The 57,671-nt window shown below is 51.3% G+C and carries 53 protein-coding genes and 4 pseudogenes (1 of these 57 running past the window's edge); 45 read left to right on the forward strand and 12 right to left on the reverse strand.

Features of this window, described 5'->3' with window-relative positions:
* The first annotated feature begins 308 nt into the window (after nt 1-308).
* The 17 genes from CBW46_RS08475 (at nt 309) to CBW46_RS08555 (ending at nt 16,298) form a co-directional block, all read left to right on the forward strand.
* Nucleotides 309-1,697 (forward strand): phenylacetate--CoA ligase family protein, encoded by a 1,389-nt coding sequence (locus CBW46_RS08475; RefSeq protein WP_089199579.1) that lies wholly within the window; start codon nt 309-311, stop codon nt 1,695-1,697.
* A gap of 39 nt (nt 1,698-1,736) precedes the next feature.
* Nucleotides 1,737-2,915: an ABC transporter substrate-binding protein gene (locus CBW46_RS08480; protein WP_089199580.1), complete on the forward strand. Its 1,179-nt coding sequence runs from the start codon at nt 1,737-1,739 to the stop codon at nt 2,913-2,915.
* 10 nt (nt 2,916-2,925) lie between these two features.
* Nucleotides 2,926-3,801, forward strand: coding sequence for a branched-chain amino acid ABC transporter permease (locus CBW46_RS08485; RefSeq protein WP_089199581.1), 876 nt, complete (start codon nt 2,926-2,928; stop codon nt 3,799-3,801).
* A complete protein-coding gene (locus tag CBW46_RS08490; protein ID WP_089199582.1) occupies nt 3,798-5,624 on the forward strand; it encodes a branched-chain amino acid ABC transporter ATP-binding protein/permease in 1,827 nt (608 codons plus the stop codon). The genes CBW46_RS08485 and CBW46_RS08490 overlap by 4 nt, the downstream gene beginning before the upstream one ends.
* A complete protein-coding gene (locus tag CBW46_RS08495) occupies nt 5,617-6,354 on the forward strand; it encodes an ABC transporter ATP-binding protein (RefSeq protein ID WP_089199725.1) in 738 nt (245 codons plus the stop codon). Before CBW46_RS08490 ends, CBW46_RS08495 begins: the two co-directional genes overlap by 8 nt.
* Before the next feature lie 124 nt (nt 6,355-6,478).
* Nucleotides 6,479-7,333 (forward strand): alpha/beta fold hydrolase, encoded by an 855-nt coding sequence (locus CBW46_RS08500; RefSeq protein ID WP_089199583.1) that lies wholly within the window; start codon nt 6,479-6,481, stop codon nt 7,331-7,333.
* Nucleotides 7,333-7,743 carry a RidA family protein gene (locus tag CBW46_RS08505; protein ID WP_089199584.1) on the forward strand — a complete coding sequence of 137 codons (411 nt, stop codon included), beginning with the start codon at nt 7,333-7,335 and terminating at the stop codon, nt 7,741-7,743. The genes CBW46_RS08500 and CBW46_RS08505 overlap by 1 nt, the downstream gene beginning before the upstream one ends.
* Nucleotides 7,744-7,766: 23 nt before the next feature.
* On the forward strand, nt 7,767-9,206 hold the full coding sequence (locus tag CBW46_RS08510) for an NAD-dependent succinate-semialdehyde dehydrogenase (RefSeq protein ID WP_133253947.1): 1,440 nt from the start codon (nt 7,767-7,769) through the stop codon (nt 9,204-9,206).
* Nucleotides 9,207-9,240: 34 nt separating this feature from the next.
* Complete coding sequence (locus CBW46_RS08515) at nt 9,241-10,314, forward strand: LLM class flavin-dependent oxidoreductase (protein ID WP_089199585.1); 1,074 nt, start codon at nt 9,241-9,243, stop codon at nt 10,312-10,314.
* Nucleotides 10,315-10,384: 70 nt separating this feature from the next.
* The gene (locus tag CBW46_RS08520) at nt 10,385-11,188 is read left to right on the forward strand and encodes an enoyl-CoA hydratase/isomerase family protein (RefSeq protein WP_089199586.1); all 804 of its coding nucleotides are present in this window, start codon (nt 10,385-10,387) and stop codon (nt 11,186-11,188) included.
* A gap of 79 nt (nt 11,189-11,267) precedes the next feature.
* Nucleotides 11,268-11,825 (forward strand): NADPH-dependent FMN reductase, encoded by a 558-nt coding sequence (locus CBW46_RS08525; RefSeq protein WP_089199587.1) that lies wholly within the window; start codon nt 11,268-11,270, stop codon nt 11,823-11,825.
* A 5-nt stretch (nt 11,826-11,830) separates the two neighbouring features.
* Nucleotides 11,831-12,616: an enoyl-CoA hydratase/isomerase family protein gene (locus CBW46_RS08530; RefSeq protein WP_089199588.1), complete on the forward strand. Its 786-nt coding sequence runs from the start codon at nt 11,831-11,833 to the stop codon at nt 12,614-12,616.
* A 140-nt stretch (nt 12,617-12,756) separates the two neighbouring features.
* Entirely contained in the window at nt 12,757-13,341 is a 585-nt protein-coding gene (locus tag CBW46_RS08535) for a TetR/AcrR family transcriptional regulator (RefSeq protein WP_133253948.1), read from the forward strand.
* A 21-nt stretch (nt 13,342-13,362) separates the two neighbouring features.
* Nucleotides 13,363-14,358: an MBL fold metallo-hydrolase gene (locus CBW46_RS08540; protein WP_089199590.1), complete on the forward strand. Its 996-nt coding sequence runs from the start codon at nt 13,363-13,365 to the stop codon at nt 14,356-14,358.
* Nucleotides 14,359-14,386: 28 nt separating this feature from the next.
* Complete coding sequence (locus CBW46_RS08545) at nt 14,387-14,788, forward strand: acyl-CoA thioesterase (RefSeq protein WP_165842237.1); 402 nt, start codon at nt 14,387-14,389, stop codon at nt 14,786-14,788.
* 225 nt (nt 14,789-15,013) lie between these two features.
* Nucleotides 15,014-16,000, forward strand: a complete 987-nt coding sequence (locus tag CBW46_RS08550; protein WP_089199592.1) for a 3,4-dihydroxy-2-butanone-4-phosphate synthase — start codon at nt 15,014-15,016, stop codon at nt 15,998-16,000.
* A 19-nt stretch (nt 16,001-16,019) separates the two neighbouring features.
* Nucleotides 16,020-16,298, forward strand: coding sequence for a hypothetical protein (locus tag CBW46_RS08555; protein ID WP_243633225.1), 279 nt, complete (start codon nt 16,020-16,022; stop codon nt 16,296-16,298).
* A 235-nt stretch (nt 16,299-16,533) separates the two neighbouring features.
* On the opposite strand, the gene CBW46_RS08560 is transcribed toward CBW46_RS08555, so the two are convergent.
* Entirely contained in the window at nt 16,534-18,222 is a 1,689-nt protein-coding gene (locus CBW46_RS08560; protein ID WP_089199593.1) for a thiamine pyrophosphate-binding protein, read from the reverse strand.
* 678 nt (nt 18,223-18,900) lie between these two features.
* Here CBW46_RS08560 and CBW46_RS08565 point away from each other — a divergent pair.
* The gene (locus CBW46_RS08565; protein WP_089199594.1) at nt 18,901-19,593 is read left to right on the forward strand and encodes a response regulator transcription factor; all 693 of its coding nucleotides are present in this window, start codon (nt 18,901-18,903) and stop codon (nt 19,591-19,593) included.
* 132 nt (nt 19,594-19,725) lie between these two features.
* Here CBW46_RS08565 and CBW46_RS08570 read toward each other — a convergent pair whose 3' ends face one another.
* Nucleotides 19,726-21,516 carry a 5'-nucleotidase C-terminal domain-containing protein gene (locus CBW46_RS08570; RefSeq protein WP_089199595.1) on the reverse strand — a complete coding sequence of 597 codons (1,791 nt, stop codon included), beginning with the start codon at nt 21,514-21,516 and terminating at the stop codon, nt 19,726-19,728.
* Between the two features lie 546 nt (nt 21,517-22,062).
* Between CBW46_RS08570 and CBW46_RS08575 the strand changes: the two genes are divergently transcribed.
* On the forward strand, nt 22,063-22,950 hold the full coding sequence (locus CBW46_RS08575) for a hypothetical protein (RefSeq protein ID WP_089199596.1): 888 nt from the start codon (nt 22,063-22,065) through the stop codon (nt 22,948-22,950).
* Nucleotides 22,951-23,078: 128 nt separating this feature from the next.
* On the opposite strand, the pseudogene CBW46_RS08580 reads toward CBW46_RS08575, so the two are convergent.
* A pseudogene (locus CBW46_RS08580) lies at nt 23,079-23,714 on the reverse strand (SpoVR family protein); the annotation flags it as partial.
* A 32-nt stretch (nt 23,715-23,746) separates the two neighbouring features.
* Nucleotides 23,747-25,240 (reverse strand): recombinase family protein, encoded by a 1,494-nt coding sequence (locus CBW46_RS08585; protein WP_243633226.1) that lies wholly within the window; start codon nt 25,238-25,240, stop codon nt 23,747-23,749.
* 108 nt (nt 25,241-25,348) lie between these two features.
* Between CBW46_RS08585 and CBW46_RS21245 the strand changes: the two genes are divergently transcribed.
* The 6 genes from CBW46_RS21245 (at nt 25,349) to CBW46_RS08610 (ending at nt 31,493) form a co-directional block, all read left to right on the forward strand.
* A complete protein-coding gene (locus tag CBW46_RS21245) occupies nt 25,349-25,606 on the forward strand; it encodes a hypothetical protein (protein ID WP_165842222.1) in 258 nt (85 codons plus the stop codon).
* A gap of 311 nt (nt 25,607-25,917) precedes the next feature.
* A complete protein-coding gene (locus CBW46_RS08590; protein WP_165842238.1) occupies nt 25,918-26,691 on the forward strand; it encodes an HpcH/HpaI aldolase family protein in 774 nt (257 codons plus the stop codon).
* 25 nt (nt 26,692-26,716) lie between these two features.
* Entirely contained in the window at nt 26,717-26,995 is a 279-nt protein-coding gene (locus CBW46_RS08595; RefSeq protein ID WP_089199598.1) for a YciI family protein, read from the forward strand.
* A 228-nt stretch (nt 26,996-27,223) separates the two neighbouring features.
* Nucleotides 27,224-28,627: an FAD-binding oxidoreductase gene (locus CBW46_RS08600; protein ID WP_089199599.1), complete on the forward strand. Its 1,404-nt coding sequence runs from the start codon at nt 27,224-27,226 to the stop codon at nt 28,625-28,627.
* A complete protein-coding gene (locus tag CBW46_RS08605) occupies nt 28,624-29,922 on the forward strand; it encodes a (Fe-S)-binding protein (protein WP_089199600.1) in 1,299 nt (432 codons plus the stop codon). The genes CBW46_RS08600 and CBW46_RS08605 overlap by 4 nt, the downstream gene beginning before the upstream one ends.
* A 146-nt stretch (nt 29,923-30,068) precedes the next feature.
* Nucleotides 30,069-31,493: an NAD-dependent succinate-semialdehyde dehydrogenase gene (locus CBW46_RS08610; protein ID WP_089199601.1), complete on the forward strand. Its 1,425-nt coding sequence runs from the start codon at nt 30,069-30,071 to the stop codon at nt 31,491-31,493.
* Nucleotides 31,494-31,789: 296 nt separating this feature from the next.
* Here the strand turns inward: CBW46_RS08610 and CBW46_RS21250 are convergent, their stop codons facing one another.
* Nucleotides 31,790-31,930 carry a hypothetical protein gene (locus CBW46_RS21250; protein WP_165842239.1) on the reverse strand — a complete coding sequence of 47 codons (141 nt, stop codon included), beginning with the start codon at nt 31,928-31,930 and terminating at the stop codon, nt 31,790-31,792.
* Between the two features lie 79 nt (nt 31,931-32,009).
* On the opposite strand from CBW46_RS21250, the gene CBW46_RS08615 reads away from it, so the two are divergent.
* The 3 genes from CBW46_RS08615 to CBW46_RS08625 are packed head-to-tail and all read left to right on the forward strand — an operon-like array spanning nt 32,010 to nt 35,585.
* Nucleotides 32,010-33,806, forward strand: coding sequence for a LytS/YhcK type 5TM receptor domain-containing protein (locus CBW46_RS08615; protein WP_089199602.1), 1,797 nt, complete (start codon nt 32,010-32,012; stop codon nt 33,804-33,806).
* The gene (locus CBW46_RS08620; protein WP_165842240.1) at nt 33,766-34,503 is read left to right on the forward strand and encodes a LytR/AlgR family response regulator transcription factor; all 738 of its coding nucleotides are present in this window, start codon (nt 33,766-33,768) and stop codon (nt 34,501-34,503) included. The genes CBW46_RS08615 and CBW46_RS08620 overlap by 41 nt, the downstream gene beginning before the upstream one ends.
* Nucleotides 34,504-34,562: 59 nt before the next feature.
* Complete coding sequence (locus CBW46_RS08625) at nt 34,563-35,585, forward strand: tripartite tricarboxylate transporter substrate binding protein (protein WP_089199604.1); 1,023 nt, start codon at nt 34,563-34,565, stop codon at nt 35,583-35,585.
* A 116-nt stretch (nt 35,586-35,701) separates the two neighbouring features.
* Here CBW46_RS08625 and CBW46_RS08630 read toward each other — a convergent pair whose 3' ends face one another.
* Nucleotides 35,702-37,096: an MFS transporter gene (locus CBW46_RS08630; RefSeq protein WP_089199605.1), complete on the reverse strand. Its 1,395-nt coding sequence runs from the start codon at nt 37,094-37,096 to the stop codon at nt 35,702-35,704.
* A gap of 287 nt (nt 37,097-37,383) precedes the next feature.
* Here CBW46_RS08630 and CBW46_RS08635 point away from each other — a divergent pair, with 287 nt between their 5' ends.
* The 6 genes from CBW46_RS08635 (at nt 37,384) to CBW46_RS21715 (ending at nt 44,437) form a co-directional block, all read left to right on the forward strand.
* Nucleotides 37,384-38,424, forward strand: a complete 1,041-nt coding sequence (locus CBW46_RS08635) for a Bug family tripartite tricarboxylate transporter substrate binding protein (protein WP_089199606.1) — start codon at nt 37,384-37,386, stop codon at nt 38,422-38,424.
* A 132-nt stretch (nt 38,425-38,556) separates the two neighbouring features.
* Nucleotides 38,557-39,009, forward strand: a complete 453-nt coding sequence (locus CBW46_RS08640) for a tripartite tricarboxylate transporter TctB family protein (protein WP_165842241.1) — start codon at nt 38,557-38,559, stop codon at nt 39,007-39,009.
* A gap of 30 nt (nt 39,010-39,039) precedes the next feature.
* Nucleotides 39,040-40,545: a tripartite tricarboxylate transporter permease gene (locus CBW46_RS08645; protein WP_089199608.1), complete on the forward strand. Its 1,506-nt coding sequence runs from the start codon at nt 39,040-39,042 to the stop codon at nt 40,543-40,545.
* Nucleotides 40,546-40,661: 116 nt separating this feature from the next.
* Complete coding sequence (locus tag CBW46_RS08650; RefSeq protein ID WP_089199609.1) at nt 40,662-41,630, forward strand: hydroxyacid dehydrogenase; 969 nt, start codon at nt 40,662-40,664, stop codon at nt 41,628-41,630.
* Between the two features lie 19 nt (nt 41,631-41,649).
* Nucleotides 41,650-42,570 carry a dihydrodipicolinate synthase family protein gene (locus CBW46_RS08655; protein WP_089199610.1) on the forward strand — a complete coding sequence of 307 codons (921 nt, stop codon included), beginning with the start codon at nt 41,650-41,652 and terminating at the stop codon, nt 42,568-42,570.
* A 16-nt stretch (nt 42,571-42,586) separates the two neighbouring features.
* Nucleotides 42,587-44,437 carry a thiamine pyrophosphate-dependent enzyme gene (locus CBW46_RS21715; RefSeq protein WP_243633227.1) on the forward strand — a complete coding sequence of 617 codons (1,851 nt, stop codon included), beginning with the start codon at nt 42,587-42,589 and terminating at the stop codon, nt 44,435-44,437.
* Nucleotides 44,438-44,599: 162 nt separating this feature from the next.
* On the opposite strand, the pseudogene CBW46_RS08670 reads toward CBW46_RS21715, so the two are convergent.
* Nucleotides 44,600-45,409 (reverse strand): annotated as a pseudogene (locus CBW46_RS08670) (SpoVR family protein); the annotation flags it as partial.
* Nucleotides 45,406-45,915: pseudogene (locus CBW46_RS08675) on the reverse strand (DUF444 family protein); the annotation flags it as partial. The pseudogenes CBW46_RS08670 and CBW46_RS08675, both read right to left, overlap by 4 nt.
* 332 nt (nt 45,916-46,247) lie before the next feature.
* Between CBW46_RS08675 and CBW46_RS08680 the strand changes: the two are divergent.
* The 3 genes from CBW46_RS08680 (at nt 46,248) to CBW46_RS08685 (ending at nt 49,073) form a co-directional block, all read left to right on the forward strand.
* Complete coding sequence (locus tag CBW46_RS08680) at nt 46,248-47,213, forward strand: sugar phosphate nucleotidyltransferase (protein ID WP_089199611.1); 966 nt, start codon at nt 46,248-46,250, stop codon at nt 47,211-47,213.
* A gap of 161 nt (nt 47,214-47,374) precedes the next feature.
* Complete coding sequence (locus CBW46_RS21255) at nt 47,375-47,551, forward strand: hypothetical protein (protein WP_165842242.1); 177 nt, start codon at nt 47,375-47,377, stop codon at nt 47,549-47,551.
* On the forward strand, nt 47,538-49,073 hold the full coding sequence (locus CBW46_RS08685; RefSeq protein ID WP_089199612.1) for a recombinase family protein: 1,536 nt from the start codon (nt 47,538-47,540) through the stop codon (nt 49,071-49,073). Before CBW46_RS21255 ends, CBW46_RS08685 begins: the two co-directional genes overlap by 14 nt.
* Nucleotides 49,074-49,510: 437 nt before the next feature.
* Here the strand turns inward: CBW46_RS08685 and CBW46_RS08690 are convergent.
* Nucleotides 49,511-50,176: pseudogene (locus CBW46_RS08690) on the reverse strand (DUF444 family protein); the annotation flags it as partial.
* A 464-nt stretch (nt 50,177-50,640) separates the two neighbouring features.
* On the opposite strand from CBW46_RS08690, the gene CBW46_RS08695 reads away from it, so the two are divergent.
* Nucleotides 50,641-51,321, forward strand: coding sequence for an MgtC/SapB family protein (locus CBW46_RS08695; protein WP_089199613.1), 681 nt, complete (start codon nt 50,641-50,643; stop codon nt 51,319-51,321).
* Nucleotides 51,322-51,409: 88 nt separating this feature from the next.
* On the forward strand, nt 51,410-51,793 hold the full coding sequence (locus CBW46_RS08700) for a DUF423 domain-containing protein (RefSeq protein WP_089199614.1): 384 nt from the start codon (nt 51,410-51,412) through the stop codon (nt 51,791-51,793).
* 64 nt (nt 51,794-51,857) lie between these two features.
* Here CBW46_RS08700 and CBW46_RS08705 read toward each other — a convergent pair whose 3' ends face one another.
* Nucleotides 51,858-52,364, reverse strand: coding sequence for a hypothetical protein (locus tag CBW46_RS08705; protein WP_089199615.1), 507 nt, complete (start codon nt 52,362-52,364; stop codon nt 51,858-51,860).
* A 154-nt stretch (nt 52,365-52,518) separates the two neighbouring features.
* Here CBW46_RS08705 and CBW46_RS08710 point away from each other — a divergent pair, with 154 nt between their 5' ends.
* Both CBW46_RS08710 and CBW46_RS08715 read left to right on the forward strand, forming a co-directional pair.
* Nucleotides 52,519-52,821: a YunC family protein gene (locus CBW46_RS08710; RefSeq protein ID WP_089199616.1), complete on the forward strand. Its 303-nt coding sequence runs from the start codon at nt 52,519-52,521 to the stop codon at nt 52,819-52,821.
* A 161-nt stretch (nt 52,822-52,982) separates the two neighbouring features.
* Nucleotides 52,983-54,068 carry a permease gene (locus CBW46_RS08715; RefSeq protein ID WP_089199617.1) on the forward strand — a complete coding sequence of 362 codons (1,086 nt, stop codon included), beginning with the start codon at nt 52,983-52,985 and terminating at the stop codon, nt 54,066-54,068.
* Nucleotides 54,069-54,247: 179 nt separating this feature from the next.
* On the opposite strand, the gene CBW46_RS21260 is transcribed toward CBW46_RS08715, so the two are convergent.
* The gene (locus tag CBW46_RS21260; protein WP_165842243.1) at nt 54,248-54,418 is read right to left on the reverse strand and encodes a hypothetical protein; all 171 of its coding nucleotides are present in this window, start codon (nt 54,416-54,418) and stop codon (nt 54,248-54,250) included.
* 147 nt (nt 54,419-54,565) lie between these two features.
* A complete protein-coding gene (locus tag CBW46_RS08720) occupies nt 54,566-55,219 on the reverse strand; it encodes an HAD family hydrolase (protein WP_089199618.1) in 654 nt (217 codons plus the stop codon).
* A 148-nt stretch (nt 55,220-55,367) separates the two neighbouring features.
* On the opposite strand from CBW46_RS08720, the gene CBW46_RS08725 reads away from it, so the two are divergent.
* The 4 genes from CBW46_RS08725 to CBW46_RS08740 form a co-directional block, all read left to right on the forward strand.
* A complete protein-coding gene (locus tag CBW46_RS08725; RefSeq protein WP_089199619.1) occupies nt 55,368-55,793 on the forward strand; it encodes a hypothetical protein in 426 nt (141 codons plus the stop codon).
* 159 nt (nt 55,794-55,952) lie between these two features.
* Nucleotides 55,953-56,273 carry an FCD domain-containing protein gene (locus CBW46_RS21720; protein WP_089199620.1) on the forward strand — a complete coding sequence of 107 codons (321 nt, stop codon included), beginning with the start codon at nt 55,953-55,955 and terminating at the stop codon, nt 56,271-56,273.
* A gap of 514 nt (nt 56,274-56,787) precedes the next feature.
* Nucleotides 56,788-57,537 (forward strand): (Fe-S)-binding protein, encoded by a 750-nt coding sequence (locus CBW46_RS08735; protein WP_089199621.1) that lies wholly within the window; start codon nt 56,788-56,790, stop codon nt 57,535-57,537.
* On the forward strand, nt 57,515-57,671 hold the beginning of the coding sequence (locus CBW46_RS08740) for a LutB/LldF family L-lactate oxidation iron-sulfur protein (protein WP_089199622.1). It continues 1,427 nt past the right edge of the window; the window shows 157 of its 1,584 coding nt (coding positions 1-157); it begins with the start codon at nt 57,515-57,517; its stop codon lies off the right edge, out of view. Before CBW46_RS08735 ends, CBW46_RS08740 begins: the two co-directional genes overlap by 23 nt.

Below are 57,671 nucleotides of genomic sequence, written 5' to 3' on the forward strand. Positions count from 1 at the left end.
AGTGGATAAAACAGCATGTGTGTAACATAATATAACATAAAACATTGACACAACCACTATATTGATTATAATAATAGGTATTATCCTCCATAAGAATAAATATTACGTTAGAAAATATTACATAAGGGGGTGGGCGTTAAAGCGAATCCGCCGAATAACTTAGATAAGGGTACAGGTGTGACCTACATTTGCATAACTCCAAGCTAAAAAATCCTTTGCTGCAATGATCTGCTTCATGGTGCTAGAGTGTATGAATCGACTCATTTTTATTAGATTCAATATTTTGAAAATAATAAAGGAGGCCAACCATGTCATCACTTTACCAAGATCTCCCTTGGTACAGATCGCCCCGTTATTCTACCGACCTCGAAGAGCAGCTGTGCACACAGCCCAGGGATAAAATTAAGGAGATACAATCCTTAAGATTCAAAGAGGTAGTCAGTTACACATGGGAGAATATCCCTTTTTACCGTTGGCTATGGAGCGAGGCTGGCGTCTCGCCCGATCACATCCACACCATCGATGACATTCAGAAGCTTCCGACATGGAATAAAAACACCCAGCGCATGATGATAGAGCGGCATCCTCCATTTGGTAATTATTACACTTTTTCCAATTTATCCGACGCAAACTTTATTGTATCAACCAGCGGAACAACAGGATTGCCCGTTATGATGCCGATTAAGGAGGAAGATATACCTGGCCTGCAGGACACTTGGGCGCGAACGATGGGCTTTGTGGGCGTCAACTCGAGAGACATCGTGCAAAACGTATTTACATTTAACACGATGGGCGGCTCATGGTGCGGCGCGGGTGGCGCTTTAGGGGTTGGCGCTACGTTATTGCCTACCAGCAGCGGCAAAACGACGCCAAGCGTGAAGCAGGTGCAATGGATCAAGCAGGCGGGCGTGACCGTTATGTACGGCACGGCGAGTTATATGAATCACCTGGCGAAGATTGCCGAGGAAGAGGGGTTGGATCTGCCCGCTTCTACTGTGAGATTTCTCATTACAGCCGGGGAGATGGTCTCGGAAGGGATCAGAAAGGAGCTTGAACGGAAGTGGGGCGCGAAGCATTACGATCTCTACGGTACCGTGGATACAATGACGTGGAGCTCCGTCAATTGCGACCATAGCAGGGCAGAACATGGGCGCCCGGGGATGCATGTGTGGGAAGATTTCGGCATAATCGAGGTGCTGAACGAAAATGGCAAACGTACGGCAAACCGGGAATATGGGAATATGACAGTGACCAGCTGGGCGTGGAAGAATTCACCGCGAATCCGGTTTTCCACGGGTGACCGGGTGGCGGTAGACGATACTCCTTGCAAGTGCGGAAGAAACCTCACCCGAATGCTGCCTATTCAGGGCAGAGTGGACGACATGATCCGTATCAAAGGACAAAATATTTTTCCTATGGGCATAGAGGATTTGCTCAAGTCCATGGAATGCGACATTAGCGAGTATGTTGTGGAAATTGAGCGCTGCGACGGGATGGATCAGCTTACGCTTACCATCGAACATAATATCGGTAATGATGATTTTTCGGAAGACATTCGCAATCGTTTCAATTACAGGTTTAATGTTACCCCACAGGTCAAAATTGTGCCGCCGGGGAGTACCGCCGAAATTACCGGAGCTGGCAAAGAGACCAAGGTAAAACGGATATTTGATAAAAGGATCAAAGTAAACAGTTGACCGACAGCCATGATGCCAAGGTAAGGGGGATTCCGGTAAATGAAAAAACTATTAAGTCTGATAGCACTGACGGCGATGCTGGCTGTCTCAGGCTGCGGCGGAGAGACTGCGGCGGGCAGCGGATCGGCAGCGGGCGGTGGCAGCGGTTCCGATACGATAAAGATCGGATACACGGGAGGTTTCAGCGGCGCGACAGCATCATTCGGTACGCCTATATTCAACGCTGCGGTTTATGCGGTCGAGGAAATAAACAACAAAGGCGGAGTCATGGGCAAAAAAATCGAGCTGATAAAGGAAGACAATGAAGGCGACCCGTTCAAGGGACAGCAGATTATCGATAAATTCGCTGCAGACGACATCAATTTCGTGATATCCGGTTCAAGCAGCGCCGTGGCCCTCTCCGAGAAGCAAAAAGTCGAAATGAACAAAATGGTCGGCATCGCTGCTACTGCGGCCGATCCGAAAGTGACCAGTACCCAGAACCCTTACTACTTTGTAGCCATCCCTAACAGCGACTTCTTAGGAGGTTCGATCGCTTTACATGCCGCGAAAAATATGGGCGTGAAAGAGGCTATCGTTTTCATACGGGATGACGCGTACGGCAAGTCCATCTATGTCCCTTTCAAAAAGCGGGGCGAGGCATCGGGCCTGAAAGTGGTAAAAGAGTACACCTACCCGGTGAATGCCAAAGATTTTAACTCGTATCTCAGCCAAGGGCTGAAAGAGTTTCCCGACGCTCACATTATGATCACCGGCTATGCGCCGGATGGCGGGCTTATCGCGAAACAGGCGAGAGCACTAGGCTACGACAAGCCTATCTTTGGCAATGTGTCGTTGACGAACGCAGAATATGCGCAGATCGCGGGCGATGCAGCCAATAACACGATTGTGGCGGCAACGAACTATCATAAAGAGGATGACACGGGAACGGCAAAAACATTCTCTGATGCATGGAAGCAAAAGAGCGGTCACGTACCCGATGACTACGAAGTAAGAGGATATGACGTGGTGTATCTGATAAAGGCGGCCATTGAAAAAGCGGGCAGCCTTGAAACGGAGGCCGTTAGAAAAGCGTTGTTGGAAACGAAAGACTTCGACGGTGCATCAGGCAAACTGACATACAATCCGGACGGGTCGATCAAAAAAGAGCTGTACATTATGAAGATCATGAACGGCAAAAACGAGTTGGACAGGGAGATCAAACCGAGCGAATTATAAGGAGGATTTCATGCTATATGACATTTTGGTCAGTGGAGTTGCTGTCGGGAGCATATACAGTTTAATAGCAATGGCATTCAGTCTTATTTTCCGGTCCACCGGCTACCTGAATATCGCTCAAGGCGAAATGGTCATGTTGGGCAGCCTCGTTGGTTATACCATGTTGGTTTCGCTTGGCTTCAACTACTATGCTAGTTTAATGATCACTATGATGATTGCCGGAGTGCTTGGTTTGCTAACAAATCAACTCATCTTCATTCCGATCCAAAACCGGGGCGGCCATGACCTGCATATTTTGATCGCCAGCATTGGCCTGTTGATCATGCTCCCCCAGGTTGCCGGCTTGATTTGGGGAACAAAGACATTGAGTTACCCAAACAACATTTCTCAGAATCAGCTGGCATTAGGTGACATTCAAATTTCCGGATTAAATTTTTTGATTATTGTAATCGCCTTCATCATCATGATCGCATTACAATGCTTCTTCCGGTTTACCCGTGTCGGTCAGGCAATGCGGGCGATTGCGGATGACAAGGTGATGTCGCAGCTTGTGGGGGTGAACATCAAAAAATACATCACGTTGATCTTCATGGTGGCGGGCGGACTGGCGGGTGCTGCCGGCGCATTGTTCGGACCGGTCTACTTCGCTTCCTATGATATTGGCACGATAGGCATAAAAGGTTTCGCTGCAGCAGTGGTCGGCGGGTTCGGCAGCGTGTCCGGCGGCATGCTCGGCGGTATTATGATCGGTTTGATCGAAGGCTTCAGCGGCACGATGATCAGTTCGACTTACCGTGATATGATTTTGTACGGTATTTTGATACTGGTTTTGCTTATTCGACCTACGGGCATTTTTGGCATCAAGCAAAGGAGAGATGCAGCATGACAGTGGAAAGAAAAGGAAAAATCGTCATGTATGGTCTGGCCGCCGCAGCATTTCTTTCTGTCCTGCTGTTTGTGCAGTCGAATTATTGGCTATCCCTTTTTAACCAGGCGGTGATTTTCAGCATTCTGGCCCTCTCCCTGCAGTTGATATTCGGATATTCCGGGCAGATTAGTTTGGCTCATGCCGCGTTTTTTGGGATCGGAGCATATACTTCCGCAATTATGAGCATGCATACCGAGATGCCTTATCTCATTACTTTTCTCCTATCAGGTTTGACTGCAGGCATTATTTCATTGCTTTTGACACCGATGGCGAAATTGAGCGTCATTTACTTATCCATGGCGACGTTGGCGTTTAACCTGATGGTGATCATCATATTCGCCAACGGCGGCGACTTGACAGGAGGGTGGAACGGTTTAACGGCGGTGCCATGGCCGAATCTCTTTGGTTGGGTGATTGACTCTAAGAAAGAGTTTTTTATTCTCTCAAGCGCTGTTCTGCTGTTGATCTACATGTTCTTGGTGAGGCTGACCAGCGGAAAACTGGGAAGAAATTTCCGTGCCATACGGGATAACCAACTGGCCGCAGCATCGCTCGGCATCGATATCGCCAGAACCAAAACGAAAGGATTCACACTCGGGTGCTTTGGCGCGGGTTTGGCCGGTAGTCTGATCGCCCATATGAATGCGTTCGTCAGTCCGGAGCCCTTCAGCAGTACGCATTCGATTACGGTTTTTGTTATGGTGGTTGTCGGAGGACTCGGCAGTTTTCCAGGTGCACTTCTCGGTGGACTCGGGATCACATTTTTGGACGAATTTCTCAAATCGGCTCCCACAGTTCGGCCTATTCTGTACGGTCTTACGATAATACTCATCATGATTTTTTTGCCCAATGGAATCAGCAGTCTGCTGCATAAAGCTTATCAGTGGCTGATCTCCAAAAAAGGAACGAGCGCCGCTTGCGTGGAGCATGCGGAGAAGAAATCAAACGTTGTCTCCATGCTGCTAAAAGAAAAGCTGATGATCCCCAATCACACGAGTGAAGTGATATTGGAAGTGAAGAATGTGACCAAGAAGTTCGGCGGCGTCGTGGCTGTCAATGACGTCAGTCTTCAGGTCAGGCAGGGAGAAATATTTTCGTTGATCGGCCCCAACGGCGCAGGGAAAACATCATTGATAAACATTATTACCGGGTTGGAGACGCCGACCAGTGGAACGGTGCATTTTCGAGGGAAACAGATGAAGTCCGGTGTATGGAAAACGAGCGCCGAAGGCATGCTGCGGACATTTCAGACTAGTAAACTGTTTCATACCATGACCGTTATAGAGAATGTTGTTACCGGGATGGCTCTGTATCTCAAAAATGATATCAGCGCGGCCTTCTACAAAGGTGAGAGTTTTGAAAGGGAAGAGCGCGAAGCGTATCAATATGCGCTAGAACTGCTGCGGTTGGTCGGGCTCGAGCATTTGAAGGACGAGTACTGCGACCGTCTGTCATATGGGCATAGAAGAAGAGTCGAAATCGCCAGGGCCCTGGCGGCCAAACCGAAGTTTCTGCTGCTGGATGAGCCTGCGGCAGGACTCAATCTGACAGAACGCAATGAACTGAAGCATCTGATTCTTTCGTTGAGGGATCATTTCCACATCACCATTTTCATCGTAGAGCATGATTTAGAGCTGTTATCCCAAATTACAGATCATATCGCCGTGTTGAATTTCGGTAAAAAAATTGCCGACGGTACGCTGAGTCAGGTGTTGAACGCCCCTGAGGTGGTCAATGCGTATTTGGGAAAAAGGGAGAAGAAGATAAATGGTTATGCTTAACGTGAAAGATTTACGTGCCGGCTATGGTCAGGTTGAAGCGCTTCGATCGGTCGATATGGAAGTGAAAAAGGGTGAGATTGTGTGTCTGATTGGTAACAATGGAGCTGGAAAAACCACGACACTGATGTCCATCAGCGGTATTGTCAAGCAGCGAAGCGGCACGATTTTGTTTAACGGGGAAAATATTATCGGTCTTCCGCCCCACAAGATTGTGGCGAAAGGGATTTCCCAGGTGCCCGAGGGCAGGCGTATTTTTCCCACTTTGACTGTAGAAGAAAATTTGCGCACCGGCGCGTTTTTGAAACCCAAGCTGCCGAAGGAAAAGTATGAGGCTGTGTATGACTTGTTTCCCCGGTTAAAGGAGAGAAGGCGGCAGCTGGGCGGAAGCATGAGCGGTGGTGAGCAGCAGATGTTGGCCATCGGGAGAGCTATCATTAATGACCCGCTGCTGTTGATGCTCGATGAACCTTCTCTGGGATTGGCACCGCAAATTATTGATTCTATTTTTGATGCGATCGTAACTTTGCGCAACGGTGGACTGACGGTACTTCTGATTGAGCAAAACGCTAACCTGGCATTGGAAATTTCGGACCGGGCGTATGTGATGGAATTGGGCCGGGTTGCACTGTCCGGCCATAGCCAAGAGCTTACAAACAATAATAGCATCCAGGAGATTTATCTTGGACGCAAAGGTACTCCCCAGCCCGAGGACGATCGGGTAAACACTTGACACAAAGAGCCGGAAAAAACTAGAATGAAGACACGAAAAAAATAATATCCATTATTGTGAAGAAAAAAATAATATTCATTATTATCCACGCAACCTAACTCTTTGTAGAAGAAGGTGTGAATCAATGAAGATTCAGTTGTCGACTGGAATGGAAATGTTTTATGAAGAACGGGGGAACGGTGTTCCGCTCATCCTGATCCCGGGTACGGGTTGCGACCATCAAGTATGGGAACTGCAGGCCCAGGTCTGGTCAGAATATTTCCGGGTCATTGCAATCGATAACCGGGGCTCCGGACAGTCCACCATATTTGAAGATCCGAACGACTACAGTGTTGAAATCTTGGCCGACGATGTGGCTGCGCTTATCGATGCTTTGCAGCTAGGACCTTGCCACTTAAGCGGACATTCGGTAGGAGCGTCCATCGTGCAGCAGGTTGCGCTCCGTCATCCCGAGAAGGTAAAATCCCTTCAACTTCACGCGACTTGGGGTAAAACGGATGAATGGTTTAAACGGGCTTTCGTCGGGACGATGAAATACCCCACGATGCAAAAAGATCCTCATATGACATTCCGCACTAATATGATGTGGGCGGCAAGCCCCAAGTACCTGGAGACGAGAGAACCGGCAACGGCCCGCGATATGGTGACGAAATGTCTGATTAAAAATCCGCATTTGGATGCCTACCATGGACTATTAGGACATCTTGGCGCCGATGAAAAGTATGATGCGATCGATCAGTTAGCGCGAATTGAGGCTCCTACGCTCATCACTGCTGGAGAAATTGATATGTTAGTGCCGAAAAGGTACAGCGCGGAAGTACTGAAGACAATCAAAGGAGCACAGTACCATGAATTCAAAGGTGAGCACGCCAGCCACTTTGCTTTATGGGAAATGTGGGGGGAATTCACGGCCGTCGCGCTGGGATTCATGATGTTCGTGGAAACGACTACAAAAGTTAAACAAGGGGTTGAACAATAATGAAAGCATTTGAACCGATTAATCCTGAAGGTTGGTTGAGAGCGCCGGGATGGTCTCATGCTATCGCAGTGAAGACAGGCGAGGTCACTTTCGTGAAGATTGCCGGTCAAGTAGGTTGGGATATGACGACACAGCAGCTGGTCGCCGATGACTTGGCCGCACAATATGAGCAGGCCATCAAAAATATTTGCTCCATTGTAAGCGCAGCAGGCGGAGAGCCGCAGGACATTGTGGAGCTTCGAATTTATACAACGAATGTCAAAGAGTACAATGAGCGCATCAAAGAAATGGGGCAAGCTTACCAGAATCATATCGGGAAGCATTTTCCGACCATCACGCTGGTTGGAGTCACGGATCTCTTCAAGGAAGAAATAAAAGTCGAAATTGAAGCGACTGCGGTGATCTCATGACGATATTGAAGGGAGAATCTACTATGCTGGAGTCCAGATTGTATATCAGTGGCGAATGGCTTGCGACAGATGAAACAATTGATATCGTTGATCCTGCGACTCAAGATGTTGTGGCCCGAGCTTCGAAGGCAGATGCGAAGCTAGTGGCTCAAGCCGTCACGGCGGCCTACGAAGCATTGGGAGCCTGGTCGCAAACGCCGGCCAGGAAACGTGCGCAAGTGCTGAATCAAATCAACGAGCTGCTGTTGAAGAGGAAAAACGAAATCGCCGAGGTGTTGTCCAAAGAACAAGGAAAGCCTTTGGTTGAGGCGGTAGGCGAAGTGATCTATAGTGCGGATTTCTTTGCATGGTATGCCGAAGAAGGCAAAAGGATCTATGGAGAATTAATTCCCCCCTCGAGACCGGGCCATGAATTGAGAGTGGAGCATGTGCCGGTAGGTGTGGTGGCGGCGATCACGCCTTGGAATTTTCCCGCCGGGATGCTTGCGAGGAAACTCGCCCCTGCTCTGGCCGCGGGCTGCACGGTCGTCTTAAAGCCGGCGAGTCAGACGCCGCTCACAGCAATCAAATTTTTCGAAATTTTCAATGAAGCTGGACTGCCTGCGGGGGTGGCAAACCTGGTAATCGGCTCCGGTAGTGAGATCGGGGAACAGCTGTTGAAGGATAAGAGAGTGCGTAAGGTCACTTTCACCGGTTCCACGCCGGTAGGAGCCAGTATTATGCGGCAGGCAGCGGCGAAGATATCCAAAGTTTCGTTGGAACTCGGAGGTCATGCCCCGTTCATAGTTTTGGACGATGCGGACGTAGACGCCAGCATACGCAATTTATTGCTTATTAAAATGAGGAATGCCGGGCAGACCTGCATATCTCCCAATCGTATCTTCGTGCAAAGCAGTATATATGAACAGTTCCGGCAAAAGCTCGTGGAAAAGGTTGGTCAGCTAAAGCTGGGCCGCTACGATACTCAGAAGGTGAATGTCGGGCCGCTAATCGACCATAGCGCGCTTACGCACATGCAGAGCCAGGTGGATGATGCCGTAGCGAAAGGAGCGCTGCTTTTATGCGGCGGCAAAAAGTGTGACGACTCTCACTTGGTGCAGGGGAACTTTTATCTGCCAACCGTTCTGTCGGACGTGACTCCGGACATGAACATTTTCCACGAAGAGACATTCGGGCCCATCATCCCATTGATCCGTTTTGAGTCCGATAGCGAACTTATTGAACAGGCCAACGACAGCATCTATGGACTGGCGGCGTATGTATTTTCACAAAATTATAAGCGCGCGAAAGGGATTGTCGATTCTCTTGAATACGGTACGATTGCGGTCAACGATATATCAGCATCCGACATGGCGCAGGCGCCTACCGGAGGAATGAAGGAGAGCGGCATGGGCAGGGAAGGCGGACGACAGGGGCTGTATGAATTTTTGGAATGCAAATATACGCTTGTGAACTATAAGTAGGCCGTAGACGGATAAAAGAAGGAGGAGTTGGCTAATGGAATTTGGATTGTTAACCGAGGCAAATTTGCAGAGCGGAAACAAATTTCTGAGCTTTCAAGAACGTTATCAGCATGTGCTGGAAGAGGTCGTCCTGGCAGATAAAATGGGCTTTGACGTGTTTGGTTCATCGGAGCAGCATTTCTTTGCGCCGCACTGCGTGATCTCATCCTTAGAAACGGTACTGGCCGCTGCAGCCGTATTGACGAAAGACATTAAGCTGCGTTTTGCTTCTATATTACTGCCATTTCATCATCCGATCGATTCAGCGGAAAAAATCGCCTCAGTGGACGTGCTTTCGAACGGAAGGGTGGAATTCGGAACGGCAAAAGGGAATTCCTGGTATACGTTGGGCGGATATAATGTGATCCCGGCCGAGGTCGACGACAGGTTCGATGAAGCGCTTGAGATTGTCCTTAAAGCTCTTACGAACGAAACGTTCAGCCATGAGGGAAGGTTTTGGACGATACCGGAACGGTCGCTATCCCCCAAACTGGTGCAGAAGGATCATCCACCACTGTGGTATGCGGCTATCAGCCCTAAATCCCACAAGCTAGCGGGCCAAATGGGCACCGGTCTGATGACGCTCACTGTCGGCGTTGAATTGGAGCAGCTTGCAAAGCGCGTGCAGACGTACAGAGAGGGCATTCGGGAAGCCAAGCCCGTTGGCAATTACATCACCAACAAAGTATCCAGTTTCACGCAGCTGCACTGCGCTGAAACCACGCAAAGAGCAAGGGACTACTCGGAAAAGCCTTTTATGGACTATACCGAAACCGTGATAGATCTGTATGAGCAAAAGTTGAAGAAAACGGGCGTCAATATAGATTTTTCAAAAGCCCGTGACAATTTGAATTGGAAGCATCTGAATGATGCGGATCAAGTCATCGTAGGCAATCCGGACGAGATCATCGAGAAGCTGGAAAAATACGAGGCTGTCGGGGTGGACGAAGTCTTTATCCGGTCAGAAGGAATCGAGCATGCAGAGGTAATGAAATCTATCGAATTGCTGGGGAAATATGTGATCCCTCATTTCAAAGAGAAGAAAAAGAAACGGGAGAGCGCCAGTTAAATACATTTGCGGCTTTTGCACCGTGGTCATAAAGCCGAAACTAAAACCTCCGAGGGGAGCTTCGATTACTATGGAATATAAATTTATCAACTTAACAAAACAGGATAACGGCATTGTCACGATTGAGTTAAACCGTCCGGAGAAGAAAAACGCTTGGAATGAAGCGATGCGCGAAGAGATGAGGCATTCTTTTCGCTCAGTGATGTATGACGACGCCACACGGGTGATCATTGTTCGCGGAGCAGGAGATGCTTTCGCTCCGGGCGAGGACGTAGGCGAAATGATTGAGCGCCGCGATGAGCAATGGACGACGCGGGATTTCCGCCGAATGGCGATCAATATCCACAACCTGTTTGATGAGATTGAGAGCTGCGAAATTCCGGTTATCGCCGCGATCGATGGAATTTGTGTGTGCGGCGGGCTGGAATTGGCGCTATCCTGCGATATCCGGATTGCTTCGGATCGCTCGCGATTCGGCTTGATCGAAGGCAACGTAGGTTTTATTCCTGGATCGGGTGGCTGTTCACGTCTGGTGAAGGTTGCAGGGCTCGGGGTGACAAAGGATTTCATTCTGAGCGGGGACATCATCGACGCTCATGAAGCCAAACAGCGCAATATCATTAACCGTGTCGTATCGGTGGATTCGTTCGAGGAAGAGGTACAGGCGTTGGCGTTGAAGCTAGCGAAAAAGGCACCGCTGACACTGGGCATGGCAAAGCATGTAATTAATTTGTGTGCGGATTCCAACTTTAATTCCAGTCGCGAATTTGAACGGTTGGGCCAAAGCATTCTGATGATGACAGAGGATCATTACGCCGCGGCGGCGGGTTTTCTTGCCAAAAATCTCCCGCAGGTCGAGTTTAAAGGCAGATAAATATCCCGTGTGTTGAACTTCCCTTCTAACCGTCTATGTTTGGTCGGAAGGGGAACATTTTTGTCAGAGGAGTGGGTATATGAAAATCGTGGGTGTTTCAGGAACGATTGTGGGCTCTAAAACGGCGGTTTTGGTGAAAAAAGTGCTGGAGGCAATGAGCCATGCGCAGCCCGGTATCGCAATGGAATTATTGGATCTCAAACAATATGATGTTCAGTTCTGCGACGGACGTGATCCCGCATCTTATACGGATGATACGAAGAAAGTAATTGATACGATCTGCTCGGCGGACTTGTTGATTTTCGGAACGCCAGTATTTCAAGGCTCGATTACCGGGGTGACAAAGAATGTGTTTGACCTCCTGCCGGCAGATAGCTTGCGGCACAAAGTCGTTGGCTTGGTAGCTACAGGCGGCACCTACCAGCATTACCTGGTCATTGAGAACCAGCTGAGGCCCATCTTGGCGTATTTTCGTGCGTTTGTCGCTCCGGGCTATGTGTATGCACATATGGATCATTTTGATGAAAATAATGATATTGCCGATGTCGAGGTCTTACTCAGGATTCAGAATCTCGCGGCGGAAATGACGCTACTGTCGGGGCTGTGGGAAGCTAAAGCCGCACGCTTAGGGGGTTAAAACGGGTGGGAGATTTTGATTATATCGAATTGAAGAAGACAGACCGCGTCGCACATTTAATTATGAATCATCCTCCGGCAAATACGCTGAATTTGTCCGTGGAGAACGAGATGAGCAGAGCTTTGCACTTGCTTGAGGATGATGGCAACATCCAGGTTGTGGTAATAGGGAGTGCGAACTCAAAAATGTTTTCGGCAGGTGCGGATATCTCTCTCCTGAAACAGTTCAATCACGAAGAGATGGATATATTTTGCAGGAAAATGAAAAATCTGATTTTATCGTTCCGGAAAAGCAACAAAGTATTTATCGCTTCGATCGAAGGCCATTGTCTGGGCGGCGGACTGGAATTAGCTCTGGGATGCGATTTACGCGTGGCCAAAGATACCAAGTTTCAAATTGGCTTTCCGGAGGTGAATCTCGGCTTATTTCCCGGCGGGGGCGGAATTCCATTAGCGGGTGATTTAATAGGTATGCAGAGGACGTTTCGCATGGCTGCGCTGGGTGAGACGTTAACAGCAGCGGACGCGCTGCAATGCGGTTTAATCGATTATTTGTTCCCGCCAGAGGCCTACGCCAAGAAGCTGGATGAACTGGCATGTACAATTGCGCAGAAGCCAACGGTCGCAATCGCTAGCATCAAACGCTTGATTTATTCCACGCTTCGCATGAATATGGCAGAAGCATTCGAGTATGAATCGGACATTATGAAGCAACTGCTGGGCACAGATGATTTTAGGGAAGGCATAGCGGCATTTAAAGAAAAAAGGGCGCCTGTGTTTAGCGGTCGATGACATATTAACTGCCTATTTTTTCGTTTCATAATAATATTGGATATTATATTAGTTTTCATTATAATAAAGGGGAGTTGTGCAATGATGAACGATATCGAACAGATTTATTACAGGTCAGGTTAAAAGGAGAGACGGCGATTTTGGTTTCCAAACAAGAAGAAGTCGTGCAGCTTATTTTGGACACCTCCGCTAAGCTGTTTGAAAAGTACGGTTACAATAATGTCCGAATATCGGATATTACGAGAGACATCGGAATGACGACAGGTTTTTTCTATTATCACTTTCGCAGCAAAGAGCAGATCCTTCAAATGATATACGAAAATTATATCTCCGGAGCCGCCGATGCGGTTCGGGAGATTTACCACATTCCCAATTTAACGGCCCAGGAAAAGCTAAATCTGTTGATCAAACGGCACTGCAAGGGAATCCGGGACAACCATTCACATGTATCGGTTTTCTTCCGGGAATACCGAAACCTGTCGGAGGAGGCTATCAAGCTCATCCAGGAAAAAAACTCTGAATATTTGAAATACGTGGTGAAGATTATCGAGCAAGGCGTGGACGAAGGCTTGTTCAAAGCAGACGTGAACCCTAAGATGGTAAGTCTCGCCATTATAGGCATGTGTAATTGGATTTATCAATGGTTCAAAGACGACGGAGAAAAGAGCATTGATGAAGTTGGAGAAATTTTTTATCGGTTGGTCACGAGCGGTTTATTAAAATAACATGTGCTAGGGTGATGCTGCTTGCGCTGTGAGCATGGCTTTTATCTGATTGAGATTCCGATTCCGGTTCCCCTAAAGACGGTGAATTGTTACGTCACTAAATCCGAGCGGGGCTGGCATCTTATCGACACCGGCTTTCACACTGAGGAGGCGAAGGCGGCTTGGAGACATGCATTGGCAGAGATGCACATTTCCCCCCGAGATGTTGTGGAAATTGTAGTCACTCACTTTCATCCGGACCATATGGGGTTGGCTGGCTGGCTGCAGGAATATACAGGAGCGCCTGTCAAGATTTCAGCTGAGGGCCAAGCATTGGTTCAGCATTTATGGATCGATAAGCAGGAGGCTGAACTGTTTGGCGGTTTCGCTTACGAGCACGGAATGCAGCCGCGAGACCGCGAGACTGTTCAGGATTATTTGAACGGGTTTAGCAAGTACATTCGCCCAATTCCCGAATTTACTGTTTTTGAGGAAGGCGAGCGCTTCGTGTGGGCCAATGAGTACACAGCAATAAGCACGCCCGGGCATGCAGACGGTCATATGATCTTTCATTCGTCTCATACAGGCGTCGTGGTGGCAGGTGATCTGCTGCTGCCGAAGATAACTCCGAATGTCGGGTACTTTCCGGGATTTCAAGCGAATCCGTTAAAAGCGTTCATAAATTCTTTACGCAAAATTCAGTCCTACCGGCTGGACACGGTACTCTCGGGACACCGTTATATTTATAGCAATGGCAATCAGCGAGCGGACGAATTGATCAGACATCACGATAAGCGTCTGCTAGAAATTATTGCACTACTTGAAGCGGCAAGCACGGCGACACAAGTGAGCGAAAAGTTGTTCGCACACTTTTCGAAGGCTTTGGATCCGCTGCAATTGCTGTTTGCACTTCAGGAAACGGTGGCCCACCTGATTTATTTGAGGGATGCAGGCGTGGTGCACTGTTCAAAGAATAGCAGCGGCGTTACTATGTTTTCGTTGGAGCAAACGGTTCATTTGGACGCTGATAGTCTCTGATTGCCAGTTTATCAAAGGAGAACCCGTAATGATCTATGAAACCTCATTAGTGACCCGATTCTGTGAATCGGATGCAATGGGTCATATAAGCAACGTGAGCTATTTTATTTACTGTGAAGCGGCCAGAGTGAATTTTTTGACTGAGCTGAATATCAGTAAAGTAGACGAGACATGGGACTTTGTTGTTGCCTCGATCAAATGCGATTTTTTGAAGCAGATGTACCCCCACCAGAAAATTACCATTTTGACACAGGTGCTGAGAATCGGCAACAAAAGCATTTCTTTGCAGCATCAGCTGCAGTCTGAAGACGGCGAAATATTGGCGGTGGTACAAGAGGTGCTTGTCCGCTTCAACCGCGGCAGTCAATCAACGCAACTGTTAAATCAAAGTATGATAGACAAACTGCGTTTGTACGAGATGACACAATAAGCACCCGCGACGACCTGGGGGCTGCGACGGCTAATCCGACCACGGTTCCGGGATTAACCCAGGCCGCCATGGGGCCCGGATTGCGGAAACTGCAATATTTGTGCTTGAAAACTATAATAAGGAAGCAGTATAATCAAAAACATAATAATGATTATTATTTATGTGATGCACGTAGCGGCCGCGGTTCTCTATTTTTGATTTCGCATTACGGCTGGGGGGAATTTCATGTCAGCGCTAGCTAGAAGCAATCTCTATAACAGATTAAAAAATGCGGAATTGGTTGTCGTATATGATGATGTGCAAACCAAGGTCGGTTCCCTGGTGGGAGTTGCGGAGAGGGTCACCCCGCAAACGGTCAACCTAATGACTAAACTCGGTAAAGGATTAATTTATGTCTGCATAACTGAAGAAAAGGGGGAACAATTGAATCTGCCTCTAATGGTGCGCGGAAGCATGCATAGTTCGCAGAAACCTTTGACCGTATCAGTTGATCATAACAGTACGACCACGGGCATATCCGCTTATGAGCGTTCCGATACGATCAGGGCATTCACCCAACCGTCCGCGCGAGCGGACCATTTTCGGCGGCCGGGACATGTTTTTCCCATTCTGAGTAAAGACAAAGGCTTAATGCACCGTGTTGGCATCGCTGAAGCAGCTGTCGAATTGGCTAAGATGATCTCAGCCGAACCCGTCGCTTATGCAAGTGAAATTTTAAATCAAGCCGGTGAAATCGCCAGTGCGCAAGAAATCATACAAATAGCTGAGCTGAATGACTTATGCATCATAAATATCAGTGACATGCTCGAGTTCGCCAAGGATGAGCTTCTCAGTTCTTTTACCGGGCTTGTCGTGAGAGGCAGGGAACTAGGCAGGAAAATCGGATTTCCTACGGCAAATCTGTACATCGACGCGGCAGATCCGCTTGACCACGGAGTATATGGCGTAACGGTACGATACAACGATGTGAAATATCGCGGCATAATGAATGTAGGAGTGCGTCCAACATTCCGTAATGCGCATAACGAAGTTCACTATGAAGTTCATCTATTAAATTTCAATGGTATGATATATGGTAAAACCATCCATGTGGATGTTGATTTCTTTATCAGACATGAAATTGCTTTTCCAACTGTGGAGCATCTGATTAATCAAATAGATACAGATATCGCGTATGTTGAACACCGGTTTGGTTTAGTGAAAATCCAATAGCAGCATTGGGCGGGCAAATATGTATTTTATTTCAGATGAAGAAATTCAGATGACAGACTATGCTTTTTTTAAGCTATGCGAGGCAAGATTCGGGATAAACCGCGGCGTTTATAATACCATCGACGACATGTTCTATCAGAGAGGGATAAAACACATTCTGAGCAGGCGGAAAACGATCGTCGCCTTTTTAGTATTTGCTACTGGCACAGCCGGAGACATCGAAAATCCCCGTTATAAATTTGGCCATGGTGGTTTGTCCGCCAAGTTGAGCCAATATTGCTTGGTGAACAACCTTTGAGGCAGGGCACACAAGCAGGAGCTGCCGCCGTCTGGTTACTTGTCTATGGGTTCAAAAAAGGAGCTTACTCACAGTCGGTTTGCACGCGACTATAAGGTAAGCTCCTCTGCCGTTCTGGTACCAGCCTACGTTAACATACGCCTGGTTTGGCGTTGGCCGTGACCAGGGCAGCTGCATTCGTTTGCTCGCATGCACCGCTTATCCGCAGCGCTCTGAGGGCTGGAAAGCGGCAGTGCTACATAAACACCGACACTCGGTCCGGCTGCTCTGTTTGAGCGACCGGGCTCTGGCGTAAAATTTTTGTGTGAGGCAGCATGGGGGCGGTGCATTTCACATCGACCAGCACGGGCCTATTCATACTGAGCGCGCGCTCAAGCGCAGGCTGAAGCTCATCCGGCTTGGTCACGCTCAGCGACTCTGCGCCGCAGGCTCTGGCCAAAGGCGCATAGTCCAGGTACATCACTTCCGAGCCCAATGTTGACAAGCCCTCCGCTTGCATCCTGTTGGACTCCATCGCATATGTGCCGTTGTTGACCAATATCATGGTTAACGGCAGCCCATACCTAACCGCGGTGGCAAGCTCCAGAATTGAGTAAGAGGCACCCCCATCACCGGCGACGCATACGACCTGACGCTCCGGGCTGCTCAGCTTGGCGGCGATAGCTGCCGGCAGGCCGAAACCTAGCGTGCGCCAATTTCCGGAGATCAGCAGAGATTGCCGCTGAAACCGGAAAATGCGTCCGAGCCATACAGTGTGGTCGCCCACGTCTACGGCCAATACTGCATCAGGTGCTACACATTGGCTGAGCTCCGACATTAGCTGCGCGGGTGTGATGTGCTCCTTCGATTCGTCGATCTCTGCTTGTATCCGGGCACGCCAGTCGTCCTTTTTCCGCTGGATCTCCTGGCCGTAAGCATCGTTACGCTTCGGTTCCAGCATTTCGACGAGCAGCTGCAGCATGCCTGCCATATCGCCGATCAAGCTGCCGCGATAGGGCTGGCCCTGACCGATGTTCTCGGCGGTAGCATCCAGTTCAACGATCGGTATGGATTCCGGAACAAAGCCTTCGGGCCACCAATTGGCGCCCAGGACAATGCAGAGATCGGCTTCCGACAGCAGCACGCTGGCCGGCTCGCTTCCGGCTTGACCGAGCCCGCCAACGAACAGTGGGTGGTCGGAGGGCAGAAAGCTCTGCGCCGGCATTGTGGCTATGATCGGCGCCTGGATCTTCTCCGCCAGCGCGATGGTCTGCTGCTGCGCGTTGGCGATGCCCCGTCCGGCGAGGATCACCGGACGCTCCGCTTCATTGATGACATCTGCCATCAGTTGATATTGTTCGGGTACCGGCACCGGGAACGGTGAGGACGGGGAAGGAGGATATACTCCCCCCTTAACAGGCAACAGCCATACCTCCTTCGGCACCGACAGGTGAGCGACGCCGCCTTCGTTGATTGCGGCTTTCATCGCCAGATTCAACAGCTCAGGGAAGGACTGGCTGTCGGACACAAGCTGGGAGTACACGGCGAGCGGTTGGACCAGTACCTGTTGGTCAATGTCCTGCACGGCCCCGGTGCCAATGTGGCGACGTTCAACCTGGCCGGTGATGGCAAGGACAGGAGCTCTGTCACAGGAGGCATCCGCCAGGCCGTTAAGCATAGAGGTGATGCCTGGTCCGCTTGTGGCGATGCATACGGTGGGCCAGCCTGTTAATTTGGCTTCGGCGCTCGCCATGAGCGCGGCGTTGGTCTCGTGTTTGCATGCTATGTACCGCAGCTCCGATTGTTTGCCCAGCTCATCCAGCAAAAATAAATTCGCATCGCCGATCACGCCGTACACCCGTTTCACACCCCAGCGTGCGAGCTGATGTATAAGGTGCTGTGCGACATTAAGCGTGCCGTCCGCGTTGTGCTCTGTCATTTCCATCGATGGTTCGCCTCACTTTTTTTATGGAATACAAGTCCTTTGCCAGTCTATTTTTTGAGTAAATCATGCAAACTATACAAAAAATACCCAGGGCACAGGCACGGCGGCGCCCGGCCAGCCGGACAGTGGGACCAAAAAAATTTTACCCGCGCCCTTGTCTGCTCTGTATCCCATGTTATACTGTTATTGGTTATTTCGATTTATGACTACATACGACAAAAACTCCCACAATGAATATGCGGGGCGGAACCCGGCAGCATTGTCAGATGGGTCATACAGCGCGGAAAAGCTTTGGACCCGCCGCCTGCATGTCAGCAGATTCACAGGTGTGGATTATATCTCTTCAACCAGAAACTGCTGCTGCTGCCCACATCGTAATCCGCTAGCGTTCGTCTCCGTCCGATTCCCCATTTTTTTCGGTTCTCAGCGGCCGGGGCGCCCGCCGATCCAAGTGTTCATCCCTAATAACAGCAGTGCTGCTCCGTTGTCTGAAACTTTTGGCGCTATGCTTGCGTTTCAAACAAGGGATATGTGTGATGCTGCATCGCTCTCCATCTTTTCTACCTGCATCTCGTTCGAGGCGATGCCAGCGTAAAGCAATTTTCAGCACGGCAAGTCCACCTTTTTGAGTAGCAAGCGCAGTATTCGCTTTTGAATATATGTACGGTGGTGAAATTCATGGCTGGACGAACCATTATGGTTATCGAAGACGATGCGGCGATTCGTGAAGTGCTTCGTCTTTATTTGGAAAAGAACGGATTTTCGGTGATCATGCAGGACCGGGGAGACGAAGCGCTGTCTATCGTGCGTGCGGTGCAGCCCGCGTTGATCATACTTGATGTGGTTCTGCCGGGGCAGAACGGGTTTGAGCTCTGTAAGGAAATCCGGAAGATCACGACGGTGCCGGTGCTGTTTGTCAGCTGCAAAAACACCGAGCAGGATAAAATCACCGCCCTTGCCGTGGGAGGGGACGACTACATCACGAAGCCTTTTAGTCCCAACGAGCTGATCGCCCGTATTAATGCAAATTTGCGCCGGCCTTATTATGTAAGCGATGACAACGAGCCTACCCCCAAATTGGCGGCCGGAGCGCTGCAGGTGGACCTGTCAGGCAGAACTGTGAAGCTGAACCAGACGGAAATCGTGTTGTCTAAAAAGGAGTTCGAGCTGCTTGCGTTTCTCGCCAGCCGCCCCGGGAAGACGTTTAGCCATGAAGAACTGTTCAGGGAGATCTGGGGTCAAGAGAGCTTGAATGATACGCGCACCATTATTGTGCATGTGAGCAACCTGCGGAAGAAGATCGAACCAGATCCTGCCAATCCACAGCACATAATTAACGTGCACGGGGTCGGGTACAAATTTATAATGTGAAGCAGACTTGCGCGGGGAATCCAAGCGGGGAAAGTAAGTCGCTGAGTGAACAAAAAAAGAGGCCAGTCATGAACGCATCGGCATATACCGTGCGTGCAGGCTAGCCTCTTTCGAATCCACTTGTATCTCAATTCAACCGGCAGGAACTAGAAGCTTTTGTCCCGGGTAAATCCGATTCGGATTAGTTAGCCGGTTGAGCTGCTGCAGCTGCTGCCAAGTTGCATGGTGGCGAAGGCCAATCTTCCACAGTGAATCCCCAGGCTGAACGATATAGACTTCGCCTTGTTCCGGCTGGGGCTGAGCGGGCAGTGGTTTGGGCCCAGCCTTCGGAGCCGGAACTGGCATTGGACGCGGTGCTGGTGCAGAACCTGCCGCTGCCTTCACCGTGATACGACCCTCAATCACAGGCTGTACGCTGCCCTTCTTCTGAATGTATTTGATTAAAGCTTCTTCCAGTGAAGAAAAATCACCGGCTAGCGGATAGTCTTTGAACATCTTGTAGCCATCTCCGCCGGCTGCCATGAAGTCATTGGTTGCTAGTGTATATTCTTTGTTCAGATCCAGAGGCTCTCCTTTTACCTGCACCGAGTTCACTCTTTGGCCGGCCGGTTGATCCGGATTAATAGAGTATGTCATGCCCGCGATCTGCGGAAAACTGCCGGCCGCCTCAGGGTACGAAGAAACACCGTGTTCAAGCGCAGCTTTGATGTCCGAGCCTTTCACCTTTTTGGTTTGGATGTAATTACCGAAAGGCAGTACAGTGATCACTTGACCTTTGGTTATACTGCCGGCTGCGATCGAATCCCGGATCCCCCCGCCGTTGGTGATTGCTGCGTCAGCCCCTGTTTCATCAAGCATGGCGTCGGCGATCAGGTTCCCGAGATTCGATTCTCCTTTACGGACCACCTCGCGGTCTCCGACGAGCTTCGCCCCGCTGTTCCCAACCACTTCTGCCAGAGCGGCACTCTGTCCTTGCTTGGTGCTGTTGATCACGTCCTCCACAGCTTTATCCGCCGGGACGCTGTCAAACGCTTGCCTGTTGAGCAAGCTGGCGGCCTTGCCAACTAATTCCGGACCTTCGAAGGTCAACTCGATTTTGCCGAGATTTTTACCATACTCTCCGGTTTGGGCGATAAGCACATCCCCGACACGCATGCCTGTCGGCAGCTCGGAATGACTGTGTCCGTCGATGATAAGATCGATTTCCGGCACTTGCTCCGCGATTTTGACGCTGGTGTCCGCACTGGATTGATCGATCCCAAGATGCAGGCTCGCCGCAATGACATCAACTTTGTCTTTCAATTCACTGACGATCGCCTTGGCTTCAGCAGCAGGATCTGTGAAGGTGATGCCTTTAACGTTGTTCGGGTGTGTTTTGTAAGCAGTTTCGGGTGTCGTCAGACCAAATATGCCAATGCGTATGCCGCCGACTTCTTTAATCACATACGGGGCAAGGAGCCGGCTGCCATCGGCTTTTTTCACATTGGCACTGATGACCGGAAACTGTGCTGTTTTACTGAGTTCGACAAGGCGTTCGTAGCCATAGTTGAAATCATGATTGCCTGGGGTCATGGCATCATATCCTACCGCATTCATGGTGCGCACGATGCTTTCCCCGCGTGCTAGGTTGGCGAAGATTTGCCCATGCAGCGCGTCCCCCGTGTCAACCAGCAGCGTGTTCGGATTTGCGGCTTCGTGCTGTTTGACCACCGCAGCCAGCTTGGCGTAGCCTATGTTGTCCTTGGTTTCTTCCGCGCGGCTGTGCACATCATTGGTGTGGAAAATCGTGACGGTCGTGTTGGTCCCCTTCGCCGGAGTGGTGTTACCCGACAGGTTCGCGCCGTCGGCCGCGCCGACAGAAGCAGCGCTGGCAAAAAGTAAGCTCACGGACAACAGCAATGTCCGCACCGTGTTTCGTTTCATTCGAACTCCCCCCGATTAATAGATGAAAATACTTACAACAATTCCAAATGTAGCACACGATTATTAACCCACAATCCATCCTATGTTAAATGTTTCTTAAGATACCAAACAGCCGGGCTGTTGTTCGTGCACTCACAATGATGGTAAAATGTCGAATATATCACGGTGGGAGGGATCGGTATGTCATGTGCATTAAGCCAAGGCTTTAGGCGAGATGTTGATGGACCGATTTTAGGACACTGCTTGTCTTGGCCTCCGCCGTAATTTTGTTGGTCGCCAGCGGCAGCTTGCCTTTGCAGCTGTCATTAGGCTATATTATCAAGATGGCCCACATGCCATTAATCTGTTGGGTGTTTGGCACCATCGCCAGCAAATATTGCCCACATGTATTGGGCGGGAAATGAACTGTAAAAACTGCTTGATTCATTTCCATGCTGGAGGGCACATACGGAATCGAAGATATCGGTAGGGATGGCTATTACGGAACGAATAAAGGGTTAACATGAATCGGTTCCGGCCCGCAGACAAACTTCTGGGAGGCGGAAAATGAGTTTAAAAAAAAGAATGGCTGTAGTGTTGCTATTATTGCTTGTACCGGTGTTACTGTACTATCTGAATGTCGCCCACACCAACGTAAAAGCAACCTGGGTGTGGGACTCCACTGAGATCGCACAGGATAGTGATGAGATCGTATCGTTCGCCGACCAAAACGGGGTGAATCTGATCTATCTGTACATCAATCCGAAGCAGGATTATAACGACTATCGTACGTTTGTTAAGAAAGCCCGGGAGTCGGGCATCGCCGTGCACGCTCTTGGCGGAGACCCATCGTGGTCTACCGACGAGGAGAGACACCGGATTACCGAGTTCGTCACTTGGGTCAGCAATTATAACGAGATGGCGTCGAAGCGGGAACAAATCACGGGCATTCACCTGGATGTTGAACCCTATAATCAACAGGCTTGGAACACGGATCAAAGACAAGCCATCATAGATGGCTGGTTAGAGAGCATGGAGCACTTCGTTACGCTGACCGGCGAGATGACATCGCTCGACACCGGGGCGGACTTGCCCTTCTGGCTCGATGAAATTCCCGTGTCACAGCAGCCGAATGCCCAGTCGATGAGCGAATGGTTCATGGAAAGATTAGATCATGTCACGCTGATGGCTTATCGTAATACCGCTGACAGTGACGGCGGCATTCTGGACGTGATAGAGGAAGAGGTCCAAACTGCCAATGAATTGGGAAAAAAGGTGGTGGTCGGCATAGAAACTAACGAAATGCCGGACAAGTACACCACTTTTCACGACACAGACACGTATTACAAGAAGGAACAACTGGCGTTGGTGGAAAATAACTTAGGCGGGCACCCGTCGTATTACGGCGTAGCCATACACGACTATGCAGCTTGGAGCCGGTCTATCGACAGCTGATAGCGCCGGCCTGAGGGGGAGACCCGGCCTGCGAAAATTTCCGATATGATATTACGCAGTTGGTCGAAAAACTAAATCCAGCTATAACAGCTTGCGCTGTGGTAGCTGGATTTTTTCGTTCGGTGGGATTACAGAAACTTACGATTGTGTTTTTTGCCGTCATAGGTGAACAGTACCGGCTTCTCCTCGATCATGGTTTCCAGATGTACGGTTTTGCCCCACAGCTGATGGATGTATGGTATGGTGCGCTCGACATACTTCAAATCCAACTCCACACCCTCATAGCCGTGTTTTAAGTACAGTTCGCCGTTTTTGTCATAATCGCCGTTTTCCACAGCAATGTAGGGAAAGCCGCCGTTCACCCGGGCGTAGACCAGCTGGTCACGTATTTTTTCCCAGGATTTGTCGGTGATTTTCCACTCGGCCCCTTTTTTTTCAAAAATGTATAGGTCCATCTCGTCGACCAGCTTCTTGGTCATATAATTGCGGATGAACGAGATATCTGAATCGTACTCACGTACGTCAAAAATCTTCTGCCGCCCTTCGCCGCCTTTTCGGCCAAAACGCTCCCGCTCTTCCTCGGTTGGGTTATCCCATCGTTTCTCGATATCCTCAAAGATTTTCAGCCCCAAATAGTACGGATTCAGACTGTGGCGTGAGGGCACCACAACAGACGAGTTCAGCTTCGCGTATTCGATCGTTTCCTCCGAGGTCAGGTCCAGCTCGCGAAGAATGCGCTGATGCCAATACGAAGCCCAGCCTTCGTATCGCTAAGATGCTTCGCCGGCAGTAGCAGTCAAATTCCGTCGGATGTAAACCATATGGCGAGTTCCCCTATACCGAGTACCGTGACCCGATCGACCAGCGTTCGAATCAGTGCCTTAGCTTCAACTACGGGCAATGCGTTTAATGCCTCCACAATAGTGGTAAGCTCACTCTTGCATGCGGATTCCAGCTGCTGCAGGTGGGCTGAGTCGGGCTGCTGCGGATCGCCCAGCTGTTCGCTCGATAGTGAGGCCATTTCTTTGTCGAGCTTTTCCTTAGCTTCTGTGAGCTCAGACAGCTCAATCAGTCCGGCGGCGTAAGCTTCGACTTTTCTTTTGTATTTCTGCTGTACCTGCTGACTCTGACGCCTGACATTAGATTGCTTCACTGCCCCGTCTGCCGGAACGATGGCGGCGGAATAGCCGGAGATCAGCGTATGTGAAATCTGCGATAACCCGTGCATAAACCACCGCTCGATATCCTCCGCGCGATACGACTTGCCGGTGCAAGTTCCTTTGTTCTTATTGGCCGCGCAGCGGTATACCCGCTTTCTTTTCGGCCAGCCGGACCATCCGACACTCATGGCGCCGCCGCACTCACCACATTTGAGAATACCTCCGAGCAGATGAGGACTCGTCTGTGCGCGTGGCGCAGGTTTGGCTCGCTGCATTTTGCGCTGCACATGTTCCCACACCGAAGGCTCCACAATGGACGGCAGACAATCCGGAATGATCACCCAATCATCCATATTCCTTTCCTGCCGGCGGCCTTTGCTGGAATCCAGCCTGTTCCACACTAAGGTCCCTTTGTACACCGGGTTGGAAAGCAGCAGCTTAACGCTGCGAATTGACCATTCCTTATTGTGCCGCGACGGAATTGCCTGTTCATTTAAGCGTTTTGCTATAGTGTGGTATCCGAGTCCCTGCTCCAGAAACAGCTGGAAAACGGAGCGGACGACATGAGCTTCCGGCTCAAAAATCACCAGGTTTTTGTTGTCCAGCCTGTAGCCGTAAGGGGCCTGCGTGAGCCATTTGCCGTTTTTCGCAGCGTGAAACATATTGTCCAGGACGCGCTCCCGGATTCTCTCGCGCTCGAACTCCGCTACAGCGCCAAGCACCTGCAGCGTGAGCCGGCCGGACGGGGTTTCGGTGTCAAATGCCTCGCTGGTGGAGATGAAGCTCACATGGTGGGTTTGAAACAGGTCGATCAACGTAAGCAGGTCGAGCAGTGTCCGACTCAATCGGTCAAGCTTGGTGACCATGATCTTCGACACAAGCCCTTCGCGCACAGCACCGAGCAGCCGCCGTAAGGCCGGCCGGTCCGTATTCTTCGCGGAATAGCCGTCGTCGACGTAGACGATGGGCTGTGCTTCCCAGCCCATTGCGCGGCAGTAGGCCAACAGCCGTGCCTGCTGCTCGTCTAATGAAATGCCTTCCCGGGCTTGCTCATCGGTGCTGACCCGGCAGTAAATGGCAACGGTTCGCGGATGAACTCTGACAGCGCTCTCTTTGGATTGGGTACGCACCGGCACCACCTCCTGTGCCATATATATGAGTGCGCCCACGCGGAAAGAAGATACGCGCGCACTGTTCTCCTTACCGATCACCGTTAATACATATAAAAAAGAAAGGCGGTGGGATTCATAGCTGAGCCCAATATTTCTTTTAGATTTCATACAGACTCGGCCGACGATGAAGATGTCAGACCGGACGCTGCCGGGATTTGCTCGCACGCTGCATTTGCCGCCCGATATGTTCTGTGGGAGCAGCGGGTGCTCAGCCAGGCGTGGAAGGCAATGCTGCTGCGTGAGTTAGGAGAGGCAGGTGCGGCCCGCTGCAACGTGGATGTGACGGTAGAGCGGAGGGCGGGTCACCCTGGACGCCGATCTTGACAGTGCTTCCGCCAGGCGCATCGGCGTGGACGGTTGTCTTTCAGGGGGACACCTCCGCTGGTGAGCCTGGCGGAACAGGCGGACAGGAGCCTGGCGTCGCTACATCGACCGCGGCCAGATAGGAAGCGCTGCCATTTTGTCCGCACGAAATAACATTTAGTCACACAATCCGCACAGTTCGTCGTGAAAATAAGTTGTTACCGCTTTCATAAGATATGATATGATAATACAGGATAAGCCAGAAGCTTCTCGGGACTACATAACAACAGCGTGCACACCAGATGACCACAATCAAAGGAGGAAATTACTTTATGCAAAATGCGGTGAAGCAGAAGTTGAAGAACGGTGAATACGCTACAGGTGCTTTTATCGGATTTCATTCTCCATCCTTGGCGGAAATGCTTGGCCATTCCGGATTCGACTTTGTGGTTATCGACAACGAGCACGGCCCCTTGAGCTGGGGGGAAGTCGAGGAGATGATTCGTGCAGTCGAGCTGACTGGAGCGGTGCCTATCGTGCGCGTCGCGTATGACCAGTCCGATATTCAAAAGGCGCTGGACCGTGGTGCCATGGGTCTGCATGTGCCAATGGTCAATACCAAGGAGGACGCCGAAGCCGTAGTTCAGAAAGCGAAATTCCCTCCGGTCGGCAAAAGGGGCACAGCCTACTCGGTGCGCTCATCGAAGTATGGCAAAGGAGGGGGAAATGCTTATTTACAGCAGTCCAATGACGCCATCCTTATCGCCGTGCACATTGAGACACCGGAAGCGGTGGACAATATCGACGAAATTATGAGTGTCGCAGGCATCGATATTTGCTACATCGGCCCTACGGATTTGTCGGTTACGATGGGCTACAGCGTGGAAGGTCCGGACCACCCGGAAGTTCAGGCGGCGATGAACCGCGTAATGGCGGCTGGCCAGAAGCATGGCGTGGCAGTCGGGATTCAAGTCGGCGGCGCTTCCGCCATACCGCAGAAGCAGCAGTGGGGCGCGCCTTATATCGGCGTAGCGGTCACGCCTGTACTGTATGCGGCTTTAGACGAAGTGGTAAAGGCGGGCAAGCAGCTGAATCAAGTGAAATGACGCAGAAGGAGCTGGAGCAGCGAAAATGAAATATTTTGCCGTATTTTTACCGATGTTGAGTCCTGACAAGAGCCAGGAATTCCGTGCGCAGCACCTTGAGTTTCTTGCCGAGAAGCGCAAGGAAGGCAAAATATTTGCCAACGGCAGGTTTGTTGACGGAGCGGGAGGGCTGGTCATTTACATGGCTGAGACGGAAGAGGAAGTCCAGCAAATGGTGCAGCAGGACCCGTATGTGATTCAGAAGGCAAGAAGCTTCGAGATCCATGAGTGGGAGATCGTAACAGAGGCGGTTTTGCCCCAATAGCTGGCGAATAGCGAGGTCCTATGAAGCAACAGTTCATAGGACGTCTTTGCATCAGCAGGCGGATATTCGTATCGCTCAAACATAGACGGAGGATGAATTGCATGAAAATCGCTTTTATCGGACTGGGTAATATGGGACTGCCAAAGGCGAGTTTCGCACAAAGCCGCATTCTGGAACGGCATTACAGCCGGAAACGGAATCGGGGGCTCAGGAGAGGAGGATCTGCCGATGGAACAGCGGCACGTAGAAGAAATCCGTACTATGATCAGCAGGGGCAGAATATTAACAGATGAAAGCGACCGTTACAGCTATTCGTTTGACGGGTCGTTCGGCACCTACCTGCCTGATGTCGTCGTTCAGACGAAAGATGTGCAGGAACTGGCCGCTCTAGTGAAATACGCCAACCGGGAGCTGATTCCGATTTGCCCGCGCGGGCAATCGACTTCGTTGAGCGGAGGTCCCTTGCCGGTAAAAGGCGGGATCGTGATCGATCTGTCAGTAATGAACGATGTCTTGGAAATCGACGAGGAAGATCTGGTGGCCGTCGTCTCGCCAGGCGTATTGACGGCAGACATTCACAAGGCGGCTGACCGAAAGGGTTTTCTGTACCCTCCCGATCCGAGCAGCTCGCATGTGTCCACCATCGGGGGCAACTTGGCGGAAAATTCCGGCGGTCCCCGCGGTTTGAAGTATGGGGTCACCAAGGATTACGTCATCGGACTGGAGTTGATCACACCGCAGGGCGAGATCATCCGGACGGGCGGCCGCACGGTGAAGAATGTAACCGGATACGACCTGACCAAGCTCATCGTTGGCTCGGAAGGTACGCTGGGCATCATTACGAAGGCGGTGCTGCGCCTGATTCCGAAGCCGCCGGCAGCGAAGACCGTCATGGCGATATTCGATAGCTTGGTGGATGCGGGAAGAGCGATATCCAAGGTGCTTTCGTCCGGCATTTTGCCTTCCAAAATGGAGCTGATGGACCAGGCGTCCATGCTTGCGGTCGAGAATTACGAGCCGTCAGGCCTGCCTATAGATGCCGAGGCGATGATTCTCATCGAGCTGGACGGGCATCCTGCAGCGGTCAGCGATGAAGCGGAACAAGTGTCCAAGGTGTGCAGCGAGGTTGGCGCACGTGAAGTGCGGGTACCTGAGACAAAGGCGGAGATGGAAGAGGTATGGCAGGCGAGAAAGCTTGTGTCACCGGCGATTGCGCGTATCAAACCGACGAAAATTTCAGAAGACGCAACAGTACCCCGCAGCCAGATACCCGAGATGTGCAGACGGCTGCAGGAGATTAAAAAGAAGTACAACGTGCACCTCGTGGTGTTCGGCCACGCCGGAGATGGCAATCTACATCCGAACATCGTTGCTGACAAGTCGGACAAAGAGGAGATGGGGCGGGTGGAGCAGGCGGTGGCGGAAATTTTTAAAGCCGCTGTCGAGCTGGGCGGCACCTTATCCGGCGAACACGGCATTGGGACGATGAAAGCACCTTTTATGGAGATGGAGCTCGGTGCGGCGGGCTTGGAGATGATGAAGCGGATCAAGCAAGCTTGGGACCCCAACAACATTATGAATCCCGGCAAAATTTTTCCCGAGCCCGGACAAAAGCTGGTGTTGACCGAATGAACGATCTGACGGCTTTGCGCCAAGAATTGAAGTACCACAAAACGAACGCATGCGTGCAGTGCGGTTACTGTCTTCCAGCATGTCCGACGTACGCCACCATGGGCAAAGAGACCCACTCTCCGCGAGGCCGGATCAATCTCGTCAAAATGGCCGGCGAAGGCCGGATAAAGGATTTGTCCATACTGGAGGAGCCCATGGATCTGTGTCTGGGCTGCCGTGCGTGTGAAACGGTGTGTCCCACAGGAGTGGAATACGGCACAATACTGGAGGCGGCCAGGGCCGCTATCACTCGCCGTAAAAAGTTCTCACTGCCTGCCCGGGTGGCACGCAAGCTCGTGTTCACCAAGGTAATCCCGAGCCGTAAAGCGATGAATTTTATCGGAAATTCCATGTGGCTGTATGAGAAGAGCGGTATGCAGAAGATCGCGAGAAAAACCGGGCTGACCAATCTGCTGCCTGGCAAGCTGGGCGAATTTGAAGCCATCGTCCCGTCCCCGGTTTCGCCAAAGCGCCGCTCGACACTTCCGAGATTCACTCCGGCTAAAGGCGCCAAGAAGTACACTGTCGCTTTTTTTGCAGGCTGCGTCATGGACGGAATGTTTCGGCGCATCAACGAGCTGTCGGTGAAGCTGCTCGCTGAGGCAGGCTGCGACGTGCTGGTGATTGATAATCAAACCTGCTGCGGGGCGCTGCACGCGCATTCCGGAGAATTGGATCATGCGAGAATGCTGGCTAAAAACAACATTACCGTGTTTGAGCCGCTGCAGGTCGATTTTATCGTCAACAACGCTGGAGGCTGCGGGGCCATCCTGGTGGAATATGACCATCTGTTGGCGGATGAACCCGAGTGGTCGGAACAGGCCAAACAATTCGCGGCAAAGTCAAAGGATATCTCGCAAATCCTGGCGCTGTGCGGCGGCATCGCCGGGACCACACGTCAGCCTGAACGCGTGACTTACCAAAGATCATGCCATATGACGAACGTGCAAAAAGTGACCAAGGAGCCTCAGCAGCTGATCCAGTCCCTCGTCGGCGTCGAGCTGGTAGAGATGAAGGATGCGAACATGTGCTGCGGGTCCGCGGGAATATACAACATTGTCAACTATGATGCTTCGATGGACATTTTGGACCTGAAGATGGAGCATGTGGCAGCCAGTCACGCGACAACAATTATCACCACCAATCCCGGCTGCCTGCTGCAGATGAAACTTGGCATCGAACGTGAAAAGCTGCAAGGAAAGGTGCGCGCCGTTCACTTAGTCGAGTACCTGGCGGAGGCTGCTGGAATCCACTGACTCCACCCTGGACGGCCTTCGGCCCATTTCTTCTACGCCAGGGCAGGCAGGCGAATTTTGTGCAGATGCACGCAAAATGAAACGGACACACGCCGCGTGCATCATGAAGAGGTTGGCGAATTCATTTTTATCTGGGGGGAATTTATATGTTGTATATCAACGGGGAATGGCGCGAGTCGCTGTCAGGCAAAACATTGGACGTGACCAATCCGGCCACGAACCAAACGATCAAGTCGGTGCCATCGGCAGGAGTCGAGGAAACGAAGCAGGCGATTGATGCGGCTAAGCAAGCTTTCGCCGGTTGGAAGAGGCTGACGGGTAAGGAGCGGAGCCAGTATTTGCGCAAAGTGGCCGATCATCTCAGGGACAACCAGGATGCTCTGGCCGGAGTGGTGACAACAGAAATGGGCAAGCCGCTAAAAGAGGCGAAGGGTGAGCTGGCTCTCTCTATAGATTACTTCGAATGGTACGCGGAGGAAGCCAAGCGCATTTACGGCGAAACGATTCCTTCCTTCCATCCGGATAAAAGACTGATGCTCATTCAGCAGCCGGTCGGTGTTGTCGCAGCGGTGACGCCATGGAACTTTCCCGTAGCTATGTTCGCGCGCAAAATCGCGCCGGCACTCGCAGCAGGATGCACCATTGTGCTGAAGCCGGCCTCCGCCACGCCGTTGTCTGCAATTAAGGTGTTCGAATCTTTTGAGGCGGCGGGCATACCCAAGGGTGTGGTTAATCTCGTGATCGGCTCGGCTTCCGAAATTGTCGGCGAGATGACAAGAAACCCCGACGTGAAGAAAATCACGTTTACCGGTTCGACTGAAGTCGGCAAAAAACTAATCCGCGATTCCGCGGACACCGTGAAACGGGTTTCGATGGAGCTGGGCGGGCATGCGCCGTTCGTCGTGTTTGACGATGCGGATATCGACGCTGCCGTGGAAGGCGCCATTGCAAGCAAATTCCGCAACGCGGGCCAGACTTGCGTCTGCTTGAACCGGCTTTACGTGTCCGAGACGGTTGCCGAAGAGTTTGGCCGGAAATTTGCGGATAAGGTGTCCCAGCTGAAGCTCGGTAGCGGATTGGACGCCGGTGTGGATATCGGGCCGCTCATTGATGAAGCGGCGGTGCAAAAGGTGGAGGAGCATGTCCAGGACGCCCTCGACAATCGAGGACAGATCCTGTGCGGTGGTAAACGACCGGACATCTCTCTGCAGGGCAACTTCTACGAGCCTACTGTAATAAACTATGCCAGCGATAACATGAAAATCGCCACGGAAGAAACGTTCGGCCCTCTCGCGCCTATCTTCACCTTCAAGACGGATGAAGAAGTCATAGAGAAAGCGAACCATCCGCAATATGGCTTGGCGGCTTACTTTTATACCAGAGATCTGGGACGCGCGTTCCGTGTGATGGAAGCCGTGGAATTTGGCATTGTCGGCATTAACGACCCGCTCCCAACGGTCGCGCAAGCACCATTCGGCGGGGTAAAAGAAAGCGGAATGGGCAAAGAAGGCGGAAAGTATGGTTTGAGGGATTACATGGTGGAGAAGTATGTCTCGATAAATTTGGGCTGATGGAGGATACGATAGCAGTCCACGCTGCATGGGCTGATGGGAGATACGATAGCACATGGGCTTGAGCTGCTGGGCAACCTGCAGCAGTTAAGAGTTGGCATGACTGGGTGCGCGCGAGTGTGTTAGCGTCCGTTATTCCATGTGGTAATTGCTCGTCACATCGGCAGCCTGCGCATAGCAGGCTGTTTGTTTTTGATGATTGACAGTACGCTGCAACAGATTTATGATGAAAGCGTTATAATTACCGTTGTGGTGATAGACGTGCTTAGGCGAAGCGGTTCGGATACCGCTGCAGTCTATGCCCACACGACCAACGCCAGCTGCTCAGGTGCGAAGATGCCCTTGTGCCCAAGTGACATATCGTAAGTATCCACTGCGGGCGTTCGCTTATCGGATGTTTGTAAGCGCTTCATAAGGTACTTTTTTTCGAGTCTCACGTGTTCGCTCCTTCATTGGTTTCGCTGAAGGGGCCGCTTCCATTTGATCAACACACGCCGACCGAGGAGGAGATGTACCTTGTGGGAATTGTTACGTCAGCTCGCGGAGAATATGGGGATGATCGTAACCATCGCCTTTCTGCTAACCCGGATCAAATCCTTTCATCTTATCTTCCGAAAAGGATTGAACCGGCAAAGCAAAGTGATTATTTTGATCACCTTTGCCATCTTCGGCATTGTGAGCCATTACATCGGCATTAACATTATGACGGATCATCTTGCCTTGACCGCCTGGAACTGGGGGGTGAGCAACGGTCACTCATCCATCGCCAACACAAGTCCCGTTGCAATGGTCATGGGCGGCCTTCTGGGAGGCCCGTTGATCGGTATGGGCATTGCCCTTGTGATCGGCGGATACCGTTTTCTGTATGGCGGCATTGCTGATTGGGCCACACTGGGCTCGTTCCTTGTGCTTGGGCTGCTCGCCGGCTGGGCAGGAGTATACTTGAGAAAACGCGCTAAGGTTGGTCCATTGTCCGCACTCGTTGTGGCCTTTATGCTGGAGTTTGTACATATGGCCATCTTGCTCTTCCTCCCGCAGCCGAACGTGCTGGCGTTGCAATTGGTCAGCCTGATCGCGGTGCCGATGATAACCATTAACTCGCTGGGCGTCTGGATTTTTGCGTTAATTATTGAAAATGTGCTGCGGGAAGAGGCCAAAGCGCGCGCTGTGGAGACACACAAAACACTGCTTATCGCCGATAAGACGCTCCCTTATTTCCGGCAAGGCCTTCATTCAGCTGCCAGCGGCGAGGCGGCGAGCATCATTCACCAGCACAGCGGTGCCGATGCCATAGGTATCACTAACCGTTTGGACATTATAGCTTTCGCCGGCGGCACTCAGGATGACCACGGAGCATGTGAGCAGCTGCTGCAGCCGTTTATTCGCAGGGCGTTGGACACTGGAGACCGGGCCGTATTCAAAGAGCAGGACCAGGCAGCTGAGGAGCAGGATAAGACCCCTTATGCGATGGTGATCATTCTCCCTCTCGTCGTCGCAGGTGAGCCGGTCGGCGCCCTGTTAATGTACTACAGGAAGTCGCAGCCGATAAGTGAAGCTGAAGAGGAATTAGCGGAGGGCCTAAGCAAACTATTTTCTACCCAACTGGAATTAGGCGAAGTGGAACGGCAGAAGAAGCTTCTCATGGATGCCGAGATCAAAGCGCTGCAGGCACAAGTTAATCCGCATTTTTTGTTTAATTCCATCAACACGCTGGTCGCGGTCTGCCGAAGTGACCCGATGCTGGCACGAAAATTGCTGCTGGATCTGGGCACCTATTTTCGCAGCAACCTGCAGGGCGCGACGCAGCTGCTCATTCCACTGCATAAAGAGCTGGAGCACGTGCACGCATACCTGGCGCTAGAACAGGCACGGTTTCCGGGCTCTTATTGTCTCAACGTGCACGTCGAGCCGGGTCTTGAAGAGACACTTATTCCCCCCTTCACGCTGCAGCCGCTGGTGGAGAACTCTATTCGCCATGGTTTCGCCGGCAGGCGTCGTGGTGGCATGGTCGCGATAAATATTCATCTTGATCAGGGAAATGTCGTGGTGCGTGTGAGCGACAACGGCAGAGGGATTGATGAGGACAGGCTTCGGCAGCTTGGCCATAGCGTGGTCGAGTCACAAAAAGGGACCGGCACCGCACTGCACAATATAAAAGAACGGCTGCAGGGATTGTATGGCAGCGAAGCACCGATGAAAATCGTAAGTCAGCCGGATGCCGGAACCCAAGTCGAGCTACGGTTTCCAAGAACAGACGGAGGGGAGAATGGACATGCTGACGGTTTTCTTGGTGGAGGACGAATTGTTTGCTAGGGATGAACTGAAATATCTGCTTTCGAGAATCAGGGAAGTCAAGGTCATTGGAGAAGCCGAGACGATGGATGAAGCGGTAGCTGGTGTGGAGAAACTTGGGCCGGACGTGATCTTTTTGGATATCAGCCTGGCGGACGGCAGCGGACTGGACGCAGCCAGACAGATCAATAAGTTAAAAAAACCGCCGCTCGTCGTATTTGCCACAGCCTTTCATCAGCATGCGCTGGAGGCCTTTGAGCTAAATGCCATTGACTATGTGACGAAGCCTTTTATGGAGCAGCGTATTGCTCAGACCATTGATAAAATCAAGCGGCTGACCGAACAGCAAAAGGAGGCGGCAACCGCCGCTGAAGCGAAGCCGCAGAAGCGCAAAAGCAAGCTGGCCGTATCGCAGGGGGAGCGAATCATCATGGTGGACATGGACAAAATCGTATACATCGGAACGGAAGATAGGCAGGTCGTGCTCAAAACCGTAGATGCGCGCTTTAAGATCGACACGCCGCTGTACGAGATGACTTACAAATTGAAGAGCGCTCCCTTTTTAAGAGTGCACAGAGGTTACATCGTCAATGCGGATTATGTGGAGGAAATAGAGCCTTGGTTTAACGGCACTTACAACCTTTTATTGCGGGACGGTTCCAAAGTTCCTGTCAGCCGTTCGTACATCAAGGAAATCCGTGATTATCTGGACTTTTAAGCCGCGGTCGCCGTTCTGAACGGTTGTAGGTGCTTATACCAGCGGGGGAGGCACGTCAAATGAAGATCATTGGCAAACGATATGTTGTCGCCGTGTTCACCGTCATACTGGCCTTAGGCACGTTGGGCTGTTCTGCGGACAAATGGGTGGCCCGGAGTGAATACCAAGCCGGTGCCGAGCGGGGCGAGTCCGATTATCCCAATAAGGACGTGGAACTCGTCGTCGGGTACACAGCGGGCGGAGGCACGGATGTTGTTGCGCGTATTGTCGTGGAGGCAGCGAATAAATACATGCCGCGCGGCAAACGGATTGTGGTCACCACTAAGCCGGGCAGCAGCGGCACGATTGCCCTCGCCGATGTCATGCAGGCCCAGCCTGATGGGTACAAGCTGGGCTCCGTTACCACAGGCAACCTCGCCATCCAGCCAAATTACGGTCAGACGCCCTTCCAATCAAACAGCTTCATTCCGCTCGCGCAATTCAACTCCGCGCAAAACCTGCTCGCCGTGAGGGCTGATGCACCTTGGCAGACGTACGACGAATGGCTGGCATGGGTGAAGAAGCACCCGGGACATTTTACTTACGGCTCCAGCGGCGCCGGCAATTCACAGCACTTGGCCATGGAGGCCGTCAACATATTGGAAGGGATACAGACCAAGCATGTCCCTTTTGACGGTGCCGCCCTTTCCATTACCGCACTGCTCGGCGGGCACGTAGACGGGATCGTGCTTTTATCGCAAGAAGCCAAAAATTACGTAGACAGCGGTCGGATACGCGTGCTGGCGAACGCAGGGACAAGCGAAATCCCCGCATTCCAACACGCTGTTTTTTTACGCGATAAAGGCTTTATCGGCTTGGACACATGGTCTGGTGTAGTGGCGCCGAAGGACACGCCGCCGGATATTGTGAATACGCTGCGTGACGTATTCCGGCAGGCCCTGCTGGATCCGGCTACCACGGCCGCATTTAGCGAAATCGGGATCGAGCCCGCCTACCAAGATAGCGAACGCTTTGCCAAAACTATTGCGCAAACCAACCATTTGACCAGGGACGTCGCTAAAGTCATCGGTCTAGTGAAATAGCCCCCGGTAGGCCCTCATGGCATTGCTTTGTCCGGAGAAGCCACCGGAGCGAGCCACGATCACAAGTGCCGGTCAGCGAGCACGTCCACGAACGCGATCGCGATTAAGCAATGTGATTAAGATCCCACCTTTTCCCCGCGCAGTACGGGCATGTCCTCACGCGCTTCCAATTTGAAGTACACCCATGCCATGTTAATCAACAGCAGAAAGGCCAGGATAAGATAAACGGTCCCGAACGTAGTACGCGCGCCGGCGGCGGTAACGTTCAGCGAGCTCCAATCGAATTCGATCGCTTTGCTTAATACGGATCCGCTCATGGCACCCGCCAGAAAGTTGATCAGATTGTACACCCCAAGGCCGATACCGGTTTGTTCGCGCGGCAGCGTGGAGGAAACAACCTTAGCCATAGCCGTTTGCACGAAGGTAAACGCGATATTGAGCAAAGGCAGCGTGACCGCGATTGTCCAAGCTGCGAGACCTGACACCGACGAAAGACAGAGATAACCGAACGCCAAAGCTGCAAAAGCTACATATAAAGTGAACCGGCTGCCTCGGGCGTCTACCAGGCGTCCGCCGTAGCGGCCTATTACCGCTGCCAGCATTGCCGCCGGAAACAATACATATCCGATCGTCTGCGGATTCAAGCTATGGATGTCTTTGAGCATCATGGGCACTAACAGAAACAAGCCGAACACCGAGAAAAAAGCGATAAAGCTGATTAGCAAGCCGTTACGGTATCCCGCAATGCTAAACAAAGACAGCCGAATAAACGGATTCGGAACAGCGCGTACACGCCACACGAACAGGGCGAACATTACAGCGCCGACCACCAGCCACCATATATTGAACTGCGTGACGGACAGCATTAACGCCGCGACCGCTGAGCCAAGCAGTCCCGCACCTGCAAGATCCACTTTCTCCCCGCTCACGATCTGCTCGTCAGGCAGCGCCCGCCGGATCAGAGGCAGCGCCACGGGTGCGGCCAAGGAGATGAGGAACAGACCGGTCCAGTGAAAATGACCTGCGATAAATCCGCCCACAATCGGCCCGATACCTGAAGAAAATGCAATCGTTGAAGCGATGACGGCCATCACTCTGCCCCGCTGCTCAAGCGGATAAAAGCGGACCGGAATTAGCATCACCAACGCCGGTATGCAGGAAGCGCCTGCTGCCTGCACCAGGCGGCAAATGATTAAAAATATGTACGAATCGCTAAAATAACCTGCCGTTGATGCTCCGGAAAACAGAAAAATGCCGATGGTGATCAGCCGCTTCAGCGGATACTTGTCGGCCAGCTTGCCAAACAGCAAGGAGCCCAACGCGAACAGCACGGAGTAGCCCGTTACTATCCAGCTTACCTCAGAAGGGCTAAGTTGATAGTCGGCGGCGATCTCCGGCAGTGCCACATTAAACATGGTGGCGTTCATCACCGAAAAAAACAGCACAAAGCAAAGTGCCTGTACCAGCCGGTTCGTACTTCCCGCACTGCTTGATTCATGTTCAGATTTCATACTTTATCACCTTTCTCATATGGGGACTTCCCGACTCTTTCCCTATTTTAACTGAACTGTCCAACGCCTGGCAAAGCAAATGCGCGTCTGCCTGCCGAGCTCACGCTCAATTGCACCGATTCTCATTGACCATTTTGTCGCTTGTTTATAACGCTTAGTCACTTGTTTTGTACAGTTCGTCGTGAAAATGGGATGTTAGCGTTTTCATTAGGTATCATTAAACTACATTACACTAGATTCAGCAGCCAGGCGCAGCACTAAAAAATCGCACGTTGGGGGGATTCCTAATGAAATTCCGGAGAAAAAACTTTGCGTTGTCTATGCTTACAGCTGTCATGGCGTTGGGAGCGATCGGCTGCGGCCAACAGCAAGCCGCCCAGCCTGCAGCCGGCGGCACTCAGCCCGCTGCGGCAGAAGCCACAACCGAGGCCAAAAAGACGGATTTTCCAAAAAAAGACGTCGAATTCGTGGTGGGCTTTAGTGCGGGAGGCGGCACTGATGTCGTGGCGCGCATTGTTGCAAACGCTGCCAATAAGTACATGCCGAACGGCAAAACCATTGTCGTGTCAAACAAGCCGGGCGGCAGCGGCACGATTGCGCTGGCCGACATTATGCAGGTGAAGGATGGTTATAAGATAGGCTCCGTCACAACGGGTAATCTCGCAATTCAGCCGAACTATGGCAAAACGCCGTTCAAAGCCGACGGATTTATTCCGATCGCACAGTTCAACTCTGCGCAAAACCTGCTCGTGGTGAAGGCGGATGCGCCTTGGCAAACCTATGATGAATGGCTCGACTATGTGAAAAAGAATCCTGACAAGTTTACGTATGGCACGGCGGGCGCGGGCAATACGCAGCATTTGACGATGGAAGCCATCAATATCATGGAAAACATTAAGACCAAGCATGTGCCGTTCGATGGAGCAGCGCCTGCGATGACCGCTCTGCTCGGCGGGCATGTGCAGGGGGCGGTCGTACTGACTCAGGAGGCGAAGCCCCACGTGGACGCCGGCGCATTCCGCGTACTTGCCAACGCAGGCACGTCCAAATATGAACCTTATAACAGTGCAAAATTTTTGAAGGATAAAGGCTTTGTAGGATTGGATACGTGGTCCGGCGTAGTTGTGTCGAAGGATACTCCGAAGGAGGCAGTCGACGTGCTGCGTGAAGCATTCAAGAAAGCCATGGCGGATCCGGATGTAAAAACAGAATTTAACAAAATCGGACTGGAGCCCGCGTACGCAGACAGTGAAGAATTCGCGAAAATTATCGCCGAGACGAGCAAGACGACAGGAGATGTCGCGAAAAAAATCGGGCTTGTGAAGTAATGCATGCTGCAGGTCGTACGGAATGCGGCCGGGTTAGATGCTTTCCCCGCTGCTCCCGTCCGTGTTTGCTATACCGCCGTGTTCTTGGCGAAGCATGTGAACTTCTCTCCAAGGGAAAGGGCGGATGACAATATGGTGAAACAGAATGCTGGATTATGGGCTGCGCTCGTGATTTTTCTGTTCGGTGCCGTGTTTTTTTGGATGTCACTTTCTTTTGACTATTACGGAGAAACAGGGCCGGGACCGGGTCTGCTGCCTCTCTGGTTAAGCGGCATTCTTATCATTCTAGCGCTGGTGTGTGCGGCGGATTCTTTGCGAAATGTGGTGAGGTTCAAGGATATTTTGCCGGGCGCTAAGGGCTTCATCAACATCATCGCTATCGCGGGAGCTTTTGTGCTGTTTTTGCTCACGGTCAATTATGTTGGCTTCATCGCATCGGGAACTATGTTTCTGTTAATTCTGCTTTTCAGGGAGTACAAATGGCACATGGCATTGGGGATTTCCATATTCCTATCTGTTCTGTTGTACTGGGTATTTGGTGAGCTGCTGGGTGTGCCTCTGCCGGTTAACGCCTGGGGATGGTGAGCGCGGTTGGTTGGGTAAGGAGGGGAAGGGATGGAATCGTTTTTCAATTTGTTGGCAGGTTTTGAACACGCGATTACTGCCTGGAATTTGTTGTACTGTCTGATCGGTGTCACCATCGGCATGCTCGTGGGCGTCATGCCCGGATTAGGGCCCACGGCAGGTACGGCCATACTTATTCCACTGACCTTCGGCATGGAGCCGACGTCCGCGATTATTATGCTGTCAGGAATTTTCTACGGGGCAATGTACGGAGGAACCATTACTTCCGTGTTGATCAACACGCCTGGGGAGGCGGCGTCGGTCATCACCTGTTTGGACGGTCATCAGCTGGCCAAGCAGGGGCGCGCGGGCGCAGCGCTGGGCGTTGCCGGTATCGGCTCGTTTATCGGCGGCACCGTGGCAATCCTGGGACTTGCTTTTATCGGTCCCCCAGTGGCCCAATTTGCTTTGCGCTTCGGTCCGCCGGAGTTTTTTGCACTAATGATGGTTGGTTTGTTGATGCTGATCGGCTTAATGGGAAAATCGTTGGTGAAAGGTATCATCGCCGCGATTATAGGGCTTCTTCTGTCACTGATCGGGATGGATCCGGTGTCGGCGTCGATCAGGTTTACCTTTGACAAAATGGAGCTGCTGAGCGGCCTCGACTTTGTTGCGGTAGCGATGGGACTTTTCGGCATATCGGAAATTCTGCTGAACGCAGAGAACTCAATGAAGGTGGAAAAGCCGCCGAAAGTCAAGGGTTTGCTTCCCAAACGCGAGGAATGGCTGCCTACGATGAAGGCTGTCGGGCGTGGCACGGGGCTGGGATTTTTGCTCGGCTTAATCCCCGGAGCCAATGCTGTCATAGCGTCGCTCATGTCATACTCGTTTGAAAAGAAGCTGTCCAAGGATCCTTCCCGTTTCGGCAAAGGCGCGATCGAAGGGGTAGCCGGTCCGGAGACAGCCAACAACGCATACAGCGGCGCCGCGCTGATCCCTCTGTTTACGCTAGGCATTCCGAGCTCTCCGACGGTTGCAGTTATTTTAGGCGCGTTTGTGCTGCATGGCCTAACGCCCGGACCGCAGCTTTTTGACAAAAACCCTGAGTTTGTCTGGGGGGTTATCGCGAGCATGTTCATCGGAAATCTGCTTCTGTTGATCATGAATCTCCCATTAGCCGGTATGTGGGCCAAAGTCGCGCTGGTGCCTTATAAGATCTTGTTCCCGATCATACTAATCGTTTCCGTGTTGGGCGCATACAGTGTGAATAACCGGCTATGGGATGTCGGGGTGATGTTCTTTTTTGGCATCGTCGGATATTTTATGAAAAAGTTGGATATCCCGATGGCGGCTACCGTGCTGACGTTTGTGCTCGGCCGTTTGATTGAGACCTCTTTGCTGCAATCGCTCGCGATGTCTGACGGTTCGTTTATGATTTTCTTCCTTCGCCCGATTTCCGCAATTTTAATGGTCGTGGCGCTCACTGTGCTTGCCGGCAGCATCATCAGTGTGGTAAAGAAAAAACGCGACGTGCTCGCTGCTGATGTTGAGATGTAGCTGTATGGGAACCGGATGGCAAATGCCATGCGTGCCTTCGCACCGGCAGCTCCTGGTCTTACGCACGCAGCACGATTCGATCTTTTACGAAATTGACGGAAAGGACCTGATAAACAATGAAGCGACCGAAAGTGATGGTCCCCCAAAAGATTGCCCAGGAAGGCATCGAAAGATTGGAACAAGCCGGGCTGGAAGTGGTGTACTCGTCTAAGCCGGTGACGGATGTTGTCACGGAAGTGCCCGAAGATTGCGACGCCATCTTAATCAGGACCGCCAAGCTCGGACGCCAGGTCATTGAACAGTGCCCTAACCTCAGAGTTATCGCCAGACACGGCATCGGCGTGGATAATATCGATATCGACGCAGCCACGGAAAAAGGCATTTATGTGACCAACGTTCCCCGTTCTAATGTGAACTCGGTCGCCGAGCACGCGGTCGGAATGATGATTTCGCTTGCCCATCACATTGTGAAAGCGGACAAAGAGCTGAGAAAAGGACGCTTTGAGGTGCGTAACTTGTTCATCGGCACGGAGCTGTCCGGCAAAACGCTCGGCCTGATCGGCTGCGGCAACATCGGGCGGTTGGTGGCGAAAAAATGCGCGGCCGGCTTGGATATGAATGTGATCGTATACGATCCTTACGTGAAAGAGATCGGTATGGCCGGCGTCAGTTTGGTTGATTCGATCGACGAGATTCTCACGGAGTCCGATTTTATCTCCCTTCATGTGCCGTACCTGCCGGAGATGCACCATTTTATCAATGCGGACGCATTCAAGAAGATGAAGAACTCGGCTTATCTCATCAATTGTGCCAGAGGCGGTTTGGTGGACGAGGATGCGCTGTATCATGCAATCAAAAACGGGGAAATTGCGGGCGCGGGCTTCGACGTTTTTGCAGCCGAACCGGCGCCATCCGAGCACGCGCTGTGGGAGCTCGAGCAGGTGATCGTCACCCCGCACATGGCGGCGCACAGCGCAGAAGCGATGATCCGCATGGCGGTGGGCGCCGCGGATGAGATCATTGCGGTGTTGAATGGACAAGAGCCTATGCATTGCGTGAACAAAAATAACATTGCAAGAGTGTGACTGGGAGGGGTGTGAGATAATGAACTACGCTGAATTCGGAAAAAAATTTGAAACCATTTGCGCCATTAGTATGACACCGTTCTACCCCGATACAAAGGAAATCAACTGGGATGGCGTGGAGGAAAACATTAATTTCCTCATCGAGCATGGGACCAAGGTGATCGTGCCCTGCGGCAACACGAGTGAATTCTACGCTTTGACGTTAGACGAAGCGAAGGAGGAGATTCGCAGGGTGGTCGAGATCGTGGCTGGCAGAGCGTTGGTGCTCGCCGGGATTGGCTACGCCGTTCCGACAGCCATCGAGCTTGGTAAATGTGCACAGCAAGCCGGAGCGGATGCCGTCATGATCCATCAGCCAATCCACCCATATGTAACGACCACCGGGGCTATTACATACTTTAAGAACATCATCGAAGCGCTGGACATACCGTCCGTCATCTATTGGAAGGATGCCAATCTAAGCGATGACGTACTGAGGGTATTGGCTCCTCTGGACAAGTTTGTGGCGGTTAAATATGCGATTAACGATCTGCCGCGCTTCACCAAAATTGTCCGCGACATGCCGGCAGAGCATAACATCACATGGGTGTGCGGCACTGCCGAGAAATGGGCTCCATACTATTTTAACGCGGGTGCGAAGGGCTTTACGTCGGGCTTGATCAACCTGTGCCCGCAAATTTCTTTTGAAATGCTTCACGCGTTGCAGGCTGACGACCAAGAGACGGTATGGCGGGCCTGGGAAAAAGCCCTGCCTTTCGAGAACCTGCGGGCGAAATATAATAACGGCAACAACGTCGTGGCAGTTAAGGAAGCGATGAATCAAATCGGTCTCACGGCCGGTGTCACACGGGAGCCGGTCGATCCGCTCAATGACAAGGATAGAGCGGAAGTCACCAAAATTTTGACAAGCTGGGGATTGCTGCAGCATCAGCAAGCGTAGGGGAGGAGGAGAGAATATGGCAAAGATGACGGCAGCAGAGGCAATAGTCGAGGTAATAGCCAGGGAGGGCTGCGAGAAGGCGTTTTGCGTTCCGGGCGAGAGTTACTTGAGCGTGTTGAACGCATTGTACGGCCACCCTCAAATTGAGCTCATCTCCGGCCGCCATGAAGGCGGAGTTTCTTTCATGGCTGAAGGCTATGCGAAAGCAAGCGGCAAGGTAGGCGTATGCTTCGCCACGCGCGGGCCGGGCGCAACCAATCTGTCTATCGGCCTGCATACTGCACAGCAGGATTCCACACCATTGGTCGCCTTTATCGGTCAGGTGGAACGGTCATTCCGCGGCCGGGAAGGGTTTCAGGAGATCGATATGGCTGAGTATTTCAGTCACCTCGTAAAATGGACCGTAGAGCTGAATGATGCTCATAGAGCAGCTGAACTGGTGCAGCGGGCTTTCCACATTGCGCGATCCGGCAGGCCCGGCCCGGTGCTGATCTCCCTGCCGCAGGATGTACTGAGCGAGGTGGCGGACATGGAGTTTCACGAATCGGAAATGCTGACCAAGCCACGGCCCGACCCGACAGCGGTGGTAAAAGCCAGACAAATACTGCGCGACGCGAAACGAGCTGTCATTATCGCCGGAGGCGGCGTGACAGCTACGAAGTCGGCTGCGGAATTAGTAAGGCTGTCCGAGCAGCTGCAGGTTCCGGTTATCACCGCGTTTCGCCGGTTTGACGCGTTTCCTAACCAGCATCCCTACTATATCGGCCAGCTGGGAGTGGGCGCGGCGGCGTACTTGGTGCAATGCGTACAGAATGCAGATGTCGTACTGGCGATTGGCACCCGCTTCTCGCAGATTACGACTCAGAATTACACTCTGTTATCGCCGAAGACCAAGCTCATTCATGTTGACATTTCTGCCGACGAATTGAACAAAGTTTACCGTCCTGCGCTCGGTATCGTCGCTGATGCTAAACATTTTATTCTTGATCTCCTTGCAGCGATGGAGACACAAGCTCTGGGCGGCGAAACGCCGCGGGTAAACGTGGATGTTGCCAGCGCTGGGGGCACTTTGGGTAGCACGAATGCAGTGGGCGTTGCGGGTGTTACCAATACTGCTGAGGGAGCAGTGGATGCTGCGAGGGCTGTGCGCAGTGCGGGTGATGCGAACTCTACAGGCGCCGTCGTCGATGCGGGTGGCATATATCACGCTGCGGAGCGGCAAGCTTTTATTAGGGAGCAACGGGCCAAATATGAGCAATTTTCCGCTGTACGCAGCACGTCAGGTGATCAATATGTGAGCTTGGAGGGGGTCATGGGCGACCTGATGTCGCATTTACCTTCCAACAGTATATTTACTACGGATGCGGGCAATTTTTATGGTTGGATGGCAAAGCACTACCGTTTCGTGGAAGAAGGCACATTCGTTGGGCCGACTTCCGGTGCAATGGGCTACGCCCTGCCTGCGGCAATCGGAGCCAAGGTGGCACATCCGGATCGCATTGTCGTGGCGTATGCCGGGGACGGAGGATTCATGATGACCGTGCAGGAGCTTGAAACTGCGGTGCGCAACAACATTCCCGTCCTGGCTATCGTGGCTAACAATAACATGTATGGCACGATTCGCATGCATCAAGAGAGGCATTTCCCTGAACGCGTCATTGCAACGGAATTATCTAATCCGAACTTTGCGGAGCTGATCATCAACATGGGCGGCCACGGAGAGCTGGTGGAAAAGAATGAGGATTTTGTCCCCGCTTTGAAGCGGGCGTTATCCTCCAATAAGCCGGCGCTGATTGAGGTACGCACAAACCCTCAGCAGATTTCCGTGGCGAAGACGATCGATCAGTTGCGGTTAGTTACACAATAGGCACTGTCTGCGCCATTGCACGGACCTAGTCCGGCGGAATCGAGGCAGATCCGCCGGATTAGGCCCGGCGGGCTTAATATCTGTATCAAAAAACAAGCGACAATCAGCTCTCCCGACGATCTACATCGTTCGTGGAGAGCTTTTTGCGTAAGCACCTTTGCGATACGAAGCCCAGCCTTCGTTCATGATCTTGGTCTCCAGCTGCGGCCAGAAATACAGCATTTCGTCGCGGAGCATTGTCATAATATCCCTTTGCCAGTCGGTCATATAGGGGGCGTGCTCTTCAATGAACAGCATTAAATCCTTTTCCGGAGTGGCAGGAAACTTGACGGTTTCCTGTTTCTTCATCGTGTCATCCGACTTTCGCGCATCCAGGTCCCACAAATCCTCATATCCAAGCTTACGTTCCTTCACTTCCGCTGGCGAACCTTCTCCCTTATTGTGTGCTGATCTTTCCCTCCGGTATGGCTTCGTTATCAAAGGATCGATGTGCTCCTGAATCGCGAGCACCGCATCGATAAATTTTTCGACCTCCTCGGTACCGTACTGCAGCTCATACTGCCGAATGCGCTCTGCTGTAGCGGACATGCTTTCAACCATATTTCGGTTCGTTTTGGAGAAACGGACATTGTTCTTAAAAAAGTCGCAGTGCGCCAACACATGTGCCACGATCAGCTTGTTCTGAATCAACGAATTTCCATCGAGCAGAAAAGCGTAGCACGGGTCTGAGTTGATCACCAGTTCATAAATTTTGCTGAGTCCGAAATCGTATTGCATTTTCATTTTGTGGAAGGTTTTACCAAACGACCAGTGGGAGAAGCGGGTCGGCATCCCATAGGCCCCGAAAGTATAAATGATATCCGCCGGGCATATTTCATATCGCATCGGATAATAGTCCAGCCCAAACCCGTTCGCCACCTCGGTGATCTCGGCTATTGCGTATTCCAGCTTTTTGATGTCATCGGCATTCATCGGACAGCGCTCCCTTCAGGCCGCGGAAAAAAGGTTTTTAAAGCTTTGTAGACTTCGCCTTTTTCACGAATCACGTAGTGCAAGAATTTGGGATCCTGCAGATTGCGGTAGGCGGACATGAGAGTGCTGCTGCGGTTGTATTGGTTCACTTCGCCGTATCCGAACAGGTTGGAGTGTTCAATCAGCTGCATGATCAATTTGACGCACTTTTCATTGTCAGAAGTCAAATTATCCCCGTCGGAAAAATGGAACGGATAAATATTGTACCTGGCCGGGGGATAACGCCTGTCTATCAAATCAAGCGCCAACTGATACGCGGACGAGCAAATCGTACCTCCACTCTCCCCTTTGGTGAAAAACTCCTCCTCCGTTACTTCCTTAGCTTCCGTGTGGTGCGCGATAAACACTATTTCCACGTGCTCATAGCGTGTCCTTAGAAAGCGGGTCATCCAAAAAAAGAAGCTGCGGGCGATATATTTTTCGAAGGAACCCATGGAGCCGGGTGTTACGGTTTTAACTATAGACAGAACCCAGCGTATAGACCCGTCACGAGTGCCTCTTCCGCTAGGGTTTGGCGCTTTTGGCTTGGGGGCTGAGTCCTTGTACGAATACGAGGTGCCATCGATCACAATTCCTACCATTAGATAGGAGTCGATTGCGAAACTAGCTTGGAGTCAATCCTACGTGGATGGCTCCTTTTTGTCGTGGTGCGGTGCGGCGTTGCTTTACAGAAGGGCGATTACACCTGTTGCTTTGTCCAAACATTAATAAAAATTTAACATAAGGTAATAACAGCAGGCGGACGAGAAAATTTAACGTCAGGCAAGGAGAGATACGTATGAAAGGACTTATACTATGCGCCGGAAAAGGAACCCGGCTCTATCCGTTCACCTACTCCTATCCGAAAGCACTAGTTCCCGTAGCCAATGTTCCTGTACTGCAAACCTGCATCGAAAAGTTGGCAGAGTTGGATGTGCGAGAAGTTGGCATTGTTATACAACCGTCCCAGGAGCCCATTATCAAGGCACACATCGGCGGCGGGGAGCGATGGGGGTTGGAGATCTCTTACATTCATCAGCATCACCCCGCTGGAATATCGGATGCTGTTCGGCAGGCAGAGCGCTTTATAAATGGAAGTCCCTTCGTGCTTCTGCTCGGAGACAACCTGATCGCTGAATCGCTTTTGCCGCTCAAACAGTTGTTTCAAGCCGAAGACAGTGCCGCAGCTCTAGTGCTGAAACGCATTGACAATCCCGCCGGCTATGGAATAGCTGAGGTGGCGGGCCGGCGTGTGGTTGGATTGGAAGAGAAGCCCCTGCACCCCAAATCCAACCTAGCGGCGATGGGGGCGTATGTGTTCGGTCCCGCCATTTTCCAGGCAATCTCCGCCATAGCTCCATCCGCGAGGGGCGAATACGAGATCACAGACGCGATCCAATGGCTCATAGACCGAAACCATGCGGTATCCTACCATGTGACAGATAAACCGCCGTTTGACGTTGGGACAGCCGAGCGCTGGCTGGAAGCGAACCGATGGATGCTGGACGATCGCAAGGGGGACGTGATTCACAACACTGCCGCGCTGGAGAACTGCCGTATTATTTCACCGGTGAACATCGCACGCGGAACGGTGTTGCAAAACTGTGTCATTGGGCCATATGTTACCATTGGCGCCGATGCGTTCATCGAGGACTGCCGGATTGAGAACAGTATCATTCTGGATGAGGTGTATTTGAAGCATATTTCTCATGCTGTGAAAGAGACTATCCTTGGCTATCGCTCCGTCTTGGTTGGCGGGATGTAGCGTGTACACCAATCAACGCCGTCGCCGTTTCCTATCCAACGTGCGGGATCGACTTTTTTTCTGGCCTATTGGTTCGGTGGAACCGTGAGTTCCACTGTACCGGCATGGGACGATCCTTTGAGCTCATACATTTTAGGAAAACGGCGGCGGAGGTGACAGCCATGAAGCTGTCTCTGGTAGAAGTAGAAGGCGATAAGCCAGTGTCCGAATGGCTCGCGCGAAGGTTAAAGGATTTCGTGTATGAAAAGAGCGGATTGGAAGTGAGCGTGCAGCTTCAACCTTTGCCCGACGCGGGCAGCCGTGTGGGGGGAGAGGCGAAGTCCGATGCAGCCCGGTAAAATGAAGTGTGCCGTATACGCTCGCGTAAGCACAGACCAGCAGGGCGATTCCATTGAAAATCAGGTCAGCCAGTGCCGTGAATTTATCACCAGACTTGGCGGCGACTACGACCATGTAGATATCCAGGTATACCGGGACGAGGCCGTGTCCGGTTATTACACAAGCGTGTTTGAGCGTGCGTCCATGAAAAGGGCGATTCATGATGCTAAGGCAGGCCTGTTCAAGCTGCTGGTGTTCAAAGAGGTCAGCCGTGTGGGCCGGGACAAACAGGAGAATCCGGCAATTATTGGCATGTTCGAACAGTATGGCGTCCGGGTCATCGCGATCAATGACAATTACGATTCACTCAACAAAGATAACATCACCTTCGATATTTTATCAGTGTTATCAGAGCAGGAGAGCAAAAAGATTTCCGCCCGCGTAAGCAGCGCCAGAAAGCAGAAAGCCCGTAGAGGCCAGTGGAACGGGGAGCCGCCCATTGGCTATAAGGTTGATAAACTGACGAAAAAACTGGTAGCGGATCCCGAGTTGCAGCATATCCCACGCCTAATATTCGATTTGTATGTAAATCACGGATTAGGCACCTTTAAGGTAGCGCAGCACTTAAACCAGCTTGGAATACAGACGCGTCACGGCAACCTGTGGAGTCGTGAAAGTGTGAATAAAATATTGCGCAATGCAGCGTATGTTGGACATGTTGTATATGGCACGCGGCGCAACCAGCTGAAGCGGCAGTATGACGACAGCGGAAAAATGACCAAGCGCAAGGTTCAAATCAAGCTGTCTCCGGCCGAGTGGCAGATCGTGCAAGCGGCGCATGAGGCGCTGATCGACGAGCAATTGTTCCGAAGGGCGCAGGCCATCCTGTCGGCCAGAGGCCGAAATTCAGCGCCCAAGCGGGCTGCACATCCGCTAACTGGCATTTTATTTTGCGGTTTATGCCGTGCGGGCATGGTGTGCCAGAAGCGAAGCTCCGCCGGGAAGACCTACCGCTATTATATTTGCAAAACATACCACAAATACGGTCGCGCCGCATGTCCTCAGGCGAACAGCAATGCCGAGGAGCTTGAGGACGCAATCTTGAACGCATGCCGGAACAAACTGCTGGCATTCCCTGAGGAACGTATCGTTATGACGATCAGCATGCAGAAGGAGAAACAAAGAATGGAACAGGAGCTCCACTTGCTGCAGGAGAAAGTGAAGAAGTGGAGCCAAGATCAGTTGGACATTTTTCAACAGCGAGATTTATTCCCGAATAGTGTGTATGAGCAGCAGATGCGATCGATCAAGCGCAGCATCCAATCGGCTGAAATGCGGCTGGCGCAGCTCTGGCGGCAGCTGGAGGCATGCGGGGCAACGCACGACGCTGCTTCCGAACTACGGCCGCTAGTAGTGAAGTTCAAACGGCTCGAGCTGGATGAACTATGTCAGAAAAGGGTTCTGTTTCATGAATTGATCACAAGAGTTGATCTTACCGGCGGTCAAGTGCACATCCACTACACGTATGATTTCACAAAGTAACTTTGGCCGACACGTCAAAATTGGCAGCCTACAGTGTCACGGCCGACATTGGCGCGCGAGCGTGCCCGGTGTGAGAAAATGCTGGCCCAAGCTGCATCCGAGGCTTTGGCATTGGTAGTTGTAAGATAACTGCTCATCGCTCTAATCGAAGATATATTGCCAGCGCAAAACGTAGATGAACACACGAGGCTGCGGCTGGCGGCGAAAAAGCGCCAATGCCCGCGTCCGCCTTGCGTTTATCCAAGGTGCTGTGGGGTATTTTTCGTTCGGGGACACATCATGCGTGGCCGCTTTGTTTCATAATAATGGAAAGCGAAAGCGGAGTATAAAGCAGCAGCACCCGTCGGCTAAGTAACGCTCGGATCGTTAACTACATATAAAAGTCTGCGTGAGCAGTACTATCCCCTCACGCAGACTTTTTTAGTTCGTTGCGACACACCCATGGAACCGGATGTATCCATCATAGCGATGATCAAAGCGTTGGACTGCGGGGTGACAATTTCGTCCCACGTTTTGAACCGCAGGTCGTCGGGATTGATACCATGTATGCCTGGCGCCCCGGACGTCGCATTCCGCCGCAAATTTTCCAGAATTGTTTTCTTTTTGTCTATGTTCGACATGATTCCCTTCTTACGAATATCGTTGAACACGATCTCTCGGCTGGTGATGACATCCTTTTCCTTTTGCTGCAGATTGGGCAGCTCCAACTCTTCAAACAGCATCGATTCCAACTGTTCCAACTCGACTTCCGCATCATAATAGTCGTCACCCGGTTTATCGCCGGCACCCTCGCCTTTGCCCGGTCCTTGTGCCGGGGTTGGATCAACGCCGAGCACATCGCCTACCTGGCTGTCGCCATCCCCCTGACCGACATGCTTGCTTTTGTTAAAATTGTAACGGAATCTGTATTCGTCCAGACTTCGGATGGGCACCTTAATGATTTGCTTGCCGTCAGACATGATAATACTGTCGTCCGTGACTAAGTCCGGCAAATTTTGTTTGATAGCATCCCGCACTTTTTGTTGATGGCGGGTTTGGTCCTGATAGCCTTTACGGTGAAGAGACCAATCCTCGCGCGAAACAGTAAATAACGGTTCTGTCATGTCAAACTCCTCCTACTGATTGATCCAGCCGTGCTGCGCTGCGGCACAGCGGGCTGTGTAATGCAATGGGTGTGACAGGACAAAGCAAAACAGAGTCTGTTACTAAATATATTCAAGCTGCAGGGGGATATGTGAGCGGGGCGATTGACTAAATTTTGTCGGCCTGACTCAGCCGCCGTTTAGTCGGAAGCTGTCCAGTTCGCAGTGAAAATCGACGCAGGTGCGCTTATGATAGAAGCAGTAAAACTTAATTCACGGCTTATGTTGCAATGTAGATTGATCTATGCTATAATACGTAATTCCCTTTGGATACTTAGTCGCACCCGTTTCCTTCTCAGGAGGTAAGCGGGTGTTTGTGTTGCCAACCGGGCGGCGTTCCATTATACTGTCAAACTATACATTTCGCCCAACATACAACCACGCATGTCAAAGGAAAAAATAAAAAAGGAGAGGGGGTGCTTTGGATGCTCGAAGAATTGATAAAGCTGGGTATCGCTCTGCTGTTAGGCTTCATGATCGGCGTAGACCGCGAACTCAAACACAAACCGCTCGGAATGAAAACGAGTATGGTAATTTCAGTTGCAAGCTGCCTTATTACTATCGTATCTATTGAAGCTGTGCAAAAGTTCGCCATTCCGGGCCAGACGAATACAGACCCTCTGAGGCTGGCCGCACAAATTGTGAGCGGCGTCGGTTTCATTGGTGCAGGCGTTATCTTGCGGCGTTCTAATGACGTTATTTCGGGATTGACTACTGCGGCTATGGTATGGGCTGCCTCCGGACTTGGAATCGCGTCGGGAGCCGGTTTTTACGCCGAAGCAGCAGCGGCGGTGGTGCTCATTATTATCGCCGTTAATCTATTTCCTATGATTATCAAGCTGTTCGGACCGCACAAGCTCAATGAGCGTGATCTGTCCTTGCATATCATCGTACAGCAGAACGACGACATTTCCGCGTTGTTGGAAGACGTGGGCCGGGAGTTGGTCCGGGTTAAGCATATCAAAGTAAAAGATATCAGTGATGCGCGCCAATCTTTGCACTTGATCGTATCTGCTCCAGCAAAGATGCAAATGATGGACGTTTATTCAAAAATCAAGCAGCTGCCTCACGTTAGCGAAGTGGAAATTACTAATATTAGTTCCTAACGATCAAACTTGGCATCGCTCCGCTAAATCATTTATTATTAGGATGACGTTTAGATACAGAATGATCGGCTGGAGGGGATGAAGTTACATGAATACAAAATTTGTCGCGATCGGCAGCATCTGCGCATTTCTATCTGTCGCACTGGGAGCTTTCGGCGCTCATCTGTTAGAGGATCGGCTATCACCCGATATGTTGGCCGTGTATGAAACCGGCGTGCAATATCAAATGATGCATTCGCTGGGTCTGATCGCGCTAGGCATAGCGGCTGCTTTCCTGCCAAGCAGCGGGAAGCTGAGCGCTGCGGGCTGGCTGATGCTCGCGGGTATCGTACTGTTTTCAGGCAGCCTGTATGTACTAAGTCTGACGGGAGTGCGGGTATTGGGCGCGATCACACCACTGGGCGGCGTCGCTTTCCTAATCAGTTGGGGCTTGTTTGCCACAGCTGTTTTGACCGGAAAAAAAGCGCAGTAATTCCATGGAACAAAACAGAAAAGTCCGCTGGCGGAAACTTTAACGTTTTCGCTGCGGACTTTTTTCACTTATTCACCGTATAATCTTCAATTTCATTGATTTTAAACATATAAACCTGCTTCTCATCCACGTGATACACGGACATGTTACCGCCTTGCTCGTCGACGTTGAGAATCCGACAGGGCAGGCTGAGCTTAGTGCCTCGACTTTTCACCACTGATAAACGGATAAGCGCATTTTGCTGCTTAAGCACTTCGAATTCTTGAAGCACGAGCGCAAACGGACCTCTATTCGCCGCGCTGTTATTTTTGTTTACGCTGATTGTGCCACCGGTCAGATCGACCGCGTTAGAATGACGCTTCACTGCATCTCGCTTGCTGACGGTCTGTTTCAGCACTTGCTCTATGGTTTCACCCAAGTGAATGCCTTCCGTGATTTCGTAATCAGTCACCTGAGCGGAATTTAGCAGGTTCAACAGTTTTTCTAAAGCGCGGCCGTTGGTGTCGGCTTCTATGAGAATTTCTGTCTTGAATAGGTATTTTTTCCGGTGTGAATTGTTTTCCGCAACCATGTGTGTCTCCTTTAAACTGCTGTGCTTGATGTCTCTTACTATACCATGTCCCTTCCGAGAAAAGTAGGCTGAGGCCCGTATTTTTCCTGCAGCTCACGCTTGCCAAATGCCTGTCATATATTGCTGTATCATCTCGACAAGGAGTGGGCTCAGAATGATTCGCATGGAACCTGTTGAGTTAGATGGCTTTATCGCATTAGCCGTAGAAGTGAAGCTGCCGAAGACCACTTTGCTCGCCGTAACGACGGATAAAGGTTACATTATGTGTGGCGCTTTAGACGTGTCTCTTTTAAACGAGCGCCTCGGTGACCGCCGCATTATAGCCGCGAGAGCCACCGGTGTGCGCACCATTGAGGAGCTGCTGGACGCGCCTTTGGAATCTGTCACCGCCGAAGCGGAGCGGATGGGCATACTGCCTGGGATGAAGGGCAGAGATGCCGTGACTAAAATGAGGTAGATTGGAAAATGGAGTGAATCTTATATGCAAGATGACAACCGGGCTCACAGCGCGGTTTTTTTATTCAAATAATCTATCAATCCGCCCGATCCGGCAAAGATTATGCTATAATATCATTTTGGACAAGCTCTTCAACATAAATTTATAAGAAGGAGAAGTTGATGGTGCAAAAGATAGAATCAGTGAAAAACAAGCCGGGGCGGACACTGAGCACTAACGTCGTTCTATCGGTGACGGTGTTTTTGATCATCGCCGCAGTCGGATTGGCATATATCAAGTGGTTTCCTTATTGGGATAAAGCTTTTGTGGCTGCCACTGAACATTCCATCGGCGCCTCCATCGTGTCGGGCAGCAATCCGACGGCCCCAGAGCCTTCTTGGAGCGCGGCATGGGAGTACGCAGTCACTTACTATCGCTCTGTGTGGAAAGCCGCCGTCCTCGGTATCGTGCTGGGGGCGTTGGTTCAGGTTCTGATTCCGGCAAACTGGCTGCTGAGAGTGCTCGGGAAAACAACGTTTGGCAGCACACTCATGGGCGGTCTGTTTTCTTTGCCGGGCATGATGTGCACGTGCTGCGCCGCTCCACTTGCCGTCGGTCTTCGGAAGAAACAGGTTTCTGTCGGTGCGGCGCTAGCTTTCTGGTTGGGCAATCCAACCATTAATCCTGCCACGCTGGTGTTCATGGGCTTTGTGCTGTCATGGGAATTCACACTGCTGCGGCTAGTGTTCGGACTTATTCTTGTGTTTGGTGTGAGTTACTTTGCCAATCGTTTTGGCGGCAGAACCAGTGTCCCTGAGGAACTGGAGGACGCTCCTGCAGAGGAGCAGACTGCGCAAACAACGGAGTCAATCTGGTTACGTTGGCTGAAAAGCGCATGGACGTTAACCTTACACGTGGTACCGGCGTACGTTATAGCAGTACTCGTGTTGGGCGCCGCCCGCGCTTGGTTGTTTCCTGCGTTCAGCGAGGCGCAAGCCAACAGCTTGTGGCTCATTGTGCTGCTCTCCATAGCAGGTATGTTGTTCGTCATTCCGACCGCCGGAGAGATTCCGATCATTCAGACGCTGATGTCATTCGGGCTGGGTGCCGGTCCTGCTGCCGCGCTCTCGCTGACACTGCCTGCCGTCAGTCTGCCGTCGCTCCTGATGATCTCCAAATCTTTCCCGAAACGGGTTCTAATCTTTGTCGCAGCCGCGGTTGTCGTGCTGGGCATCTTGAGCGGCATAGTGGGGGCGTGGGTCTTGTAAAGTCACCCGTGCCGGAGCGCAGGTTGTACCTGAATCGTTGCTCGGTGTGTTAACGCAAAGCACCCGGTTCTCTCGGTTTTCGGTCCGAGTGGAGCCGGGTGTGTTTGTGTTGTTCTCGCAGATCGCCGTGATTATGCACCGCGAAGTTACCCCATCCCCCACTCACAGGGCGTACACTTCTATTGCTGAGGTAAGTCGTCCTCTTTTGCATCGTATTGGTTAATATGTGCGGTAATGGCTTCGACAGCTTCATTCACATCGGTGGAAGCAGGCACTTCCTTGACTTCATCTTCCGTTTTGTCCAAAAAGTTCTGGTGGTCCGCGCGCACGGCATCAATACTATTGCTCATTCTCGTTTCCCCTTTCACTTGTTTCAATGGTATAGTACATCTTGACAGACGGGCCACGTCTACAGTACGGTAGAATATCCTATTCTTCCCGCTTTATCACTCGACGTTAATCCAATTTGTGGCAGCATCACCCGCCGTGGCGGCAGGCTATTGAAACAAGAAATTTTTCATTTCGGATATTTCCAGGATTGTTCCTAGACTATCGACGCCTCTGCTGGTCATAACAGCCGGTTCTGTCTGGTAGCTCAGAAATGGGATGCCAGCCGCATTGGCAGCCTTGCCGTCAATCCAGGCATCTCCCACGGAAATCCACCGATCATGCCGCACGGCGCGACAGCGCTCCATTACATAATGAAAGCCGGACGGCGAGGGCTTTAGCGCTGCCATCTGTTCTCTGCCTGCGATAATGTCGAAGAAATGTGCCAGCCCGGTCTGCTCCAGCGCCTGCAGAGCGGCCGCGTGAGAGATATTGGTCACGACCGTCAGCGTGAATTCACCGCTTAACGAGGCAAGAAAAGGGGCTGCGCCGCGCTCCAACCCTGCTTCCTTCATGCCGGCAAGCTCATGTTTCGCTGCGATAGCCCATACATCTCGTTCCAGTTCAGGAGCCAGGCGAAGCTGCTTAGCGTGCTCGATCAGTGTGGCCGTTGTATGCTCTTTAATGGGCATGTCGGCCGGGAGCACGCGGCGCTCCACTAAGTATCGAAAAATCTCTAGCTTCATCTCCGCGAAATCAATGTTAGATCTCAGCAGCGTATTGTCCATGTCGAATATAATTCCATCGTACAGGCGGTGTGCCATACTGCACCTCCCAGTCAAGTGAAATGGTTTTTGCAGGGTTATGCAGGGTTTTCTGCAGGGGTACCTGCTGGTGAATCAGTGTTGGGATGGGCCCCAGCGGCCTTGTATGAGGAATACTACGTGCTTTAATATCTGTGGGGGTGACATTTTGAGTTTCACTAAAAAACGGGTAATTTATTTTGTTGTGATTTTAGTAGTCTGTTTGATTTCCTTTTACTATTTTTTTCTTCATAATAATCCAAATTCTAAGAGCAACATTCCACAACGGGTCATTATTGAAAAATTCTATCAGGCATTTAAAACAGAGGATTATGGAACCATTGCCCCATTATTTTTAGACAATAACCCACAAATGGTCATAAACGTAAGGATCTGGTATGGGGATGTTCAAGACGTTAAAATAAGGGAAATTAAAACAATATCTGAATCGGAAAAGAAAGTAAAAGTATCCGTGACCAGTCTTAGAAATAACGAAAAACACAACGATACTGATACATTAATATTAGTTAAACAAAATGATTCTTGGCTAATTAAATCTTATGGATCTGATCTGGATTATAAGCTACCAGGGTAGCGGCAACAATTTGACGGTTATACACTAAGCATTAGCGGACACCTATTCGTGCGTTCTTGATGACCTTAGCAGATGTAAAAGGCAGAATTGATGACCGCTAATAATGTTTAGCGGTCATTGCTTAGAGGTAGTGAAAAAACGTACCGCGAGGCTATACGTATGATAGATTCGATTTCCACCCAAATGCAGACGGCGATTGGGGAGACTCGGAGGCTGCAAATGTACTCCGATGCGATGGTATCGAAGCAGCTGTGGGAAGAGCATAAGTCGGTATTCGAAGCAATACACGCTCAGAACGCGGAGGCCGCTCAACAGGCAATGAGATTTGTTTCACGTCGAGCAGGTGCTGCTACAATTTTTAAAGTGATCAAATCGTTAGGAAAATGGAGAAATAGGGAAAATGAGGGCGGTTTATACAGCCTATGCCTGATGGTCGGTAGATCATGCCCTATTTTCGAATATTCTGAATATTTACAATAATACAAATATTTATTAATATAAACTTAACAAACAGGACAACCACCTTACCACACTTTTCAGAATCACCGAGTTTACAAGTTTCGGTCTAGGGCTTTTGGGTGCGACATTGATCCTCCCGGCAGGACAACGTACCATACAAAATCTGAATCCCTAGTAACCGAATGTAAATAATGATTATGTAAAAGAAAGGGGATAGTCCGATGGAGTAGGTTAGCGAAGCATGCTTGCATTCTGGGCATGTGGGGATCCAATAGCAATACAAAGCACGACATTTCAACCCTTGATTTTTGGATGGGTTATGATTGGAGCTGCGAATTGAAAATTGAATAGAATTGAGAAATGAAGGTCTCCGTTTATTTAGGTAATAGGCGGGGGCCTTCGTATGTTTTGCGCCGGCCATCTGGCTAGACGAATCGTCTTGCAATCTCATTCTCTTGGGCTTTTCAAACAACAACTTATCTGATAACCTGATAACTAGAATGCATGGTTTAATTTACATATTGGAGGAAAAAACATGCGAGTCTCCTTGTTTATCACGTGTCTGGCAGACCAATTGTATCCGGACGTTGGAGAAAGCGTTGTCAGGCTGCTGCATAGGCATGGTTGTGAGGTCGATTTTCCGGAATTGCAGACATGCTGCGGCCAGCCCGCTTTTAACAGCGGCTATCAGGACGAGGCGCGCGAAGTTGCACGCGGGATGATCCGTGCATTCGAGCACAGCGACTATGTGGTGTCACCGTCCGGCTCGTGTACCGGTATGGTGCACCATTATTATCCGCAGCTGTTTGCCGATGAGCCGGAATGGCGCTTCAAAGCGGAGCAGCTAGTCGCCAAGACGTATGAGTTTTCCCAGTTTATGGTCAACGTGCTGGGGGTGAAGGATCTGGGTGCGGTGTCCGATGAAAGGGTCACCTATCACCCGTCCTGCCATGCGATGCGGCTGCTGGGCGTGAAGGATGAGCCACTGGAGCTGCTCTCGGAGGTGGAAGGGCTGCAGTTGATCGAGCTGCCGAAGAAGGAGGACTGTTGCGGCTTTGGCGGTACATTTGCGGTGAAGATGGCGGATATGTCGGAGGCGATGGTCTGTGAGAAAGCGGCGCATGTCTGCTCGACGGGAGCGACAGCTCTGGTAGGCACGGACATGGGATGCTTGATGAATATCGGTGGACGCCTTAATAAAGATCAGCAGCCGATCCGCGTGATGCATCTTGCACAGCTGTTAGAGGAAGGGGTGCGACGCGGTGAGTCAGCAAGCGGTAAGTGACAAGCATTTGATCGGCACCGGCTTAAAGCAGCGGACTGAGGAGGCATTGGCCGACGATTTTCTTCGTAAGGCCGTGGCTTTTACGACAGACAAGCTGAAAACGGGAAAGCTCAAGGCCGCCGGTGACTTTGGCC

It is taken from the genome of Paenibacillus xerothermodurans, assembly GCF_002220865.2.
Classification (GTDB): domain Bacteria; phylum Bacillota; class Bacilli; order Paenibacillales; family NBRC-103111; genus Paenibacillus_S; species Paenibacillus_S xerothermodurans.

Excerpts from the sequence above, each read along its gene's own strand:
- CBW46_RS08475 (WP_089199579.1), top strand. The coding sequence starts at position 309 with ATGTCATCACTTTACCAAGATCTCCCTTGGTACAGATCGCCCCGTTAT.
- CBW46_RS08480 (WP_089199580.1), top strand. The coding sequence starts at position 1,737 with ATGAAAAAACTATTAAGTCTGATAGCACTGACGGCGATGCTGGCTGTC.
- CBW46_RS08485 (WP_089199581.1), top strand. The coding sequence starts at position 2,926 with ATGCTATATGACATTTTGGTCAGTGGAGTTGCTGTCGGGAGCATATAC.
- CBW46_RS08490 (WP_089199582.1), top strand. The coding sequence starts at position 3,798 with ATGACAGTGGAAAGAAAAGGAAAAATCGTCATGTATGGTCTGGCCGCC.
- CBW46_RS08495 (WP_089199725.1), top strand. The coding sequence starts at position 5,617 with ATGCTTAACGTGAAAGATTTACGTGCCGGCTATGGTCAGGTTGAAGCG.
- CBW46_RS08500 (WP_089199583.1), top strand. The coding sequence starts at position 6,479 with ATGAAGATTCAGTTGTCGACTGGAATGGAAATGTTTTATGAAGAACGG.
- CBW46_RS08505 (WP_089199584.1), top strand. The coding sequence starts at position 7,333 with ATGAAAGCATTTGAACCGATTAATCCTGAAGGTTGGTTGAGAGCGCCG.
- CBW46_RS08510 (WP_133253947.1), top strand. The coding sequence starts at position 7,767 with ATGCTGGAGTCCAGATTGTATATCAGTGGCGAATGGCTTGCGACAGAT.
- CBW46_RS08515 (WP_089199585.1), top strand. The coding sequence starts at position 9,241 with ATGGAATTTGGATTGTTAACCGAGGCAAATTTGCAGAGCGGAAACAAA.
- CBW46_RS08520 (WP_089199586.1), top strand. The coding sequence starts at position 10,385 with ATGGAATATAAATTTATCAACTTAACAAAACAGGATAACGGCATTGTC.
- CBW46_RS08525 (WP_089199587.1), top strand. The coding sequence starts at position 11,268 with ATGAAAATCGTGGGTGTTTCAGGAACGATTGTGGGCTCTAAAACGGCG.
- CBW46_RS08545 (WP_165842237.1), top strand. The coding sequence starts at position 14,387 with ATGATCTATGAAACCTCATTAGTGACCCGATTCTGTGAATCGGATGCA.
- CBW46_RS08550 (WP_089199592.1), top strand. The coding sequence starts at position 15,014 with ATGTCAGCGCTAGCTAGAAGCAATCTCTATAACAGATTAAAAAATGCG.
- CBW46_RS08555 (WP_243633225.1), top strand. The coding sequence starts at position 16,020 with ATGTATTTTATTTCAGATGAAGAAATTCAGATGACAGACTATGCTTTT.
- CBW46_RS08560 (WP_089199593.1), bottom strand. The coding sequence starts at position 18,222 with ATGGAAATGACAGAGCACAACGCGGACGGCACGCTTAATGTCGCACAG.
- CBW46_RS08565 (WP_089199594.1), top strand. The coding sequence starts at position 18,901 with ATGGCTGGACGAACCATTATGGTTATCGAAGACGATGCGGCGATTCGT.
- CBW46_RS08570 (WP_089199595.1), bottom strand. The coding sequence starts at position 21,516 with ATGAAACGAAACACGGTGCGGACATTGCTGTTGTCCGTGAGCTTACTT.
- CBW46_RS08575 (WP_089199596.1), top strand. The coding sequence starts at position 22,063 with ATGAGTTTAAAAAAAAGAATGGCTGTAGTGTTGCTATTATTGCTTGTA.
- CBW46_RS08590 (WP_165842238.1), top strand. The coding sequence starts at position 25,918 with ATGCAAAATGCGGTGAAGCAGAAGTTGAAGAACGGTGAATACGCTACA.
- CBW46_RS08595 (WP_089199598.1), top strand. The coding sequence starts at position 26,717 with ATGAAATATTTTGCCGTATTTTTACCGATGTTGAGTCCTGACAAGAGC.
- CBW46_RS08600 (WP_089199599.1), top strand. The coding sequence starts at position 27,224 with ATGGAACAGCGGCACGTAGAAGAAATCCGTACTATGATCAGCAGGGGC.
- CBW46_RS08605 (WP_089199600.1), top strand. The coding sequence starts at position 28,624 with ATGAACGATCTGACGGCTTTGCGCCAAGAATTGAAGTACCACAAAACG.
- CBW46_RS08610 (WP_089199601.1), top strand. The coding sequence starts at position 30,069 with ATGTTGTATATCAACGGGGAATGGCGCGAGTCGCTGTCAGGCAAAACA.
- CBW46_RS08620 (WP_165842240.1), top strand. The coding sequence starts at position 33,766 with ATGCTGACGGTTTTCTTGGTGGAGGACGAATTGTTTGCTAGGGATGAA.
- CBW46_RS08625 (WP_089199604.1), top strand. The coding sequence starts at position 34,563 with ATGAAGATCATTGGCAAACGATATGTTGTCGCCGTGTTCACCGTCATA.
- CBW46_RS08630 (WP_089199605.1), bottom strand. The coding sequence starts at position 37,096 with ATGAAATCTGAACATGAATCAAGCAGTGCGGGAAGTACGAACCGGCTG.
- CBW46_RS08635 (WP_089199606.1), top strand. The coding sequence starts at position 37,384 with ATGAAATTCCGGAGAAAAAACTTTGCGTTGTCTATGCTTACAGCTGTC.
- CBW46_RS08640 (WP_165842241.1), top strand. The coding sequence starts at position 38,557 with ATGGTGAAACAGAATGCTGGATTATGGGCTGCGCTCGTGATTTTTCTG.
- CBW46_RS08645 (WP_089199608.1), top strand. The coding sequence starts at position 39,040 with ATGGAATCGTTTTTCAATTTGTTGGCAGGTTTTGAACACGCGATTACT.
- CBW46_RS08650 (WP_089199609.1), top strand. The coding sequence starts at position 40,662 with ATGAAGCGACCGAAAGTGATGGTCCCCCAAAAGATTGCCCAGGAAGGC.
- CBW46_RS08655 (WP_089199610.1), top strand. The coding sequence starts at position 41,650 with ATGAACTACGCTGAATTCGGAAAAAAATTTGAAACCATTTGCGCCATT.
- CBW46_RS21715 (WP_243633227.1), top strand. The coding sequence starts at position 42,587 with ATGGCAAAGATGACGGCAGCAGAGGCAATAGTCGAGGTAATAGCCAGG.
- CBW46_RS08680 (WP_089199611.1), top strand. The coding sequence starts at position 46,248 with ATGAAAGGACTTATACTATGCGCCGGAAAAGGAACCCGGCTCTATCCG.
- CBW46_RS21255 (WP_165842242.1), top strand. The coding sequence starts at position 47,375 with ATGAAGCTGTCTCTGGTAGAAGTAGAAGGCGATAAGCCAGTGTCCGAA.
- CBW46_RS08685 (WP_089199612.1), top strand. The coding sequence starts at position 47,538 with ATGCAGCCCGGTAAAATGAAGTGTGCCGTATACGCTCGCGTAAGCACA.
- CBW46_RS08695 (WP_089199613.1), top strand. The coding sequence starts at position 50,641 with ATGCTCGAAGAATTGATAAAGCTGGGTATCGCTCTGCTGTTAGGCTTC.
- CBW46_RS08700 (WP_089199614.1), top strand. The coding sequence starts at position 51,410 with ATGAATACAAAATTTGTCGCGATCGGCAGCATCTGCGCATTTCTATCT.
- CBW46_RS08705 (WP_089199615.1), bottom strand. The coding sequence starts at position 52,364 with ATGGTTGCGGAAAACAATTCACACCGGAAAAAATACCTATTCAAGACA.
- CBW46_RS08710 (WP_089199616.1), top strand. The coding sequence starts at position 52,519 with ATGATTCGCATGGAACCTGTTGAGTTAGATGGCTTTATCGCATTAGCC.
- CBW46_RS08715 (WP_089199617.1), top strand. The coding sequence starts at position 52,983 with ATGGTGCAAAAGATAGAATCAGTGAAAAACAAGCCGGGGCGGACACTG.
- CBW46_RS21260 (WP_165842243.1), bottom strand. The coding sequence starts at position 54,418 with ATGAGCAATAGTATTGATGCCGTGCGCGCGGACCACCAGAACTTTTTG.
- CBW46_RS08720 (WP_089199618.1), bottom strand. The coding sequence starts at position 55,219 with ATGGCACACCGCCTGTACGATGGAATTATATTCGACATGGACAATACG.
- CBW46_RS21720 (WP_089199620.1), top strand. The coding sequence starts at position 55,953 with ATGATAGATTCGATTTCCACCCAAATGCAGACGGCGATTGGGGAGACT.
- CBW46_RS08735 (WP_089199621.1), top strand. The coding sequence starts at position 56,788 with ATGCGAGTCTCCTTGTTTATCACGTGTCTGGCAGACCAATTGTATCCG.